Origin of the sequence: Paenibacillus sp. 2TAB23 (genome assembly GCF_052115165.1) — a bacterium.
Taxonomy (GTDB): Bacteria; Bacillota; Bacilli; order Paenibacillales; family Paenibacillaceae; genus Pristimantibacillus.
In genome coordinates, this window is sequence record NZ_JBFRGD010000036.1 from 1 (window position 1) to 44048 (window position 44048).

34 protein-coding genes and 3 pseudogenes are annotated in these 44048 nt (G+C 44.7%); 7 read left to right on the forward strand and 30 right to left on the reverse strand.

Features of this window, described 5'->3' with window-relative positions; genetic code table 11:
- A partial coding sequence (locus AB4Z29_RS30470; protein WP_441946658.1) for an InlB B-repeat-containing protein occupies positions 1-1345 on the reverse strand: 1345 nt, incomplete at its 3' end.
- Between the two features lie 112 nt (positions 1346-1457).
- A complete protein-coding gene (locus AB4Z29_RS30475; RefSeq protein ID WP_441946659.1) occupies positions 1458-4004 on the reverse strand; it encodes a LuxR C-terminal-related transcriptional regulator in 2547 nt (848 codons plus the stop codon).
- A 171-nt stretch (positions 4005-4175) separates the two neighbouring features.
- Here AB4Z29_RS30475 and AB4Z29_RS30480 point away from each other — a divergent pair.
- Positions 4176-4572: pseudogene (locus AB4Z29_RS30480) on the forward strand (IS4 family transposase); the annotation flags it as partial.
- A gap of 559 nt (positions 4573-5131) precedes the next feature.
- Here AB4Z29_RS30480 and AB4Z29_RS30485 read toward each other — a convergent pair.
- On the reverse strand, positions 5132-5449 hold the full coding sequence (locus AB4Z29_RS30485) for a hypothetical protein (RefSeq protein WP_441946660.1): 318 nt from the start codon (positions 5447-5449) through the stop codon (positions 5132-5134).
- Positions 5450-5785: 336 nt separating this feature from the next.
- On the opposite strand from AB4Z29_RS30485, the gene AB4Z29_RS30490 reads away from it, so the two are divergent.
- Positions 5786-6202 carry a VOC family protein gene (locus AB4Z29_RS30490; RefSeq protein ID WP_441946661.1) on the forward strand — a complete coding sequence of 139 codons (417 nt, stop codon included), beginning with the start codon at positions 5786-5788 and terminating at the stop codon, positions 6200-6202.
- Between the two features lie 79 nt (positions 6203-6281).
- Here the strand turns inward: AB4Z29_RS30490 and AB4Z29_RS30495 are convergent, their stop codons facing one another.
- The 4 genes from AB4Z29_RS30495 to AB4Z29_RS30510 form a co-directional block, all read right to left on the reverse strand.
- A complete protein-coding gene (locus tag AB4Z29_RS30495) occupies positions 6282-6707 on the reverse strand; it encodes an SRPBCC family protein (RefSeq protein WP_441946662.1) in 426 nt (141 codons plus the stop codon).
- A gap of 76 nt (positions 6708-6783) precedes the next feature.
- Positions 6784-7740: a sigma-70 family RNA polymerase sigma factor gene (locus tag AB4Z29_RS30500; RefSeq protein WP_441946663.1), complete on the reverse strand. Its 957-nt coding sequence runs from the start codon at positions 7738-7740 to the stop codon at positions 6784-6786.
- A 154-nt stretch (positions 7741-7894) separates the two neighbouring features.
- Positions 7895-9154, reverse strand: a complete 1260-nt coding sequence (locus tag AB4Z29_RS30505; protein WP_441946664.1) for an MFS transporter — start codon at positions 9152-9154, stop codon at positions 7895-7897.
- A gap of 171 nt (positions 9155-9325) precedes the next feature.
- Positions 9326-10027, reverse strand: coding sequence for a MerR family transcriptional regulator (locus AB4Z29_RS30510; protein WP_441946665.1), 702 nt, complete (start codon positions 10025-10027; stop codon positions 9326-9328).
- Positions 10028-10191: 164 nt separating this feature from the next.
- On the opposite strand from AB4Z29_RS30510, the gene AB4Z29_RS30515 reads away from it, so the two are divergent.
- A complete protein-coding gene (locus AB4Z29_RS30515; protein ID WP_441946666.1) occupies positions 10192-10911 on the forward strand; it encodes a hypothetical protein in 720 nt (239 codons plus the stop codon).
- Between the two features lie 189 nt (positions 10912-11100).
- Here AB4Z29_RS30515 and AB4Z29_RS30520 read toward each other — a convergent pair whose 3' ends face one another.
- A complete protein-coding gene (locus AB4Z29_RS30520) occupies positions 11101-11955 on the reverse strand; it encodes an alpha/beta fold hydrolase (protein WP_441946667.1) in 855 nt (284 codons plus the stop codon).
- Positions 11956-12164: 209 nt separating this feature from the next.
- Between AB4Z29_RS30520 and AB4Z29_RS30525 the strand changes: the two genes are divergently transcribed.
- Both AB4Z29_RS30525 and AB4Z29_RS30530 read left to right on the forward strand, forming a co-directional pair.
- Complete coding sequence (locus AB4Z29_RS30525) at positions 12165-12581, forward strand: MerR family transcriptional regulator (protein WP_441946668.1); 417 nt, start codon at positions 12165-12167, stop codon at positions 12579-12581.
- Positions 12581-13221 (forward strand): annotated as a pseudogene (locus tag AB4Z29_RS30530) (SDR family oxidoreductase). The gene AB4Z29_RS30525 and the pseudogene AB4Z29_RS30530 overlap by 1 nt, the downstream one beginning before the upstream one ends.
- Before the next feature lie 236 nt (positions 13222-13457).
- On the opposite strand, the gene araA reads toward AB4Z29_RS30530, so the two are convergent.
- The 3 genes from araA to AB4Z29_RS30545 are packed head-to-tail and all read right to left on the reverse strand — an operon-like array spanning position 13458 to position 17238.
- Positions 13458-14882: an L-arabinose isomerase gene (gene araA / locus AB4Z29_RS30535; protein WP_441946669.1), complete on the reverse strand. Its 1425-nt coding sequence runs from the start codon at positions 14880-14882 to the stop codon at positions 13458-13460.
- A 41-nt stretch (positions 14883-14923) separates the two neighbouring features.
- Entirely contained in the window at positions 14924-15619 is a 696-nt protein-coding gene (locus tag AB4Z29_RS30540; RefSeq protein ID WP_441946670.1) for an L-ribulose-5-phosphate 4-epimerase, read from the reverse strand.
- 2 nt (positions 15620-15621) lie between these two features.
- Positions 15622-17238: a xylulokinase gene (locus AB4Z29_RS30545; RefSeq protein WP_441946689.1), complete on the reverse strand. Its 1617-nt coding sequence runs from the start codon at positions 17236-17238 to the stop codon at positions 15622-15624.
- Between the two features lie 405 nt (positions 17239-17643).
- On the opposite strand from AB4Z29_RS30545, the gene AB4Z29_RS30550 reads away from it, so the two are divergent.
- Positions 17644-18735, forward strand: coding sequence for a GntR family transcriptional regulator (locus AB4Z29_RS30550; protein ID WP_441946671.1), 1092 nt, complete (start codon positions 17644-17646; stop codon positions 18733-18735).
- Positions 18736-18922: 187 nt separating this feature from the next.
- Here the strand turns inward: AB4Z29_RS30550 and AB4Z29_RS30555 are convergent, their stop codons facing one another.
- From AB4Z29_RS30555 to AB4Z29_RS30565, 3 genes are all read right to left on the reverse strand, one after another.
- Positions 18923-19516: a DJ-1/PfpI family protein gene (locus AB4Z29_RS30555; RefSeq protein WP_441946672.1), complete on the reverse strand. Its 594-nt coding sequence runs from the start codon at positions 19514-19516 to the stop codon at positions 18923-18925.
- A 446-nt stretch (positions 19517-19962) separates the two neighbouring features.
- A complete protein-coding gene (locus AB4Z29_RS30560; RefSeq protein WP_441946673.1) occupies positions 19963-21702 on the reverse strand; it encodes an ABC-F family ATP-binding cassette domain-containing protein in 1740 nt (579 codons plus the stop codon).
- 458 nt (positions 21703-22160) lie between these two features.
- On the reverse strand, positions 22161-24656 hold the full coding sequence (locus AB4Z29_RS30565; protein ID WP_441946674.1) for a TIR domain-containing protein: 2496 nt from the start codon (positions 24654-24656) through the stop codon (positions 22161-22163).
- A 346-nt stretch (positions 24657-25002) separates the two neighbouring features.
- Here AB4Z29_RS30565 and AB4Z29_RS30570 point away from each other — a divergent pair, with 346 nt between their 5' ends.
- Positions 25003-26778, forward strand: a complete 1776-nt coding sequence (locus AB4Z29_RS30570) for an ATP-dependent nuclease (RefSeq protein WP_441946675.1) — start codon at positions 25003-25005, stop codon at positions 26776-26778.
- Positions 26779-27059: 281 nt separating this feature from the next.
- On the opposite strand, the gene AB4Z29_RS30575 is transcribed toward AB4Z29_RS30570, so the two are convergent.
- From AB4Z29_RS30575 to AB4Z29_RS30650, 16 genes and pseudogenes are all read right to left on the reverse strand, one after another.
- Entirely contained in the window at positions 27060-27896 is an 837-nt protein-coding gene (locus AB4Z29_RS30575) for a sulfurtransferase (protein ID WP_441946676.1), read from the reverse strand.
- A gap of 224 nt (positions 27897-28120) precedes the next feature.
- On the reverse strand, positions 28121-28489 hold the full coding sequence (locus tag AB4Z29_RS30580) for a VOC family protein (RefSeq protein ID WP_441946677.1): 369 nt from the start codon (positions 28487-28489) through the stop codon (positions 28121-28123).
- A gap of 171 nt (positions 28490-28660) precedes the next feature.
- Positions 28661-29119 (reverse strand): MarR family winged helix-turn-helix transcriptional regulator, encoded by a 459-nt coding sequence (locus AB4Z29_RS30585; protein WP_441946678.1) that lies wholly within the window; start codon positions 29117-29119, stop codon positions 28661-28663.
- Positions 29120-29556: 437 nt separating this feature from the next.
- Positions 29557-29986 (reverse strand): annotated as a pseudogene (locus AB4Z29_RS30590) (SRPBCC family protein).
- A gap of 29 nt (positions 29987-30015) precedes the next feature.
- On the reverse strand, positions 30016-30456 hold the full coding sequence (locus AB4Z29_RS30595) for an SRPBCC family protein (protein ID WP_441946679.1): 441 nt from the start codon (positions 30454-30456) through the stop codon (positions 30016-30018).
- Positions 30453-30959, reverse strand: a complete 507-nt coding sequence (locus tag AB4Z29_RS30600) for a MerR family transcriptional regulator (RefSeq protein WP_441946680.1) — start codon at positions 30957-30959, stop codon at positions 30453-30455. The genes AB4Z29_RS30595 and AB4Z29_RS30600 overlap by 4 nt, the downstream gene beginning before the upstream one ends.
- A gap of 386 nt (positions 30960-31345) precedes the next feature.
- Positions 31346-32506: a tryptophan synthase subunit beta gene (gene trpB / locus AB4Z29_RS30605; RefSeq protein ID WP_441946681.1), complete on the reverse strand. Its 1161-nt coding sequence runs from the start codon at positions 32504-32506 to the stop codon at positions 31346-31348.
- Positions 32507-32944: 438 nt separating this feature from the next.
- Positions 32945-33247, reverse strand: a complete 303-nt coding sequence (locus AB4Z29_RS30610; protein ID WP_441946682.1) for a DapH/DapD/GlmU-related protein — start codon at positions 33245-33247, stop codon at positions 32945-32947.
- Positions 33248-33262: 15 nt separating this feature from the next.
- A complete protein-coding gene (locus AB4Z29_RS30615; protein ID WP_441946683.1) occupies positions 33263-33550 on the reverse strand; it encodes a maltose acetyltransferase domain-containing protein in 288 nt (95 codons plus the stop codon).
- 313 nt (positions 33551-33863) lie between these two features.
- Positions 33864-34352: a pyridoxamine 5'-phosphate oxidase family protein gene (locus tag AB4Z29_RS30620; protein WP_441946684.1), complete on the reverse strand. Its 489-nt coding sequence runs from the start codon at positions 34350-34352 to the stop codon at positions 33864-33866.
- A 291-nt stretch (positions 34353-34643) separates the two neighbouring features.
- Positions 34644-35216: an alpha/beta hydrolase family protein gene (locus tag AB4Z29_RS30625; RefSeq protein ID WP_441946685.1), complete on the reverse strand. Its 573-nt coding sequence runs from the start codon at positions 35214-35216 to the stop codon at positions 34644-34646.
- Between the two features lie 425 nt (positions 35217-35641).
- Positions 35642-36892: a molybdopterin-dependent oxidoreductase gene (locus AB4Z29_RS30630; protein WP_441946686.1), complete on the reverse strand. Its 1251-nt coding sequence runs from the start codon at positions 36890-36892 to the stop codon at positions 35642-35644.
- Positions 36893-38320: 1428 nt separating this feature from the next.
- Complete coding sequence (locus tag AB4Z29_RS30635) at positions 38321-39922, reverse strand: extracellular solute-binding protein (protein ID WP_441946690.1); 1602 nt, start codon at positions 39920-39922, stop codon at positions 38321-38323.
- Between the two features lie 66 nt (positions 39923-39988).
- Positions 39989-40882 carry a carbohydrate ABC transporter permease gene (locus AB4Z29_RS30640; protein WP_441946687.1) on the reverse strand — a complete coding sequence of 298 codons (894 nt, stop codon included), beginning with the start codon at positions 40880-40882 and terminating at the stop codon, positions 39989-39991.
- Positions 40883-40929: 47 nt separating this feature from the next.
- Positions 40930-41853 (reverse strand): ABC transporter permease, encoded by a 924-nt coding sequence (locus AB4Z29_RS30645; protein ID WP_441946688.1) that lies wholly within the window; start codon positions 41851-41853, stop codon positions 40930-40932.
- Between the two features lie 258 nt (positions 41854-42111).
- Entirely contained in the window at positions 42112-43926 is a 1815-nt protein-coding gene (locus tag AB4Z29_RS30650; RefSeq protein WP_441946691.1) for a beta-galactosidase, read from the reverse strand.
- Between the last annotated feature and the right edge of the window lie 122 nt (positions 43927-44048).

Genomic DNA, 44048 nt, shown 5'->3' on the forward strand with positions numbered 1-44048 from the left:
TGTTGCCCGTCTTCACCAAGCTTCCCGTGTTTCCTAATACGGTTACCGTTGCGCTTTGCTCGTACGGATTGCTATCCGTTGGCACGGTTCCTCCCGTGCTGCCATTGCCGTTATACGTTACGGTGTATGTCGGGTTGGCCGTCCACTGCGCGTACAGCGTCACGTTCGCCGCTCCCATGCCGAACGTTGCATTTGCCGCATAGGGTGTTCCTGTTCCGTTRGCCGCCGTGTTCCAGCCTGCGAAGGTGTTGCCCGTCTTCACCAAGCTTCCCGTGTTTCCTAATACGGTTACCGTTGCGCTTTGCTCGTACGGATTGCTATCCGTTGGCACGGTTCCTCCCGTGCTGCCATTGCCGTTATACGTTACGGTGTATGTCGGGAGATCAATGTTTTGAAATATGTCTCCTCTGTTACCTACCGCGATAAACGTGCCGTTGCCGTAGGTGACGCCATTAAGAGACCCGAACGCACCCTCATGGCTTTTCGTCCAACTCACTAAGTCACTGGAGGTATAGATAGAATTAAATGATCCCACACCCACATACGTACCATTTCCGTAGGAGACACTATGAAGGACGCCAGAATTTACCGACTCACATTCCACGCAGATAATGCCCGACGTGGTGATCATACTCCAGCTCACTCCGTCAACGGAGGTCAATATCGTTTTTCCGTTTACTGCCCAGGACACAAACTTACCATTTAGGTATTTGACGCCTTTAAGATCTGCCGCAGTGCCCGAATTTCGGCTCGTCCAGCTCACTCCGTCACTAGAGGTCAGTATCGTTCCATTTTGCCCCACCGCCACAAACTTTTGGTTGCCGTAGGTGACGCCCTTAAGTACTGACGTGGTGCTTACATTGCGATTCGTCCATAAGTCCGGCGTCTCGCTCGTCGTAGAGGTGTATATGGCTCCTGTATTTCCAGCAACTATGTTCCCCACCGCCACATAAAGGCCGTTGCCGTAACTAACGCCCCAAAGGGATAAATAATTATTGAGGGTATGGCCCGTTTTCCAGATCACTCCGTCACTAGAGGACGATGCAAGTCCAGCTCTAGTCACAGCCACAAACTGGCCATTGTCGCAACTGATACTAGAAAGCTTGAGTGTATTTTCCGGTTTGTAATACGTCCAGCTCGTTCCGTCACTCGAGGTTAAAATGGCTCCCTCATCAGTCACCGCCATAAACTTGCCGTTACCGTAGCAGACGTCCTGATTACTGGTAAGAAGGTTTTCGGGTTTCTGATTAACCCAATTATCAGTAGAAGCAGCACTAGCAAAAGTGGGGATCATCTCCAATAGAATAATTAATGCCATTACTAAAGAAATCCAACGTTTGTTCATAAATGATTTCACTCACCTTTGTCTAGATTCGACATTCTCCTCTACTATAAATTAAAATAAACAAAATAGAACCTACCCGCCTGGGGTAGGTTTTTACATTTTAACCAAGTCTCTATAATTGCTTTGCAAGTTGCAGTGCTTGTTTACGATTGTTTATTTCAAGCTTTTTGTAGATGTTTTTAATATGAAATTTCACAGTATCTACCGTAATATTCAGACGCTCGGCGATTTCCTTGTTCATCAATCTATCCATGATCAGCAGCAAAATTTTAAATTCCTGCTCTGTCAGTATTCCTTTCGGTGATTGATCGACTTCTGGTGTATCATTCATAGCACGCAACAGTTGCTTTACATAGGAACCCGAAGAAGAATTGCTATCTTGCTGAACCTTTGAATAAGCGTTAAGCATCACCGCCATTACAAAACCCTCGTCAATAAAACTACGAACATATCCATCTGGCTTGGCCAAATCCAAAGCAGTGCCCAATTGAATGAGCGCAGCCTCCGTTTGACCCGAATGCCATAGCGTCACGCTTTGCACAATTAATACTTTTGTGTGATCACGAAGACAGTCTCCCTTGCACACCAAGAGATATAATCTTTCCAACAGGTACAGCGCTTCTTCTATTCGTTCGCACGCCGCAAGCACTCTAGCCAAAATCAGATGCTCTGCCAAAAGATTCAATGAAACCTCATCCGTGTGCGCAAGACCGCACCTTTGCAACCAATCAAGCGCATCTTGGAGCGAGCCTTGCCGCAAAGATAGATAAGCTTGTTCCGTTTCGATTTTCTCAATAAATAAAGCATAATCGGGTGAATCAATTTTCGACTTCAATTGCGCCAATAGTTCGGACGCTCGCTTTGGATTTCCTTTGGCTTGCTCAGTCCGCGATGCAGCGATGCCCAATTGAATCATAATTCGTGCAAGAGGCTGTTGGTCTATGTGATCCAATGACCGAGCTAAGTAAGATTCTGCCTCCTCCAACCGATTCCACTCATACAGCAAATGGATATATGCCAAGTACATATATCCAATAAAAGGATAATTTTTTTTATACTCCCATACTTTAATCCATTTCAAAATGAAGTCTTCCGCCGCATACGGATCTTTGATTAACGTTAATTGATCATAATTCCTACTGTACCCTTCATACCGGTTTACCCCCATCACCTGAAAGTAGCTTCCTTCCGGCATATATCGTTCTGTAAGGGCCAAATAATCCGATGCTCGCACAAAGTCATTTTGGATATAAGAGGCCATGCCACAATAGAAATAGATATTACCCATAACCTTGTTCCAGTCTACATCGGGTAATTTCCCTTGCAGTGCTTCAAACCGGACTTTGGTTTGCTCCATTCTCTGAAAAGCGGCTTCCCACTTACCTCCTAGCATCATTACGGCTATATAAAACATTTCGATCATTGGCTTCTCCGCAAAGGAGCTTTCAGGTAAAACAGTTACCCACCTCATCAACGCGGCACTCTTCGATTGCATCAAGGCAGGGGGATTTTTCTCGATCAAACGAATAACATCCGCAAACTGTTGGCCTTCTAAATAATGATCCACCGCTTCTTCATTAAACCCATGTTTTTCCAACCAATTCGCCGCGCGGATGTGCACTTGAATCCATTTGTCCGAATCCGTTCTGGATCCTAGCTGTCGCAAGAAATCGGAAAGCAAATGGTGATATCGATACCAATTCCGCTCCTCGTCTAAAGGTATAATGAATAAATTTAGCTGCTCCAGTCTCTCCAATTGCTCTTGACTGTTCATTTGACCCGTTACTGCTTGGCATAAAGAATGGTTCATTCTACTTAAAATGGACGTTTCCAATAAAAAGGACCGCATTGTTTCCGACTGATGCAGGAACACTTCTTCCAACAAGTAATCGGATATATGATACTGTTGACCCGAAAATTGCTGGATGGACTGCTTTATATTAGTACTGCGTTTCAGAGAGATTGCCGCCAGCTGCAATCCACTGACCCAACCCTCAGTTTGATAGAACAGCTCGGTTACTTGCCCTTTCGTTAGCGATAAATCCGTCGTATCTCGAAAAAATACAAACCCCTCTTCCAGTTCAAAGCGTAAATCCTGCATTTGGATATACTGCATTTCGCCCTTCGCCAGAAGTCTGGTAGTAGGAATAGGCAAATCGGTACGGCTAGCGATATAAAGATGAATATGTGGGGGGAAATGTTCCAGTAGGTAGCTCAATGATTGGTGAATATCGGGGAGTTCAATGAAATGATAATCGTCGAGTATGATTACCAGTTCACCGGTTATATGATTCAATTCATTCAAAAGTTCCTTAATCATAGGCTCTGAAGATTCCGAAGGTCCCTTCTCAAGAAGACACCCAATCGTTTGGCCAAAACTAGAGATTCTCTCCTGAATGGAGGCCGTTACGCAGCTCCAAAATGAAATCCACTCATTATCATGCTTATCTAAAGAGACCCACGCAACAAGCGCGCTGCATTGTTTCACCCATTCACATAAAGCTGTTGTCTTTCCATAACCAGCCTGCGCGGAAACAAGCGTCAGCTTGGTTTCCATCCCCTCGTTAAGCTTGAGCATCAGCTTTGGACGGGGTACCAAAGTATTTCGTATATGAGGGATCTGAAATTTTGTATTTACAATCACTGTTGATACCTCCACAAAAAAAGCTCTAAATTAATAACTCAACATTCGCAACGCGAAATTAGCTGAATCCCTTGTGGCTGTAGGGATAAATCGTGTTTTTTCTTTCTCTAGACAAAAAAGTACCTTCGTCGTTTGGTATCATGAGAGCGACTAGCAACCATGCAAACAAAGATAGGTGTGTAATCTATGGTACACCATCGTTCCCTGTCTGACCAGTCTCGTTTTTCGTCTGTTTTTACTTCTTTGAAAGTCGGCAAACTGCTTCTGGCGGCTGGCATTCACAAGTCTTTTGGCCTCTCAGCGCTCGCTGTCTTTCAGCTGCTATTCTCGCTTGTCTTTGAGGGGAAGAATGGGTCTCGACTGCTGGAAAGTGGCCGAGGCGGCTCATTGCCAGGCAAATTGTGGTCTATCGTTTTCTAAATCATCCCCATTTTGCGTGGCGTGCCTTTCTTCATTCGTTTAGTTTGACGATAGTCCGACAGTTTTCCTCGCTTACGTCAGCCAAGCGTGTGAAAGTGTTTATCATGATGACTCCACACTGCAGCGCAATCGTAGCAAGAAAGCAGAACTGCTCGCCAGAGTACAATTTTATCAAATTTCTTCAAGACTTCATTTCTGTTGAGAAATAACTTTTCATACCGACCGGAATCGTCCTGATCTACAATTGTGAAGTTCTCTCCCGTTAATTTTAAAACTTCAGGAGAATTTTCAAATGAGAGCTTCCAAGAATTAAACACATTTCCCAAGATAATTGCAGATTCATTGTCAAAGATATCTGGTCGATTCTGTATCTCCATCCAAAATTGTTGTACGTCTGTTGTATTTGGAACAAGAAAAAATTCATGTATTAACGACATATTTAGTCACCTTCCTACTTAACTAAATTGCCTTAGTTTAATTCTCTAGCCAAGCCCAATTCCCCTTCAGAATTGGTTATGTTTTCCATGCTAAACTGCCTGTTAGTTCAACGAGGCTACCGTTCTATGCCGGCAGCCTCGTTCTGGTTATTATTAAGATATAGTTCCCATTCAGTTTAAAATATTACTAATTCTCAATCAGCGTCTCCACCTACATTACTTCTTCTAATTACCTCAGACATAACGAGAGAACGAATGACCGCAAGGATGAAAATAATGAGTTAATCATTTAGAAGCATTGGAAAATAACAGCTCTCGAAGTTGCGTTAAAACGCTAGGTAAGAATTCTTGTGGATGTAATACGACTGCCACCAACACGTTTATTAATACAACTGTAATCCAAATCATGCATTTGTATAATCTTGATTTTATTATTCGAGTGATAAATAGAGAAATTATCAAAATAGTAATATTAAAAAATAATGTTATTGGAATGCTCACAATTCTTCCAAGACCTGTATAAGGGAAATTTTCGATTAATAAAAATATGGCCGCTACATTCGGAATCATAGCTAATAAAAAAATTATTACCGACTTCTTCATGTTGATCTCCTAATTTGGGCCTACGTAATTTCACATAGCAGGACTACGATTTTTATAAGGAGATATTCGCGAAACAGATTAAACTATCCTGCCATTTAGCTCAACTAGGCTGCCAATTTATGCCAGTAGCCTCGTCCTGGTGATTATGAAGCTATCGTCTTCCGTTAGCTGAACAGCCTGCAGGATCTCGCCGGGAAGCTGTGTAATTAACCCGGTTGATTTTTCAAAATTTATGCTTCCGAATCCATGAGACCGATGAATTCCCGGATCGGCTGTCGTCTATATAAACGAGGGATAAATGAACACAAACTAATTTGACGAAGAGGTGTTTTGAAAATGGCTTTAACGTCCGCATTCACGAGCTTCAACCTGCCTGTAATAAACGTAGAACAATCGAAAGCGTTCTTCACCGGACTCGGATTCGAGCTCAACCCGCAATTTCCCGAGAACGAGAATTCGGTTGCCTTCGTGATCGGCGACAACCTGCAGGTCATGCTGATCAATCAAGCATTCTTTAATACGCTCACGGAGAAGGAATCCGTCGATACGAGCAAGTATGCGCAGATGACGATCGCATTGGCCTTCGAGAGCCGGGAAAAGGTCGATGAAATCGTGAATACCGCGGTCTCCTTGGGCGGGAAATTGCACGCTGAACCTGAAGATCATGGGTCCATGTATCATTGGGGCTTCGTAGACTTGGACGGCCATCTGTGGGCCATTAACTACATGAGCATGGATGCGGCACAAGGTTAAGGCTAACGGAGAGCACGCTCGTACTAGGATTCAAAAAGAAAGACGCCGGGCATCTTCCCCGGCGTCTTCTTCGCGATGATTAGTTTTGTTCGGTATAGGCTTTGAAATTATCCATGATCGCTTGCCAGCCTGCTTGCTGTAACTCGACGGGATTGGAGCTTTCCGCGTCGAACGTTTCAATGACCTTCGTCTCATTCCCTTGATCTACGAAAGCAATATCCACTCTTCTTCCGTCTTCCATGGTGTAGCCGATCGCCTCATGTCGATTCACGACATCGTAGACGCCGCCCAAATCAAAGCCAAAGCTGCCATCCTTCGCTTCCATCCGTGTCAGAAACTTGCCGCCGATCCGCAGATCGTTTTCGGCTCTCGGCGCATGCCAGTCCTCGGACGCTTGATTCCACTTCGTGATGTGATCCGGCTCTATCCAATAGCGCCATACCTTCTCGACAGGGGCTTGAATGACGGCTTGCACGGTTACTTTCTTCGGTTGACTCGTTTCCATTTTAAATAAACACCTCTCTCATGATATTTGTCGTTTGGTTATTCTCAATAATATAGACGTAAGCCAATGACAAAATTCATTGGTCAATTCGCTCAGGCAGCCCAAATCGCGAAAATAATGGCTTATGAATGAAGTTTTGAACGTGCAGGATTTGATTTTCTTTGGTTTCGATGACGTGGATGCCCCAGGGTACCAGGCCAGAGCCCTCTTTGCCCGGCATATACTGGGCCAACGCCGGATAACCGCCATTTACTGTAATGGGCACAAATCGCGAACCTTCGCAATGCCAGCGAGTAAGCGAATAGAAGGCGGACAAATCTTCCTTGCCGCGGATCCACATCTCGAAGGGCGGCATCGACATGCAGCCTTCCTCGTGGAACAACGCGACGAGCGCAGCAATATCGAATTGCTCGAAGGCCTCCACATACCGGGACAGCAGCAGCTGCTCCGGTTGAACGTCCATGCTGCTGAGCTCATCCGAGCGAAGCTGCGCCCGGTCCATCGTCTCTCGGGCTCTTTGCAAGGCGCTGTTCACCGCTGCCGGCGACATCGCCAACGTTTCCGCGATCTGCTTGGAGGACCATTCAAATACATCCTTCAAAATGAGTACCGCGCGCTGCCGCGGAGGCAAGTTCTGCAGGAGAGCGATGAAGCACAGTTGAAGGGTATCTCTGCGGACGAGCCGATCCTCGGGATTGCCCCCAAAGTCGGGAGACGGCCAGATCCAGGCAGAATCCGGCAGCGTGTCGCGCGGCTCGACGATGGCGACGGCCGGGTCGAACAGGTCAACGGGAAGCGCGCGGCGTTTGGATTGTCTCAGCTTGTCCAAGCACAGGTTGGAGGCAATCCGATAGACCCAAGTTTTGAACGAGGAATCCTGTCTGAACGTGCTCCAGCTCTGCCAGACCCGAATACTCGTCTCCTGAACGGCATCGTCCGCATCGTCCATGGAGCCTAGCATTCGATAACAGAACGAGGTTAAGCCCGGCTTCAAGCTTGCAAATAATGGTTCGTCAAATGCGGGTTCGTTCATTGTGGCCTCCCTTAAACGATCTCCCCGAAGGGTGGTACCTTCATTATATGCAATGAAGCGGACAGCCTCAATCCGAATAAATAGGCAGGATTTTAGTACTCATGGATAAATATTTAGCATGATCGTATTAATTTATTTTGTTTGGACATAACGCTTACTCCTGCTCCAGTGGCGCTTCCTTAATGACTGGCATACCCGCTTCAACTAATCTCTTATTTCGAATGAAGAAAATGGACAGAACGACCATCAACACTCCCGTGCCAACGAGAAGCCATTCAATCTCAATGATATCCGACAGCGGGCCAAATATTAACATCCCAATTGGCATCATCGAAGTCGAGATCATACCGAATACGCCAAAGATGCGTCCCAAATAATCCGGGTCTACCTTTTCTTGCAGCATGACGGTGGTCGGTGTATTAAAGACGGGAATGGCAACGCCGAACACGGCCATCACGGCCAGGTAGATCCAGAATACAGGAACGATGCCCAAAACTAGCGTACAAACGCCCATAATCAGGTTGGCAACGGTCATCGTATACACTTTATTGCGGAAGCCGCCCCATGAGGCGATAATCGCTCCGCCAGCCATCATGCCGATAGAGAAGGCAATTTCGATAGCTGTCAGCCGCCAATAATCTTCCCCGAAGCTGCGAGTTACTTGCAGCGGAGTTAAAAAGGCAGCCGGTGCCATTAATACAAAGAAAAAGGCAAAAAATAAGAAAAAGGTTTTGAGAAAGCTGTGGTTTTTAATGTAGCTCAAGCCTTGTTTAAAATCATCCAAATAGCTAGTCGTTTGCTCGTCGGCCGCTTTTTTATGCAAAGGTATCTTCAAGAAGAAAGCTAATGTAAATATCGCTATCGCCGCTGTAATCACATCGATAAAAAATATGACTTCGATTGTTGCCATTGTGAGCAGCGTCGCGCTTACGATAGGTGCAACAAACATCATGAGCGCTTGAAGACTTCCGTTTATGCCATTCACCTTCGTCAGCTTATCCTCTGGTACGATCTGGGGCAATATGGCCCCCACCGCAGGCGTTTGAATACCCGCGCCGAGTGCGCGAACGGCAGCAATGGCAAACAACAGCCAAATCTCGTTATAGCCCAGCAAAAATGTAATGGCGAGAATCAGTGTGACAATGGCAATCATCGCATCTGCTATTATAATCAACTTTTTCCGGTTGAAACGGTCCGCCCACACACCTGCAAATGGAGATAACAGAAAGGTAGGAATAAATCCGCAAATAATAAATAATGTCATCATCAAGCCCGATTTTGTTGTGAGCGTCACGTACCACATAATCGCGTATTGCACTAATGCGGAGCCAAATAATGAAAAGGTTTGACTGCTTAGAAAGATAATAATGTCACGCTTCCAATGCTTCTTTTTATGCTCTTCGGATGGCATCATTTTTTTATCTTACTCCCTTCTTCACTGTACATTTCTAGCATTGCTAGCTTCCTTCTATTAAGTCATTGCCAAACTCGATAAGTCTAATCGTAGTTGCAGTACTATTTTCTAATCGCATTTAAACATAGTCCTAAGCCTCTCTTCGTCACCCCCCGATGAATGGTATATGTGCTACTCTTCTTTATTTGACACGATATCCAATACATGTTGTAAACAGGCGATTCCCCGCACTTGCTCAACCAATGCATAATCTATGTAATGAAGAGATTTAAGAGCTATCTCCTTAGCCTGCGCAACATTATGTTTATCAAGCTCCGCCACCACTTCGCGAACCGTATCCAAGGAATATACGACTCTTTGAACCGTCCGGATAATAAGTACTTTGCGAATATCTGAAGGGCCATAGATCCGGAATCCGCTTTCATGCTGACGCTCGGGCTTAATTAAACCTTCCTTTTCCCAATGCCGAATCGTGGATGCAGATACATTGGCCTCTTCAGCTACCTCACCAATCGTAAACGAGTTTTTATTGCGGTACTTTGGGAGATCGTTCAGTTCTTTCAAATCGAGCATATCGACTGTTTTTTGCACGATTTCTTTTTCTGCGTTCAATCTTACTTGCGCCTTGTTAACTAGCCATAAAGCATCCAGTACTTCCCCACGAATGATGCGCGGCATCACCTCTCGAATCAATTCCATACCAAAGCCGGTATACATCGCTCGTATACATTGGAAATAAGCCTCATGCTCTTTTGTATATAAGCGGTAACCATTTGCTGCTCTCTCGACATATGGAACAAGCCCCCAGGCTTCATAATGCCTTAATGCGCTGGTGCTTATATTTAATTTTTTCGCGATTTCAATCCCTTTCATCTGAGCCCCTAGTCCAACCCTATCATTTATCTTTAAAGCACACGACGGGTTTATCCCTTTTGGTCATTCTAACATATGAATAAGCATCAATAAACCTTATCATTTGCATGAATGTGTTACGCTTGATGCATAATCAATATTCAAGAAAGATGAGGTGGCTACTTATGCTTAGAATCAAACCGATTTTACCATGTCCATCCATAAAGGAACAGGTTTCCTTTTATGAAAGCTTGGGTTTCAAAACGATTCAAATTTATACTCGGCCAAATCCGTACGTAGTTATTCGCTATGGCTCGCTAGAGCTGCATTTTTATGGAACTAAACGCATATTGCCTCACGAAAACTCCCAGATGTGCTATATCGAGGTTGACGATGTAAACCAGATCTATGAAGCCTTTACTACCGGACTGAAACGGCATACCGGGAAAATCCCTCGTACAGGCATACCCCGAATTTCAAAAATAAAACATCTGTCAGAAGATCGACGATTTATGATGACAGATCTTGGCGGAAATACATTTTATATCGGAACACCGAATACCGCTTTTTCCGATCCTACTTTTTATAGGTCCATTGAGAGCGTGGAGTATGCCAAATATTTCGAAACCCTATACGATTTAATGTATTCAAAAGAGGATATCCATGCAGCGTTTAATATGTGGGAGAAATTTTTTCCTGCAGACGATATAAATGCGATACATGCAGAGGATTTGGATCTAGCGAAGATATTGCTGGTTGCTTTGGATATTCATATACAACGAGATAAAGCAGTGAGCCACAGCATTAACGATAAACTTAAAGAGCTATTTAGCTCTCACGACACTGAAGCTCCCGATTGGAGTAGAGTCTTGCATCAGTATAACGATATTATGAGCGTTGAATAAAAAAATACTGATTATTGTCCGACCAGCTTGACGGACGCAATCTGCGAAATGAATATACATATTCGCAACAGACCGGATTGAATAGACAGCCTGCCTAGCCTTTGAGCAATCACAGCTTGCTTTCATTAGATGCGCTCCGCAAGCTGGTTTGAAGCCTCGGCAAAGTCTGTCCATTCAACATTGTCCAGCTTAATCAATCATCCGTATAATCTCGTCCACAATCAGGCGCGGCTCGGTGTACATGACCATATGCCCGGAATTCGGAGCTTCTACCAATCGACCGGCCGCTAATGCGGCCGCCGTCTGCCGATGGGCTTCGTGAAGCGCCGGGCGAAATTTCCGTTCCATTCGCGATACATGAGTGCCAGAGATGACGGAAACCTCTATGTCTGCAAGCTTCAACGGACGTTCGCGAAGCGTCCTTAAGTCTTCAAGGAAAGGCGTTCCTTCCGCTACCATCGTTCTAGCCGCCCGCAGCGTGAAGTCCTCTCGGTAATGCTCCTTATAGACGTCGGCAGGCAGCGCCTTGCCGGGCTTGCTTCCCATCAGCCGATATAAGCCGACTCTGGCAAGCATCGGAATGAGCTTATTCATTCTCGCGTAATGCTTCACGGACGATTCCTCGAAATACAGTCCGCAATGCTCGTCCGTTTGATCAACCAGGACAATCCCGCGTATACGCGCGGGATTCATGGATGCAGCCATGCGAATGATTGGTCCACCCCAGCTATGCCCGACGAGGACAAACGGGCCTGTGCCCAGCCGGTTTAACAAGAAGATCAGATCATCAGCCATTCTAGTCAGCGTCCTTGGCTCTCGGTCCGGCTCACTCCTTCCGATACCCGCTCGGTCGTAGACGACTGCGCGCGTATGCTCGCAAACAAGCGGCTGCACAAGTCCCCAAGCACAGCGGGACGAGCCCATGCCCGATTCGAATACGACGGTTAGCTTGCCTGCTCCTTTCTCCATATAATGCAGCTTGCGTCCATCTTTGGTCTGAATATAATGGCTATCTCCAAATCTATGAGATCTTGTGTCCGGCATCCTTGTTTTCCGCCCATCCATTAAGAATGATTATCAGTAGTATTGTAAGCGAATGGCGGGGAATGGACAAGCACAATGACTAGTGACAACCCAAATAGTGGGAAATTCGAAAATGCCGCTGCCTCGTTTAATTTGTGTTTGACTTAAACCATGGTTTAAGTCGTATGCTATTCCTGTCGATAAGAAATATAAAATTTGGAGGCCTCCAGATGAAGTATTGTTCAATTAGCGAAGTGTCAGCCAAATTCAATATTCCAGAATCAACGTTACGGTATTATGAAAAAAAAGGACTACTGCCACTAATAGAGCGTGATGAAGCTGGAAGGCGATTATTTTCAGAAAATCAAATGACGCTCCTTGAAATCATTATTTATTTAAAAAACACGCATATGCCAGTAAAAGGTATCCAACAATATGTTAGTTGGGTAGTAGAAGGAGATCACACTACTGAACGACGACTTGAAATGATGAAGAATCACAAGCAATCCGTTCTAGCTGAAATTTCTCTAATGACAGTTGCCTTAAACGCAATTGACGTGAAAATAACGCGATATACGAAGCGTATGAAACACATGAATAATGAGATAAAAGATCAATTGAAAAAAAATGGAGAAGAGGAAATCTAATGGAGCTTTCAGGAAATACAATCCTCCTTACTGGCGGCAGCTCAGGAATAGGACTAGCTTTTGCGGAACGCTTTATAAAAGCTGGAAGTACCGTCATCGTTACTGGGCGGCGTGAAGCTGTACTTCAAGAAGCGAAAGAAAAACTCCCGAGCCTTATTACTTATGTGAATGATTTGAACATTGCATCTGAGCGTATACGTCTATTTGATTGGGTAACATCGAAGCTCCTATTCATCTCTCGATGCTGTTTGCTCCTTTTTTTGCCACCAAAAAGGAGGCAGCTATTATAAACGTGACATCAGGATTGGCTTTTACGCCGTTTGCGATTGCTCCGATTTACTCCGCGTCCAAAGCAGCGCTTCATTCATTTACAATGAGCCTAAGACAACAACTTGCTGAAACGTCTGTAGAAGTAATTGAAGTTGCTCCTCCGGCAGTGAATACGAACTTAGGCGGAGCCGGGTTGCATACTCAAGGTGAACCGTTAGATGCCTTCACGGATGGTATTTTCAAAGGATTGGAAGAAGGAATACAGGAGATTGGATATGGCACTTCTGTGGATCGTTTACGTATGTCGCGAGATAAAGTCGACGAATACGTGGAAAAAATGTATACAGCCACTAAAGGCTTAATTGAATAACCTGCCCAGCTCAAAAAAGACTGCTCAAAAGCGATTTGCTTTTGAACAGTCTTTTGTTGGGTTCGCTATCTAGCTTAATTCAAGCTTTCAATATCCCACTAATACAGTTATTCAAAAAAAACGGTTTCTTGGTAGATGGAGTTGCTCATTTGCAAAAGAAACAGATTTTACATCCGGCTCAAGGAGGCGGACTCACGATTGACCCGAGTCCGCTTACCTTTCACCTTTATGATGGATTACTTAATGACGACGTATTCCAAGTTAACCAGTTTCGCATAAGTCACGATTTGGTCTGTCGTCAGGTTCAAGGAAACGACGGTATGGTGGCCGCCGCCATTCTCGATCCAAGCTCTTACTCCATCCTGGAAGTTCGGCTTCACCGTCCACAGGATGCGAGCAACAGGAAGATTAGGTGCCGGAACCGTCGGCTCGAATGCCGAAACCTCATTGATCAGCAATTTATAATGAGTGCCGAAGTCAGCCATGGATACAACGACGCCTTCGCCAGCTTTGCCATCGAATACCAGACGCGCCGGATCTTCACGATCGCCAATACCGAGCGGGGAAACAATAATTGTGGGCTTGTTGCTTGCCAAGGATGGATCTACCTCAAGCATATGGGACTGCAGGATGGCTTCTTGACCAGCCGCCATCTCGTAAGTGTAATCCTCCATAAAGCCTGTGTTTTGATTACGGCTCATCACCTTCAGCAAGCGATCAAGCGCGGCAGTCTTCCAGTCGCCTTCGCCAGCAAAGCCGTAGCCTTGCGCCATCAGACGTTGGACAGCTAGACCAGGAAGCTGTTTCATGCCATGCAAATCCTCGAAGTTCGTCGTGAAGGCATTATAACCTCTCTCGTCCAAGAACCGCTTGATGGCAATTTCATAGCTTACTTGGATTTTGACGCTCGCTTCCCAAGCTTCTTTGCTGTTCGTGCCGTAATCGAAATCGTAGAGCTCCGCATATTGCGCGAACAGATCATCGATTTCCTGCTCTGTAACAGCATTCACGTATTGTACAAGGTCGCCGATGCCGTAATAGTCCACGGTCCATCCGAATTGAATTTGTGCCTCGACCTTATCCCCTTCCGTTACGCCAACATTACGCATGTTGTCGCCGAAACGGGCTACTTTGATGCTGAAGCTTTCGTTATAAGCAACTGCAACGTCCATCCAATCCGCAATTTGCTGCTGCACTTCCGTACGTCCCCAGTAGCCTACGACGATTTTGTTTTGTTTCTTCAGACGAGCATTGATGAAGCCGTATTCGCGGTCGCCGTGAGCGGCTTGGTTCAAGTTCATGAAGTCCATGTCGAGCGTTGCCCAAGGAATGCTTTCATTGATCTGGGTTGCCAAATGAAGCAGAGGCTTCTGCAGCAATTTCGTGCCGCGAATCCACATTTTTGCAGGCGAGAACGTATGCATCCATGTGATGACACCTGCCACATCATCGCGATAGTTGACTTCTTTCATAATGCTCGTAATTTTATCCGCGCTGACAGCCAAGTCCTGCAGAACAAGCGGGTAAGGGAGCACACCGCTATTATTCAAGGCATCGGTCATTGTCTGCGCATGGGCCTTCACTTCAGCCAGTGCTTCTTCCCCGTACAAATGCTGCGAACCTACGACGAACCAAAATTGTTTAGCTGCTGTTACTGACATCTCGATCATCCTCTTTTCTATATTTTAAATAAGTAAGGCGATTATTTCTGCCCGTAGTAGGCATCTTTCCCGTGCTTGCGAAGATAGTGCTTATCCAGAATGCCTTGTGGCAGTTCTTTGGCAAAGTTGTTCAATTGACGCGCGTACAGATTCATTTTGCACACTTCCTCCAGCACGACGCTGTTCACGACCGCCGACTTCACGTCTTTCCCCCAAGTGAAAGGCGCATGTCCTTGGAGTAGGACAGCCGGGATCGCCATGACATCCAATCCACGCTTCTCGAACGTTTCGATAATAACGTGACCTGTCTCCGCTTCGTACCCCCGGTCAACCTCCTCTTGGTTCAAGAACCGCGCGCAAGGCACGGCACCGTAGAAGGTGTCCGCATGCGTCGTTCCCATTACGGGTACATCGAGTCCCGCTTGCGCCCAGATGGTTGCCCAAGTCGAGTGAGTATGCACGATGCCGCCAATTCGCGGATAGTGTTTGTACAACACGGCGTGCGTTGCGGTATCGGAGGATGGTCTCATCTCTCCCTCGACCACGTTGCCGTCAAGATCCACAACGACCATGTCGCTCGGTTTCATCTTCTCGTAGCTAACTCCGCTCGGTTTGATCACGAACAGGCCGCTTTCCCGATCGATGGCGCTCGCATTGCCCCAAGTGAATTTCACAAGTCCGTGCTTCGGCAAATCCAGATTCGCTTGATATACCTCTTCTTTCAGTTGTTCTAACAACGTTAGTTCCTCCCGTTCTCTAGCAGATGGTCTACAGCGGCTTGTTCGATGGCAAGCCCTGCATAGTATCGTTTGATGAATACTTGGAACCCATCGACATCCGTAGTATCCGGAACAATCTCCTGTCCTTCGGCATCTTTAAACACTTTCTGCTCCAGGAACTCGTCCAGGCTCTCTTCTTGATCCTTGTCGGTCATGTAAGAAGCCAGAAGCGCCATGCCCCATGCACCGCCTTCGCCGGCCGTCGACATGACCGAGATCGGCACGTTCAGCGCAGCGGCCAAAGCTTTTTGCCCAACGACAGGGGTTTTGAAGAGACCGCCATGAGCCAAGATGCTGTCAATCGCCACCTGTTCGTTTTCGGTCAAAATGTCCATTCCGAGCCTCAACGCTCCGAAAGCAGTGAATAAGTGCGTTCTCATGAAATTAGCCAGATTAAAGTTGCTTTCGGGCGAGCGAACGAACAAAGGTCTGCCCTTTTCGATTCCGGTAATATTCTCGCCTGAGAGATAACCGTAGCTAAGCAAACCGCCGCCATCCGGGTCGGCTTCCAATGCCTTATTCAACAGCACGCTGAACAATTTGCCGGAATCCGCGTTGTACCCCATAGCCTCGGAAAATTCGCGGAACAATCCCATCCAGGCGTTGAGATCGCTGGAGCAGTTGTTCGCATGCACCATGCCGACCGGACTGCCGTTCGGCGTCGTGACCATATCGATCTCCGGATATACTTTGGATAATTCTTTCTCCAATACAATCATCGCAAAAACGGAAGTGCCTACGGAGATGTTGCCCGTACGCTTCTTTACGCTGTTCGTCGCAACCATGCCTGTGCCGGCATCGCCTTCTGGAGGACATAGCGGAACGCCGGACTGCAGCTCGCCGGCAGGGTCTAGAATCGCGGCTCCCGCCACTGTCAGCTCGCCAGCTTGCTCGCCTGCGAGATATACTTTAGGCAGAAGCTCCTCCAGCTTCCACGAATAGCCTTTGGCCGCGGTTAATTCATCGAATTGCTTGACCATCGTTGGATGGTAATTATGGGTTGACTCATCGATAGGGAAGATGCCGGAAGCATCTCCGATGCCGATCACTTTATTGCCGGTCATCAGCCAGTGGATATATCCAGCCAGCGTCGTAACGAAATCAATGCGAGGCATATGCTCCTCTTGGTTTAATATGGCTTGGTACAGATGGGCAATACTCCAGCGCTCAGGGATGTTGAATTGGAACAAGTCCGTTAGTTCCCTTGCTGCCGCGCCTGTTGTTGCATTGCGCCAAGTCCGAAACGGCACTAGCAGGTCGCCCGCACTATCGAATGCCATGTAGCCGTGCATCATTGCGGAAAACCCGATCGAACCGACGATCCGGAGGGTGACTCCATAATTACGTTCTACTTCCTGCTTCATTTCACGATAAGCGGTTTGGAGACCTGTAATTATGTCCTCCTGGTTGTACGTCCAATATCCGTCTTTCAACCGATTTTCCCACTCGAAGCTTCCCGATGCGATAGTCTCGAAACGACGATCGATCAACACCGCTTTGATCCGCGTAGATCCAAATTCAATACCCAGCGAAGTTTCTCCCTTGGTTATCGCTTCTTTCAAATCGACTTGATTCATGGTCACGCTTAGCCCCTCTCTGCTCGTAGTTTGCTCGAAAATCAAATCGCTCATATCGCGTTCAATTTCGTAATTTAACCCCACCGATTTTTATACTAGCTGCTTCCTAACGGACCGGTAACTTCATGAGATAACCGGAAAATCCCAATAGAAAGAAGGCGCTTTCTCATTCTGACAGCCTTAGTATATTTTCTGTACGTACATTTGTCAATATAGTTCAATAGTTATACTAACATAAATGACTAAGCCACCTTAATTGGCCTCATTTATAGCTTCCTTATATGAATGAGCATGGAACTTGTACGGTTAAAATCGCAAATAAAACTACTGCATTTGCATTTCTAGCCATTCATGCTAAAATGTGTACGTACAACTTTTCGAACAACGATGAAAGAAGTGGATTGCGTGAAGCCAAAGTACCAGCTCATTATTGATGATATCAAAAGCTATATCCTCTCTGGAACATACAAAGCAGGCGAGAAAATCCCTTCGGAGCTCGCTTTGCAGGAGAGCTACAACGTAAGCCGTCAGACGGTTCGAAAAGCTATTCTGGAGTTATCGAACGAGGGGTTCCTGCGAAGCGAGAGGGGATCCGGCACGTACGTTAGCAGCCAATACCGGTCTAGAACGGGTACAAAAACGATGAATAAAACGATTGGCGTCATCACAACCTATATCTCGGATTATATCTTCCCCTCCATTATCCGCGGCATTGAAAGCCGATTAAATGAAGATAACTATTCATTGCTGTTAGCCAGCACCAATAATGATATCTCCCAGGAAAAAAAAGCTTTGGAAATGATGCTATCCTACGGCGTGGATGGCCTGATTATAGAACCAACTAGAAGCAATGTATACAATCCCAATATCGCATACTACCTGTCTTTTAAGGAGCAGGATGTTCCGTTCACGATGATCAATGCCTATTATGAAGAGCTGGAGGTTCCTTTCTTCTGTCTGGATGACGTTCAGTCCAGCTATCTCGCAACACGGGAGCTGATTGCCAAAGGACATTCCCAGATCGGCATCATTGCAAAAATGGATGATCTGCAAGGGAAGTTCAGAATGAAGGGATTTATCAAAGCACTAGGCGAAGCCAAATTGCGGTTTCAGCAAGAGCATGTGCTTTCATTCGATACATCGACAAAGTCGGACCTGTCCGCTAACTTGGAAGTGTATCTGAACGACAATCGAGATGAATTGACTGCGCTTGTATGCTACAACGACGAGGTAGGTTTAGAGGTTGTAAATGTATGCCGGGAACTCGGAATCTCCATTCCGGACGACCTATCCATCATTGGACAGGACAATTCTTATATCGCCAAAAACGCCAATATCAAGCTAACGACGCTGACGCATCCCCAAGAGCAAATGGGGCGAGACGCAGCTGACTGGGTCATAAAGAATTTACAAGGCAAAAAAGACCTGCCCGTGAGCACCTACTACCAGCCCGTATTAATTGAGGGTGAAACCGTAAAAGCAATCGAAGTGGAATAGTCACGGAGAAACATGCGAAGGAAAAGCCGGAATCAGAGAAGTGATCATACTCACTGGCCCCGGCTTATGCCAAGCAAAGAAGAGGATAACCGCCAAGAGGAATTTCTGAAAGCAGAATTATTAGATACTGCTATTCGTAAGCAAAGCCAGCGCTTGAACGGCACTGGCTTTTCCGCAATATTATGAATTAATTCGTGGTTGACGTTAGTTCCTTGTTCGACGTCCGGCCCAGCAGATTTAGAAATTCCCGCATAAATCCAGGGAGATCCGGCCATGCATGACCCGATACTAAATTTCCGTCTACATGAAGCGTCTCACTTGCATATTCTGCCCCGAGTGATTCGACTTCCAGCTTGCACGCATTGTATGCCGTTAACGTTCTGCCTTTGAAGTAGGAACGATCGGGCAGCGCCAGGAATACCTGAGCACCGTGACAAATCGCACCTACAGGCTTGTCCGCTTCCAGAAAGTGTTGGACAATTCGCGGAAGGTCTGGATCGTTGCGGATGAACTCAGGAGCGCGTCCGCCTGGGATGATCAAGGCATCGTAATCAGCAGGCTCCACGTCCGCAAAGGCTATATCAGACGGCAGCAGATGAGCTGGCTTCTCTGAATAAGTATCCCATCCCTCGATGAAGTCGTGGCATACCGTATTCAATATCTTCTTCCTCGGTGAAGCGATCACCGCCTCGTAGCCCTCTTCCTTGAGTCGATAGAATGGATAATAAACCTCCAGTACCTCTGCACCGTCGCCGGTTAGAATAAGCACGCGTTTGGACATTTTACCCTCTCCCAACTGTAAATTTATGTAACACCTTTTTCTATTATGGGGATAATCTGCAAGCGCCGTCAATGGTCCTTAAGAACGGGAGGAAGATGTCAAATTACGCAAAAACACGTCGTACCAGCAGGTACGCTGCAGATATGAGAAGCTCATTTGAATTCGCCTTTCGGAGAAATAGAAAAGCACCCAATCGGGTGCTTTCCTATGATGTTGTTTCTGAAGGGCCATCGCTTTAAAAATGACGATAGCTACCTCTGCACGAGTGGTATTAATTTTCGCCTTAAAAGGACCGTCCTTATAACATTCGGAAGACCGAAAGTTGAAACCCGACGTGCTCAGCGTCGAAGGATCTTCCAACGGGACAGCAACGCTCGCAGCGACAGATCCGGGACGACGGGACGAGACGTCGGCACATTGCCTTCGGCGATTGCCAGGGTCAACATTTAAAGCAGCTTAATCAGCTCTTCCAGCTCATCAACCCATACTTTTGCAAGTTCAAAATCAGTATCTTTTAAAGCCAATTCTATTTTCATTTCAACTATTCTTTTATTTTGTTCTGTTTCCAAATAGTTCTTATCAAAATGACTAGCATAAATCATCTGTCTAAATTTTTTAATACTCATTTTTTCAATTGTCTTATCGTCAATGATTAAAACATAATCCATACCATTTACAACAGAATAGAAATCATGAGAAATCATGAGAATCGCACCTTTATAATCTTCAATAGCTTTCTCCAATGCGATTTGTGAATAGATGTCTAAATGGCTTGTCGGTTCATCAAGAAGCAATACGTTTGCTTCACTGGCAGCAACTTTAGCCAATTGAAGCATATTTTTTTCTCCACCAGATAAAGATTCTATTTTTTGATTAACGATTTCTCCCTCAAAGCCATAGTTTGAAATATACGATCTAACTTCATCATAAGTTTTAAACCCAGCATCGATGAATTCTTCTAGTATGGTATTAGATTCCTTTAGCACTTCGCCTTGATTTTGAGATAAATAAGCCATTTTAACATCAGCATTTATTTTAATTGAATCATGATTATTTTTAAAAATATCTCGAAGTAATGTCGTTTTCCCGGTACCGTTTGAACCGATAATGGCTACTTTATCCGTAGATTTTATCTCAAAGTTAACATGGTTTAAAAGCAACTCATCAAAGGCAACACTATAATTATTGACATTCACAACAATAGCGTCTTCCATTTCCTTATCAATACCAAAACTAATACTCGGTTGCTTAATATCAACAAATGGCGCTTTAATTCTACGCGCTTCCAATCTTTCTTGAAACTTGACTCTAGCTTTTAATGCTTTGCCTCTAGAAGCTTCTGTATTATAGGTTGCGTTAGCTCTAAATTTAATAATTATATTTTCGTTTCTCTCCATTTCTTCATCCTCAGCGATTTTGAGTTCTTGTAACTCAACTTTAGTCTGAAGTAGTGAGAAGGTATAATCCATATATCGCCCATCAAACTCTTGGATCTCTGTGTTTTCAAGGTGTATAACTTTGTTGAAACAATGATTCAATAGATAACGGTTGTGCGTAACAACTAGCAGTATTCCTTTGTGACAATTAATAAGGTCCTTAAGCGCATTTAGGTTTTCAAAGTCTAAAAATACATCTGGTTCGTCCATAATCATTAAGTCTGGACTACTAAGCATTTCCTTCATCACTTGAATAAGCTTGAATTCCCCACCGCTCAGATCGGATACCTTAAGATCTTTAAGCTTCATAAGGTTTGCAAGATTAAGTTTCTTATTCATTTTGCTTTCAAAATCTTCCCCGCCAATTGAATCAAATGCGTCTAAAGCCAATTGATATTTTTCTAATAAGGAATCCATATCCGATGATGTTTCCATCTCCGTACAAATAGCGGTTATTTCATTTTGTATCTTAATAAATTCTTCCCCTATATATTCATAAACGGTTGTTTCTTTCGTTTTGTCGAATTGCGGAAATTGACTTACGAGACCAATCCTGCAAGTCGGGTCTATTTCCAACTTGCCGTCGAACAAGTATCTTTCTGGATCCATTAATATATCTATCAATGTACTTTTCCCATTGCCGCTTGTTCCTATAAAAGCGCAATGCTGTGCCTCTTCAAGCGTAAATGAAATGTTTTTATATAGTTCTTTTTGCGGGAATGAGAAGGATAAGTTTTCAACTTTTATCATAGTATTTCCTTTCTCTACAACTAATATAATGACTATTATTAAATGCATTGCAAACCATAGATTATGAGTTTACCGTTGTTAGAGTAACACTGTTCAGAACCAACTTCAATCGATTTGTATCCCATCCCTTAGTGGTTAAAGCGCCATGCTGCTTTGAAAATTATAATACGCATTTGTAAGAGAAGTCATTCAGCGAGATCAAAATTATAATACTCTCAAGTCGATAGTTGACTCCACGTTGACTGTCGGCCAAAAAAAACACCACCAAGGTATCAAAACCGCTTGGTGATGTGTTCTAACTTCAAATATTACTATCCATCTTTCCGTTCTTCTTCATCTCCAACCGCAATCGGATTCTCCTTATAGCTATTCCAATCGCTCGGACTGTCAGTTTGACTCTGAAGATGTTTTCAAGTAAAAGACTTTTGCATCTACAGAGCAATTTATTTATTGCCTTCCTAAGCCTGCTTCTTTTGTTGTGTGTCATAATACTGAATTCTTGTCATAATCTTATCAATTACTTTTTCAGGTATATATTTAGAGTTATGAACAATTAAGTCCAATGCTTTTTCAATGTTTCCTTGCATAGCAAATAATATAGCCTTTGATTTAATGAAAGTTATGTAGTTATAGTCTCCTTTTTTAACAGTTTTTTCAATTTCCATCAATAACATTTCCATGTCTCTTATTCTTGAAAATTTCTCTAATATTTCTATTTTCGTATAAAGCGCATAAGATAAGTTAGGGTAATCTGTAATTGCTTTGTTGATCAATGCGATTGCGTCATGTTCCCTATTATCATAGATTGCAAGAAACTGAGCTTTGCAGCGTAGCTTCATCTCATCTGCAATAGTAGATTTTATTTTGGATAAATTTTCAAGAATTTCTTCTAATACTTTTCTATTTGCAGTATTTTTTTCAGATCTAATTATACAACGGAAATAGGCTTGCATATGATATGAGTTGGTTTTGTCGTTTTCGTAATGCTCTTTGGCAAGAACAGTTGCAGTTTCAAACTCTTCCAACTGAATATACACCTGTACAAGTTCTCTTTTTGCTCTTGAAAAGTTTGGTCTTTCTTTTAAACTCCTTTGAAGCTCTTCTAATGCTCTATCGTTTTTTCCAATTAATCTGTAGAAATAACCTAATAAAAAATTGTGATCCGGGCCTGAAATATTTTGAACCTCTTTTAAAAATCTATTATTTCGAAGTCTCGCTAAAGATAGACATAAATAATATCGTATTTCAAATACTATTTTATAATCCATAAATTCAGCATTCTCTAGTGCAACATCTGCTATTCGAACAACTTCAGTGTATTTATTTTTTTTGTCATAAAGTTCAATCATAGTCTTCAAAAAATGGGATGGAATCAAGTATTTCGCTTCAATTTTTTTCCCGTTTAATAGTGCTTCTTTAATACTAAAAAGATATTCTGGGATTTCAATTTCTTCAAAGTTATAATTCTTTAAAAAGTATTCGATATGTTCATTTAATCTCTCACGAATTTCAGAGGATAATTCTAGACCAGCTCTTTGAATATAGTCCTTCACAGGTGAGATAACTCTGAGGTATTCCTTATTTGACCCCGAAAACTCACAAATCGACGAATTAATAAACTCCGCAAGTTTTACTTTGTAAAATATTTCATCTCCCACGATTTTGAATATAAAATCATATGTTATAACGTCAAAATGAGATAAAAAATAAAGAAAATCTAGGGCTTGTCTATCTTCCTCATAGTGAAGCAGCAACTTTGTTACTTTATCAAGACTATAGTTTACAACTTCATATGATTGTCGTTTAGCTCCTTCTAATCCATCTCTCTTCATTAACTCCACAGCATAATACACTTGTTCTGGATAGCCTTTTAATAGACTTGAGAAAAGAAGAAAATCATCTACGGTCAGATTAATATTTTCAAAATCTAAATATCTTTTTAAAAGCCCCTCCCTTTCTTTTTTTTCTAGCACTTCAACTTCCATTGTAAAGACTTTTTCATTTCTCCAAAGTTGTCTCATTGTTACTTTGAACTTTGCTATGACGCCAATTGTTATTCTGTCCTGATATGGTAAATTTTCAATAATATCAATAAACCAATGAATAATATTCCCATCAAAAGTAACAATACCACCATCATCTCTGATAATAAGTTTTTCTCTACTTTCTTGCAGATCTTTTAAAAGCAATAGTGCAAGTTCAATCTTATCTTTCATCGATTTATTTAAAAAATCTGTTAGATCTACTGTATCAGAAGTATAGCCTAATCCGTACAATTTGAAGATGAAATCCTCTATACTTTCATGAGAATTCATATAAATTGTTAAAGGCTGATAAGCGTCATCAATCACATTTGATTTTTTCAAGCAATATTTTAGTAAAGATGACCGTCCGATATTTTCAACACCTGAAACAAAAAAAGCTAGGGGTATATGTTTATCATATGAGTCAAGTCTTTCTTCAAAAATTTTAGTATGATCATTTCTTCCAACAAATATTTTTTCTTTTTCTTTAAGCCTAGGATGTATATCCCAACTAATCTCTATGAGCCTTTGTTTTATCATGCTGTAAGCCTTAGTAGGTCTACTTATATATTTTAAGTTATACTCATCTCTTAACCATTGAGGGATTCTTGCATCCTTGAATGTAATATTCGAGTCAATAATAATAGGATAAATCTTCTTAATATTACCATTAGAAAATAAATTCTGTGCTTTGTTTAATTCTCCAGTTACCCATTCTGATTTCATTGCATTATCAGATAAAAATAATACAAATAAATCAGTTTTCTCTAGGCCCTTTTCTATTTCCTCAATTGACCTCATGCCTTCTTCAAATGTCAGTTCATCATAAATGCAATTATGAATTCCAAAATCCTCTATTAATTTATTTGCTACGATTCTTACATAACTTTCTTTATCTGCACTACTATGAGACAAAAAAACCTTTGGCAATTAAATCCCCTCACTTATTTGAGTTATAAAGTTACCGAAGTTAGGCGCTTTGATTATCTAGAGCATGTTATTTACATACTTCGTTAAATATTAGGATAAAAATCCAAGTCGTCTAAACTGAATATAGCATGCCATTTAGCCAATGTATAGATTAATTGGAGTCTGTTGCAATACACCTTCGCTATTACGTTGCAACGCCATTATTTCATTAATATTTCGCACACAGTTAGGATCCTGGTTTCTGATACTCCCTTACAAATTAGAAACTTAAAATATATGAATTAGAGAAAATGTTTCCATTTATCGTATAATATATGCAAATACGATTATATCGAGGGGATAATAAATGAAAGCCGCAATCAATTTCACAAAAGTAGAATTCAAAAATTATAAGGCTTTGAGAGATTATACTATAAGCATTCAACATATGAATATTTTAGTTGGACCAAACAATAGCGGAAAATCTACTATTTTAAGTGCTTTTAGAGCATTAGGAGTTGGAGTAAGACATGCGTTGTCAAAGAAAGCTACAATAGTCAAAGGATTAGATAATAAAGAAATTTTCGGGTATCAACTCAATATTGAGTCTTTACCAATGTCACTTGAGAATGTACACACAGATTATGAAGAAGTCGATACAACTGTAAGGTTCACGTTATCTAATTCAAATCAAATTGTTTTGTTTTTCCCTTTCGAGGGAGGCTGCTATCTACTCCCTGAAACACAAGGAAAATATGTAGTTACACCTTCACAGTTTCGCACCGAGTTTCCAATCTCACTTGAAATTGTTCCAGTACTTGGACCAATAGAACAGAATGAACACATTGTTTCTGATGAAACAATTCGCAAAGGATTAACTACACATAGAGCATCAAGACATTTCAGGAACTATTGGAGGAACAATCCAAGCGACTTTAAAGATTTCGCAGAATTGGTAAGCAAAACATGGCCTGGCATGGAGATTGAATCCCCTAAACAGCCAGATATAATGTTACCAGAATTAATAATGTTTTGTAGAGAAAATAGAATCTCTAGAGAACTCTTCTGGTCTGGATTCGGGTTTCAAATATGGTGCCAACTTCTTACACATATTTCAAGATGTAAAAAAGCCACTTTACTTATAGTTGATGAACCGGAAGTATATTTGCACCCGGATGTGCAGCGTCAACTACTGGGGATTTTACGATATTGCGGTCCTGATATTATATTAGCCACACACTCTACTGAGATTATGGGTGAATCAGATCCTTCAGAGATACTTCTTATTAATAAAAAAGTTAAAAAAGCTGAAAGAATTAAAGACATTAAAGGCATTCAAAGAGCGTTAGACTCTGTTGGATCAGTACAGAACATTACTCTTACTCATCTAGCAAGAACCGGTCGACTTTTGTTTGTTGAAGGTGACTACGACTATAAAATTTTACGAAGATTTGCACGCCAATTGGGTTTGTTAGAGTTGGCTTCGGGGAACGAAATCACTGCATTTGAGTCGGGCGGTTTTTCATCGTGGGATAGAATAAAATCTTTTGCATGGGGTTTCAAGTCAACTCTTGATACATCGCTTCGTATCGGTTCAATATACGATCGTGATTTTTGGTCAAGTGAACAACTAGAAAGCATTAAAAAGGAGTTAGATGAACACTTAGAATTCTCTCACATACACAGCAGAAAAGAACTTGAAAATTATTTACTTGTCCCGGAAATATTAGAGAAAACATTAAAAAGAGCGATGAAAGAAAAGGCTAGAAGATCAGATTATACACCAGTAGAGTCAGATTCGATATATCATATACTTGACCGAATAACCAAGCCATTAAAAAATAAAATACAAGCTCAATATGTGAATAAGAGAGTAGAATATCTTAAAAAAAGTGGAATTGATGGAGCAACGATTGGTGAAGAGACATTAGAGCTATTTGATTCCAAATGGTCAGACGTAAATACCAGAATGGAAATCGTCCCTGGGAAAGAAGTATTAGCATTACTTCGCACAGAAGTTCAAATAATATACTCGGTGACTTTAACCGATTTCAAAATCATTGATGAATTCAATCCTTCAGATTTTTCGGATGATCTTAGAGATTTGCTATTTAAGTTAGATGCGTTTAGAAGTGTTTTTTAATAAGTTGATTTTCTGTTGATCACGATTCAACGTTTTGCTTTTGTTGACTTATTTATCGAAAGTGAATTTAGATGTTCTGGTCTCACCATTAGTGTTAGTGATCATTTCAGTGCTTTATATATGGTCATAGTTGTAAGCGTTCGGTGAGACCTGCCACGAAAGTATTTTCGGTTCTGCATGTTGACTTCTTGTTTGCTTTAAGAAAAAAACACATCGCTATGTGTCTTAGGCCAACTGGCGATGTGTTCAAAGTTTGAATACTGTTATTTGCTATCCTCCCCCTAGTCTTCCCCAACCGCAACCGGATTCTCTTCATAAGAAATCCAATCGCTCCAGCTCCCTGCATAAAGCCTTACCTTATTAAAGCCTGCTTCCTGAAGAGCAATCACATTCGGAGTCGCGGTTACGCCAGAACCGCAATAGACGATGATCTCATCATCACGGTTCAGGTCAGCAAAGCGCTCTGCGTGCGCTGCAGTGTCCTTCCATGCGCCAGATTCCGCGAGGCCATCTTTCCAGAAGCGGTTGATTGCGCCGGGGATGTGGCCGGCCACCTTGTCCAGCGGCTCGACCTCACCGCGGTAACGAGGCGCTTCGCGTGAATCGATTAGCGTTACTTTTTCGTCTGCTAGCAGTGTTTTCACTTCGTCCATCTCTACCAGCATCGTATGCTGGACCGTCGCCAAGAACTTGCCAGGGATAAGCACCTTCTGCTCCGATGATACGGGGAATCCCGCATTTATCCAAGCCGTAAAGCCTTCATCCATCACGAACACCTGCTCATGGCCCAGATACTTCAACAGCCACCACAGACGTGAAGCCATCGCTCCGCCTTGATCGTCATAAGCGACGACGCGAGTCTCGTTGCCGATGCCTACGCGGCTCAGCGCGACAGTACATTCAAAGATATCCGGCAGTGGATGGCGTCCGCCATGCTCGCTGACTGGTGCGGACAGATCCTTCTCCAGATCCATATACACGGCTCCAGGTATATGCGATACCTCATATCGTTCACGGCCCGCATCCGGCTTGCCCATTAAAAACCGACAATCGACAATGACGATGTCCGACTCGTACATGCGCGCTAGCAACCATTTTGGAGAAACTATATTGTTCATTTATTATTCCGCCTTCCTGCATCTATTCATGCTTCCTATTATACCTGAAACTAGCCATAACTTCTCGCCCTCCATAAGATACTAAGACATTCGCTTGCAAAAAAGCAGGCCAGCACCCTATTCATTCGGGGCCAGCCTGCTTGCATTGATAATTCCGGGAAGCGACAATGGATAGATCCGCCACCTCTCCATGATCAGGCGGTTCCCATCTCGCATCTCTACCATCATTCCCGGTAAAAGGACAACACCCAGCACACGCCATTCCTGTCGGTAACGATTGCCAGCAACCCGTTAAACGGAGCTTCGTACATCTCCGTATTTATTGTACCGCTAGCTGAAAATTCTCCGTAAATCTTCCGGAATATTTCCTCTGTCTCTAGTTTCAGAAAAACCCTCACATAATCGCCTTTCAGTGCAGGTTTCGCCGCTTGGGTATCAGCAAACTTTAGGACTGCATCCCCCACATTCAGGTCCGCATTCAGCACCTCTTCCCCTTGCTTGCGTAGAATCACGATCTCGCCGCCAAAAACGCTTTGATAATACTTCACTTCTTCCTTACAGTTATCGACTACGATAAACGGGTACGCTATCATCCTTTACATCCTCCTAAGGTTTATTGGGTCAGCCATTAATCGTCCAATTGTCTATCGCATTCGTGACATTATGCTCCGTATTCATTTGTACGGACAACTTGCCCCATCACGATGCGCATGCTGCGCATTGTCTCTTCTATTTCAATTCATCAATCGTGTTGGGATTTCATCCTATCTGCTTAGATTGTGAAGCACGATGCTCAACAGATTTATTAACCGATCATATTCCTCGTCAGCAATCCCCATCCTGGTTCTAGTCTTGACCCGATCGAGCGCCTCCTGCACTTTTGGTACAACATCCTGTCCCGATTCTGTCAAATAAAGCTGCTGATAGCGCTTATCGGTAGTATCCGCTTCCCTTCTCACATATCCTTCCGCTTCTAGCTTAGCGATTGCCTTGGCGGTAGTGGTCTTGTCAATGAGCAGCTTTTCGCTTAATGCTTTTTGCGTAATGGGCTGATGAGATGCGATCGCCATTAGGAATATATACTGTCCGCTCCCGATTCGATAGGGTGCCAGCTCAGCAGAGATTAAGACTTGCATGTGACGGTAGATGGCAGAGATGTACTGTCCGTGTGATTCGGTTTCATTCCTGTCGGCAGATTTCCATTGTTCACTCAGAGTACTCACCCCCTAAATAGAATGTTATTGCAACTAATACCATCATATGAAATATAGAATGCTATTGCAACTATTTTTCTGCAAAATTCTATACATTTTCTTTTCTCCAATTGGTAACCTGTTGGTACCCAGTTCGAATGATTAACCACAATCGTTCGCGGTATCTCAGCCTATAGCGCTGCTTTTACGAATACATGCTTGATTTGGAGCCTTATGTAGAAACTTTCAAGACCGGTGCGTTGATTCGGGGCATAAAAAATACATCGCCTAAGGCATGTAGCCCCTATGGCGATGTATTTAAATCTAATATACGGTTGAAGCCTTTCAACACTTACTCGTTTCCTGTCGCTGCATCATTCGCAAAAGCCTGAACTCCCATCCAGGCATCGTGATCGGAGCCATTTCAGAGTCAACATATAACAGCCCTTTTTCAGGCAAATGCACTATCACTTTTCAGAGCTAGCGGCCAACTCCGCCAGCACCTTGCCAAGTCGGTCAAGGTTCTGTTCATTACCCTCTATGCAGTAAGGCTTAGCTTGTTCAAACTCTTCTTTCTTCTTAAAAAGCTGACGGAAGGTGACCTTGGTACGGCCTTCGAATTCCTCAAAGGTAGCCGTTATCTTAAATTCGTGGCCGGATAGATGATCAAACACGACCCGCTCCGGCGGCATGAGCTCAACAAAGACGTTATGGTTAGGATAATCTACGCCATCCGGCCCGTGCATGGTGTATCTCCACATGCCTCCCGGCCTTATGTCGCATTCATGAAACGTATTCGTGAAGCCTTGCGGTCCCCACCACCTAGCTAACAAATCAGGGGTTGTCCAGGGCTTGAAACACTAGCTCCCGAGAGACATCGTACTCGCGCACAGCCATAAGCTCATTCTCACCCAATAGTTACGTTCTTACCCCCCTTCTACTACCTTACCCAGCGCGTCCAACATGACGTTTGTCCCGTGTTCCCGTACCTCCAGCGTATCGTGTCCGTCAAAGAACGCACCTTGCTCCGTGAAAATCAGCTTTGTACCGCCCTCCACCTTGATCAGCTCGACCGTTGTGATCGAGACGGAAATGCGTATGCCGTCTGAATCTAGAGAGTAGGTATAGACAATGCGCTGCTCTGGAACAAGCTCCTGGTAGATAGCGTCGAACGTAAAGACCGGACCATCCGGCGGCCCGCCACTACTGTACTCGCGCCCTCCAACCTGGAAATCAAATATGTCTGGCTTCGAAAACCACTTGGCTTTGGCAACTGGATCGGCCCATGCTTGATACACTCGTTCCGGCTGAGCCGCATACATCCGTTCTACGACGAAGGTTCCATGCTTAACAAATCGTTCGTTCATTGATTTTCCTCCTTATATTTCGGAATTCCGTCCTCTTCGGCAAGAAAGTCTCCCAGCAGGTCCAAATGCCGCCCCCAACTCGCTTTCCGCTCAATGACCGGTTTCTCGAATTCCATCTTCATCGCTTGCAAAAGGCTCGTGAAATCTTCAACCGTTAATTCCGCCTTGCCCTGCATAAGCTTGGATACATGTCTGAGCTGCTCCAACAGTTTCTGCTGCAGCTTAATCTGTTCTTTAATCTGGTCTATTTGCAGGCCCACGATCTCAAGCGGACTGATCTGCCCGCCATTTAAGGCCGACTTAATCTCATCAAGCGTTAATCCCAGCTCCTTAAGCGATAATATCTGGTGTAAACGCGACAAGTCCAATTCATTGTACAGCCTGTGACCGGATTCCGTTTGTCCCGACGGAGAGAACAATCCGATTTGATCATAAAACCGCAAGGTTCGTACGGTAAGTCCCGTTAGCTTGGCAATATCCCCGACCTTCCAATGTCTCTTCATGAACCATCCCCAATCTTTGACGCTAGCTAAATACCGGTAGCTCCATTGTAAAACATTACGTTACGTAAGGTGCAAGCGAAAAAGTGTCGCTCTACCGGTTTTTTTAGCCCGTTGATTTCGTCCACAAACTATTGTGTCTAAAGGGGAGAACGCGTTCCGCGGAGTGACTATTAATTAGAATATCTTTCTCGCATGATTCGCATCCCACTTCTTCTGCCTCGAGTCGTCCAAAGCTAGTTAACCTCTGGTGAAAAAGAAAGGCCGGTAGTCTCTCCACTAAGAAGACTCCCGGCCTGCTATCTCTAATTCTAGATCATTTCGTTTCAACCGCGATCGTTCTCTTCGTCCCGCACCCTATTCCGCATATATGCAGTCCGCGATTATTATTATTTAATCATCTGAAATACTTGCTCAACGTCTTTGTCACCGCGGCCGGACAGGTTAACGATCAGGATCTGATCCTGGTCCATCGACGGCGCCAGCTTCTTAGCGTAGGCAACCGCGTGCGCGCTCTCCAAAGCAGGAATAATCCCTTCCGTACGAGACAGCTCTTGGAACGCTTCCAGCACTTCCTCATTGGTTACGGTCGCGTATTCGGCGCGCCCCGTCACCTTCAAGTGGCTATGCTCAGGCCCGATGCCCGGATAATCAAGTCCTGCGGCGATCGAATACGTCTTCCGCGGCTGGCCTTCCTCGTCCAGCAGTACCAAGCATTTGAAGCCGTGAATCATGCCCGGAACGCCTTCCGTTAAGGTCGGAGCTTGATCAGGTTCAACGCCAATTAGGCGAACACTCGGCTCGTCGATGTAATGAGCGAATGCTCCAATCGCATTGCTGCCACCGCCCGCACAGGCTACCACTGCATCAGGCAAACGGCCTTCCTTCTCCAAAATCTGCTGCTTCGACTCTTCGCTGATGACCGCCTGGAAATGCTTGACCATCGTCGGAAACGGATGCGGACCAACCGCGGAACCGAGCAAATAAAATGTATTTTTATAATTGCGAACCAAATCGCCCAGTGCTTCGTCCACGGCGTCCTTCAGTCGACCTTGTCCCTTATCAACCGGCACGACAGTAGCACCGAGCAGCTCCATCCGGAACACATTGAGTGCCTGGCGGCGCATATCTTCGGCTCCCATGTAGATAACGCATTCCATATTAAACATGGCGCACGCCGTTGCGGTTGCGACACCGTGCTGGCCAGCACCCGTTTCAGCAATGATCCGCTTCGCGCCCATCCGCTTCGCGAGCAGAATCTGACCAATGGCGTTGTTGATCTTATGCGCCCCAGTATGATTCAGATCTTCACGCTTCAAATAAATTTTGGGCCCTCCCCATGCTTTTGACAGCCGCTCCGCATACGTCAGCGGGCTTTTACGGCCAACATATTCACGCAGGTAATAGCTAAGCTCCTCCTGGAATTCTGGATCCTCTTTGAACTTGTAAAATTGCTCGCTCAAATAGTTTAGCACTTCCTGCAATTCCGGCGGAACGAAGCTGCCTCCGAATTCCCCGAAGTACCCCTCTTGCTGCAACTGTTGGTCCATAAGTAAGCGCCTCCATAAATTAAAATGGTAATCTCTCAACTATATTACCATAAATTCCACGTGTATTTTATATACGAGTTTTGCAAGCCGATAATGATAACTAATCTAAATGACATGACTTTGCTAACTGGATCAAGACAAAAAATCCTTGAATCTACAAGATCCAAGGATTTACTTTTAATAGATTTCAGAACCGGTTTACCGGCATCAAGACTTAACCCTTTTGCCCGTTCCCAGCCTCTACCGGATTACCGCTAGCCGAGCTTTAATCGCGCCATTTCACTGTTATGTTCTGGTAGTCGTTCAATCGAAAGCTTTGAGCGTGTACTGATCACTATGATCGCTTGGCTTCATTATACCGTTGGAAATGCCGATCACTAGGCCATCACTTCCGCAACGAAATCCAAAGCTCGGCAACAACAGCATTCTGCCAACACCTTACTTAAACTCAATTTTTTTGTCTTTATAATAATATTCCTTGTCATGGTCGTTAATTTCACGCAGCACACGGCAGGGATTGCCGACTGCAACCACGTTGGAAGGAATATCTTTCGTTACAACGCTTCCTGCGCCAATAACGGTATTATCACCAATTTTGACTCCTGGGACTATGATAGCACCTGCACCAATCCAAGCATTCCGGCCAATATGTATCGGCATATTGAACTGTGTTACATTTTCGCGAAGATGGGGAACAATGGGATGCCCTGCGGTAGCTACCGTTACATTAGGACCAAACATTGTATGGTCTCCCACTTAAATATGGGCGTCATCCACCATAGTCAGATTAAAGTTGGCATAAATACCCTTTCCAAAATGCACATGCTTTCCACCCCAGTTTGCATGAAACGGCGGTTCAATATAACATTCATCACCTATTTCAGCAAACATTTGCTCCATAAGCTGTTTACGCTTCTCCACCTCGGACGGGCGCGTTGCATTAAAATCATATAGTCTCTCCAGACATTTGCTCTGTTCAATCAATAACTCTTCATCGGTACAGTTGTATAGCTCACCCGTATGCATTTTCTCATATGCTGTCATTTAATGTTCCTCCATTATCGACTGCGAAAGCTCATGAATGTGATGACAATTCATCCGTTCTTATTCCCATCTTAGCATAATTTTCTTGAAGTCATCGACGACCATACTTATGTCAATCTTCAAGAAATTCGCCGCCCCGTGATGCTTGTGTGACTAATCCAATCGCTCCAGCTGTCATTTATACCCTGAAAATGGTTTCCGATACCGTTGATGAAGCCGCTCCTCCGATGTCGCTTACGCCGCGAACGAGGTTCAGAAGCTCAGTGCCATAGACACCGCCTTAAAGCCCCCGGACTTAGAGAAACTGTATTTTCTACTTCAATTCCACAATTCGATTGATCTCAGTGCCTTCCGTATTTTTGCCGAGCAGCCTACGGAACAAAAACTTCACCATCTTGAATTTATTGCCTATATCCCAGTATTCAGCAGTTTCGGCCTCTACCTTGATAAGGATAAGGTTCGGATCATCCACATGGGTTTCCAAAAACTTCTCGTATGCCGGACTCCAAAATTGCTTCAATTTCTCAGTGCTCTCCACCAACTCAGCCTTGCCTCGAATGGAGACAAATGATTTGCCCGCGTAGGCGATATTGACTTGCGAATTCCGCAGCAGCTCGTGAAATTTACCAGTATCTTTTTTCGTCAAAAACCACAGATCTCCATCAAACTCGACGTCCTGCGTTTTCATGGGACGCGACACAAGTCCCTTCTCCGACACCGTCGTCAGCATTGCAATTTCAATTTCTTTAATCAATTCATGGACCGTTTCAATCGCTTCCCGATTATCTGAACTTGAATGCATCGGCACTTCACCTTCCTAAAGGGTATTTTCATTTAGTATGGCATTTAATGCGTTTTGCCAAACCCTAGGAATAGCATTCCGTTCAAACCAAGGCGAGTCTTCCACCTGTGGCTGGGTCAAGTCGTACAGATCACCCGCAAACTATCGTATCTGTTATCTAAATGAATGTTCCACTGAATTTCTCATCGCGCATTTTACCTGATATTCTGACCAATCGCCCTTACCATTTTACTAAAGGCATCTTCCCAATCTAAATATACATGATTTCTTTATCTATAAATTAAACTACTATTAATCCTTCTTTATACCATCCCGCTCCAGCAGCGGAGCAAAGAAAGCCCCGGTAATCGCAATCGCCCGCTCTAGATCATCTGTTGTTCCCGCAAAAGGGTGCACCGTCCCGAACGTATGAGTCGCTCCCTCCAGCTTCGCGAAGCGATGGTGTGGAGCTGCCGCCTGGAGCAAATGAAAACCTGCAAGCAAACGTTCCGAATCCTGACCGCCTTGAATGAACAATACAGGTGTCTGCAGTGCTGCCGCCTTGGCAACAATAGCGAAGCGCTCGCGATTTAAGTCTATATCTTCGAACACGACAGCCTCAATCGGCATTTCCTGCTTCGTTCTCGCATTAGTGACATAGCCAATGCCATCCTTCAGCACCTGCTCGCGAAACGCCGCTCCGAACAGATTCACATTCGCAATCCCGTTCCATGACACGACACCGCGAATTTCAGGATGCTCTGCTGCAAAAAGCACGCTGTTCCCGCCACCGCGGCTGTGCCCCACCAAAAAGATCTGACCGATATCCAGCCTCGCTGACAACGGCAGGCTTCCAACAAGCACAGCTTTAAGAACAGCCGCCAAGTCCTCCTGCTCCTGCGAATACGTGTTGCGTGCGAACTTTCCAACTCGTCGAAGTCCCGCTCATTCACACCGTTATGCGAAAAATTGAACGTAATGACCGCATAGTCCTGCTGCGCGAATCGCTCAGAAGCATACGGGAAGAAACCCCAATCCTTAAAACCCTTGAAACCATGAGCAATAAGGAGAACTGGCTGTCGCCCTCCCTCCTCCTTCACTCTAATATCGCCTCTTATTAACACGCCCGGCTCCAGCTCTAACGCAAACGTCTGATGCACAATGCTCGAATGACTCACCTGCAGCACCTTCCCCATCGCTATTTTTGGATAACCATAAAGCATATTTGTTTTCTCCAAGCTGTCTTTAATTATCATAGCATCAAATCTCAGTATATAGGTAGGAATACATTGTCACTATCAAAAAGATAACTAAACCCACGCATCGTTCGAATAACCGCGAGCCTCCCAATAGCCCACATGCTCACCCTTAATGAGCTCAATGCGGTTCAGCCATTTCACCGATTTGTAAGCATACATTTTCGGCACGATTAAGCGAACCGGGCCGCCAAGATCGCTTGGGATCGGCTTGCCATCATGCATGACCGCTACGATAACATCATCCATATCGGCTTGTTCAAGCGTAAGGGTGTCCGTGTACACACCATCACCGGAATAAAACTTCACCGTCTCAGCTCCCGGCTTCACGCCTGCTAATTTCAGCAGCTCCTTGAGCGGAATGCCCTCCCACGTGTTTTTGTAAACCGACCAACCGGTTACGCAGTGAAAATCACTGACTTGAACGGTACGCTTCAGTGCGACAAACTTCTCCCAGTCCCATTGAAACGACTGGTTGACGAGCCCATCGATCTTGAATGACCAATCCGCATTCGTAAAAGAAGGAATCGGCGTGACCGTGTACACCCGGAACTGCCCAATCGCACCGCCTCCAATCGGAGGAGCCGATGCCGGGAGCGGCTGAGGTGCCGGAATGAGCGCATTCGCGTCGTTCTCGATCAGCTTGTCGATCGTCTGGCTCCCGCCTACGCTGCCAAGCGAGGTGCCGAGCCATTTTAAGAAGGAGGGGCCGATCGTCACGGCAAGACCGAGCCCAATCGCTCCGCGTATGAACGCTTTTCGCGTATAGACGGCCTGCGGTGAGCCTGCTGCTGGATGCATTGCCCCTGACTCCGCTTCCTTCCGATCATCCTTGATCGTGCGCCGATTCGGCTCTTTCAGCCATTTGACCCGAGTAATGGAGTGGTAAATGATATAAGGCAGACCGATCCAAGTCAACAAATCATGTACCGTTAGGGCAACGTTAGACACAGACGGACCAACCGCCTTGAACTGCCACAGCAGCACGCCGGAACCGAACCAGCCAAGCAGCAGTCCCAGCACGACAAGCACATTGAACCGCTGCCACGGCTTTTGCTTCAGCTGCTTCCAATGCTTGCCCGCGAGCAGCAGATAATAGACGACAGGCAGAATCGACGCGATACCGACAACGATATGCGCCCACTTGATCCAAACCCGGCCTTCACCTAGAAAACCGCGCCAAAAGCCGCCAATGAGAATAAGTCCGGTCAGCGCTAAAATCACTACAATCCAGCCATTCCAAGCATGCAGCGAAACGAGCTTCTTCCCGTAGCCCTTGCGCAATCGCTCAATCAGTCCACTCATTCAGGCCATCCCCTCTTCTTTTTGTTCTTCTTTATGTTCTTCTTTATGTTCTTCTTTTTGTTCTGGTTATTGTTCTGGTTATTGATCTGATTTTGGTCCTCCTTTTGTTCTTCTTTTTGTTCTTCTTTTTGTTCTGCTTTTTGGTCTGCTTTTTGTTCTGCTTTTTGGTCTGCTTATTGTTCTGCTTTTTGGTCTGCTTATTGTTCTGCTTATTGTTCTGCTTATTGTTCTGCTTATTGTTCTGCTTTTTGTTCTGCTTCTTGTTCTGCTTCTTGTTCTGCTTTTTGGTCTTCTTTTTTCTTTTCTTTATTTTTTCTTCTTTTTCATCTTTTTCTTATTCATCTTTTTCTTTTCTCCTTTCTCTTTTCTTATTCATCTTTTTCATCAATTTCATCTATTTCTTATTTATCTTTTCATCTTTTCATCTTTTTCTTATTCATTTTTTCTTTTTTTCCTTCTCTTTTCTTTTTCATCTTTTTCGTCATTTTCATCTATTTCTTATTCATCTTTTCATCTTTTTCTTACTTCTACCGTATTATTTCTAACTGCGCTCACACGTTCAACATAAACTCTATTTCAACGGCGACGTATTCTATAAGCAACCTTTGCTCGGTTCCAGCTCCTATTGACGATCCCAGCGCCCACAGACTTTCATCCTTTTCTTCTATTATAGCGTCGATCGGGCATAGATACGACTCCTGTACCTCACCCGCGCCTCTTCTTCATAATGTCGCTAGAACTACTCTTCTGTGTGCTTCAACCTACTCCAGCTACATTGCACTTTATACAGCAGAATCCACTATCAGAGGGGTTCATAGGTTCTACGTTGTAGTTTCTGCAATAGAATGCAGCGACTAAGGGAAAATGACCACCGTTTCCGCGCATTCTGTTGTACTTTCTACAGCGTAGCCCCACTCAAACCTGTAATTACAGCTTTACATTGCACAAACTACAACGTAGCCCTTTACCATAAGTTATAGCGTCTTTCCTTGCACTAACTGCAACGTAACCATTTGCCCACTGGACATACTGCAACGTAACTAACATCGATCGGACTTAGATACGACTCCTATACCTCACCCGCGCCTTTTCTTCATACGGTCGCTAGTATCGCTCTTCCACGTGCTTCATCTTACTTCAGCTACAGTGCATTTTATACAGCAGAATCCACTATTAGAGGGGATCAGAGGCTACTGCAACACAGACGCCCACATCACACTCCATCTATTCCCCCACCCACCTCCTAACACGTCAAAAATAAAAAAACAGATCACCCTCGCCGAGGATGATCTGTTTTTCCTTAAATCAAGCTATTAAAGCTTCAGCAATTTGAAAATAACGAATGCAACCTGCGCATGAGTAGTGAGCTGCTTAGGCTGTTAGCTTCCATCCTTTATTCCATCCCTTAATCCATTCCTTATTTAATTCTTATTTAATCCCTTGAGCTTCTACATAAGCAAGCCATTGTTTTTTGTACTCAGCTTGAATTTTCTCAAGACCTGCTTGGTTTGCTTTTTCCATGAAAGTGGCCAAGCCATCTTCAACGTTTTTCACAAGTCCGGCGTTAAGCGGGAACAGGTATTGCTTCTCCACTTGCTCAAGAGCCGCTCTCTCTGCTTGGTATGCCGTGTAGTCTTCAGCGAAACCAGTGAATTTGTCCGGTACTTGGATTTTATCAAGCTCTTCGAAAATGGCTTTTACGCCGTCATAGTTTTTGTCGAACAACATAAACTCCGGGTTTCTCCATGCCCAACCGTTCATGCCCTCGCGAGGAAAGCCGTTGGAATTGGAATCGCCGATCATGGAGTAGTAACCGTCTTTCACTTCATAGTTTTTACCTTCAACGCCGTATTGCGTAAGCATGTTATAACGTTTGTCCGTTACCATTTTCTCGTAGAACGCAAGTGCGCGCTCCGCGTTTTTGCTGCTGGCAGGAATAGCGAAGCCGTTGTGGATCGGGTGAACCGGTGTTGCGATTCCGTTTGTTTTCGGGAATGGGTAGTAGCCAAGCTTCCATTCTGGATGAGTCGATTGAATCTTGATAACCATGTCGTTGAAACGAGTCGGGTTATCGCCTAGAATCGCTGCTGCTTTGCCGGAAGTAACTTGATCTTGCAATGTATCTTTAACGGCTAGTACGTTTTTCACCATGTAGCCGTTGTCTTGCCAGCGTTTCAATACAGTCAAATGCTCTTTTTGCTCGTCTGAACCCCAGTAGGAGGTTACTTCGCTTGGTGTTGCGTAGTTCACGCCTACGCCGTAAGGAAGCGCGCCGATTGGAGTGCCTGCGATGCCTTTGAAGCGGTCCATCAGGTTTGTTTTCACATCAGAGTTCATAGAAAGAGGAGTTACCGTTGGCTCGTTTTTCTTAATGCCGTCCAAGTACTGCTCGAAAGTCGCGATATCAACCGGAGTCGGCAGGTTGTATTTCTCGCGAAGATCCTCACGCCATACGAAGCCGTCTGTTACATACTCTTTGTACGTTGCTGGAACCGTGTAGATTTGGCCGTCGATTTTGACAGCTTCCCACATTTCGGCAGGCACGTAAGAATTAAGGGCTGGCGCAGCTACTGGAAGAAGCTTATCAAGCGGCTGGAAAGCGCCTTTTTTCGCATAGGATTGGTATTGTGTCCATTCCGCTGTGAAGATCAAGTCAACTTGTTGGCCAGAACCAAGAAGCAGCTTATATTTTTGATCCCAATCCGTCCAAGAAGTGTAGTTGAACTTAACCGTTGCATTCAAATCTTCCAATGCCATTTTGTTTATTTGCTCTTGAATAGAAGCGATGTCTTTTGGAGCATCACCTAGCATATAGAATTGCAATTCCACTTTTTTAGAAGTATCGATGCCCGGTTTTTCAGCGCCTTCGTTTGTCGTGCCTTCGTTCGTTGTGCCCTCTGCATCTTTTGGGGTATTCGTAGCAGCGTTATTGCCATTGTTGTTTGATCCGCAAGCTGCTAGTACGGTGATAAACACGATGAGCGATAGAAACATAGTGACCGCTTTTACTGCTTTCTTAGTCATGTGAATCCTCCCTTTTCATTAAAAACTTATCTATGTTAGCTAAACGCGGAATGACTGCTCCCTTGTTCAGTTCTAACCTTTTACCGCGCCAATCGTCAATCCTTTTACGAAATAACGTTGAACGAAAGGATACAGGAACAGAATAGGTCCCGTCACGATAATGGACATCGCCATCTTCGTCGATTCGGTCGGCATATCGGCGCCTAATGAAACTCCGGTACCCGATCCCATTTGCGCCACAAAGCTCATCGCGTTAATGACGTTGTACAAGTAGTATTGCAGCTGGTACTTCGTCGTATCGTTGATGAACAACGAGGAAGTGAACCAATCATTCCAGTAATGCAGCGCTAGGAACAAGCCTACCGTTGCAATGCCCGGCATGGAGAGCTGCAGGACAATTCGGCTGTAGATCGTGAAATCGTTGGCACCGTCGATTTTGGCGGATTCGATGACCTCATCCGGTACGGCGGAGCGAATAAAGTTTTTCATCAAAATAATAAGGAAAGGCGTCATCAGGCCTGGTAGAATCAATACCTCTAGCTTGTCAGTCAGCTTCAAGTACTTGGTCATTAGAATGTACCAAGGCACGAGTCCGCCGCCAAACAGCGTCGTGAAATAAATCATAAAGGAGAAGAAATTCCGGTATTTGAAATCTTTGCGCTGCAGGACATAACCCGCCATCGTCATGAGGAACAGACCGAGCGTCGTTCCAACTACCGTCGTCAGCGTCGTAACGCCATATGCGGTTAATACCTGCTTCGGAAAACGGAATACCGTCTCGTAGCCCTCGAATGAGAATACGGTCGGAATCAGGTGATAGCCATCCCTTATGATTGCCTCATTCTGCGTGAAGGAAGCGGAGATGATAAGCAGAAACGGGAACAAGCAGGCTACCGTCGATATGAGTATGACTACGAAAGCAATCAGTCTAAACCACTTCATATAATTGTCGTCTTTGATTTTCATGGGAACCTCCTACTGTAAGCTGGCTATTGGCGAACTGCTCCGTTCTTCTAGAACAGGGCGTACTCGTCGTTGATTTTTTTGATGATGTAATTGACGGTCATGATTAGCACGAAGCCGAATAGCGACTGGTAAAGCCCCGCTGCTGTCGACATGCCGATATCGAACGTTACTTTGAGTGACCGGTATACATACGTATCTAGAATATCTGTCGTATTGTAGAGCACGCCGTTATTGCCGATCAATTGATAGAAGAGGTCGAACTGCCCTTTCATAATGCTGCCGAGCGCGAACAGCAGGAGCATAACGAAGGTCGTCTTCAGCATCGGAACGGTAATGTACCAAATGCGTTGGAAAATGTTCGCCCCGTCGATTTTGGCAGCCTCATAATACTCTTCACTGATGCCTGTAATGGAAGCGAGGTAGATGACCATGCTGTAGCCGATATTTTTCCACAGGTAGAAGATGATAATAAGGAAGATCCACACCCAAGGCGTATTGTATACGTCAACGCTCTCATATCCGAATGATTTCAACGTTGAGTTCAGGAATCCGCTCTCATAGTTAAAGACGTTATATACGATAACACTCAGAATAACGAAGGATACAAAGTAAGGAAGAAACATGATCGATTGCGTCAGCTTCTTAAACCACTGCAAGCGCAGCTCGCTTAGAAGGATCGCCAGCGCAATGGCCAGTACGTTACCGAGTAGAATAAACACAACGTTATACCCGACCGTATTTAAGGTAAGTCTTGCAAGTACCCCTGATTTCCATAAAAACTTAAAATTGTCGAGCCCAACGAATTGGCTGTTGAACAAGCTCGTGTTGAAGTCGAATCGGGTGAAGGCGTAGTAGACGCCAACCATGGGTACATACGAGTTAATTAGGAAGAAGATAAGCGCCGGCAGCAGCATAAGGAAGAGCAAGCGGTTCGTCACAAGTTCCTTAAGCAGTCCATTTTTTTTCAACATACAGATGATGTCTCCTCTCACAGCATTCGTTTCTATTTAATGTTGTTTGGTCTGCTCTCACTGTACGATCCCAACGTTTTGAGCGAAAGAGTAAGAATGCAAAGTCAGTGAACGAAATAGCGAAATGCACAGTGAACGATTTAAACTTTTATGGATAAACAGGCCATTTCATGGGGATTTCAGCATAAAAAAACCACGAGCCCGCCTGCTCGAATAGGTATTCGAGACTAGCGGAAGCGTGGTTTTTAACTTCATATGCTATGCCAATTGTAGAATCATGACGCCATGCGCCTCGACCTTTACCTTTTCGCTCACCCTGCGGCTCGTTAATAGGTCGATATACTCCGTATTTCCGAGTGAAATGTCCGCCGAATGGCTATTATGGTTCAAAACAAACGTGTACACCTGGTCTTCTTTGACCCGCTGAGCGAGCTCAACGCCTGCATCCGCTTGAAAAGGAGCGGCAATCCGATGCTTTTCACACAAGGTTTGGACGAGATCGCCCAGCAGCTTCTGCTCAGGGGCCGTCGCCACGTAATACGCTTCGCCTTCTCCGAAGGAATGAACCGTGAGCGCTGGCATACCCGCATAGAAATCAGTGCCGTACGTGCCGATTGCCCTCGCTCCTTCCAGATGAAGCAGATCGCAGAGCAAGCCGCATTCGTAAATGCCCGCTACATGGCCGAAAGCCTCGGCAATATTGACGCTGTTGCGCATGTCAGGCAGCAGGCTGTCGATTTCCTCGACCCAGAGACCAAGCAAGCTGCGAAGCTTGCCTGGATAGCCGCCAAGCGTAACCAAATCATTCTCATTGACGATCCCGCTGAAGAAGGTCGTTATAAAGGTGCCGCCGCTTTGCACGAATGCCTCGATCCGCTCGGCTACACCCGGCTTGAGCATATAAAGCACCGGCGCAACGAGTATTTTATAGCTGGAGAAATCACTTAACGGACTGAGTACGTCTACGGCAACGTTTTGGTCGTAGAACGCTTTATAATACTTTTGCGCCTGATCCAAATAGTTCAAATCCACGCTCGGCCCGCTCGTAATCTCAACCGCGTTCCACGTATCGATATCGAATAGCAGCGCTACTTCGGCATGAACCTCAGAATCGAGCAAACGGTCTCCTAATTCGCCCAGCTCTCTGCCCAGAGCCGCGCATTCCCGGAATACCCGCGTATCCTCATGCCCAACATGCTCAATCACCGCGCCATGGTATTTCTCGCATGCCCCGAAAGAGCGGCGGAGCTGGAAGAACATGACCGTATCGGCTCCATGCGCAACCGCTTGGTAGCTCCAAAGCCGCATCACGCCTGGGCGCTTTAAGCTATTGTATGGCTGCCAGTTTTGCTGGCTCGGCGTCTGCTCCATCAGCATGAACGGCTTGCCGTCCTTCAAGCCGCGCATATAATCATGGCGCATCGCCACGTTGCCCATCGGCTCATTCATTTGGGGATAGCTGTCCCAGGAGACAACATCCATCGCTTCTCCCCACTTTTTCAAATCTAGACCGTTAAATAAGCCCCATATGTTCGTCGTAATTGGAATTTCCGGCGTTATCGCCTTTAATTCGGCGTATTCGCCCTGGTAGCAGCCGAGAATCGAATCGGACATAAACCTTTTGTAATCGATAGCCATCGGCTGAAAATTACGGTTATCACCGTTCAGGTTGGATGGCGGAACAATCTCCTCCCATTCATAGACCGTATGACCCCAGAAGCTCATGTTCCACTCGCTGTTCAGCTTGTCCAGCGTTGCGTATTTCACCTTCAGCCATTCACGGAACTCTGCCGCGCATTGACCGCAATAACAATGCGTGCCGTATTCATTGTTGATATGCCAGATAAGCAGAGCCGGATGGTCCTTATAGCGTTCGGCTAACACGCGGGCAAGCTGGCTTGATAAGCGGCGGTAGGTCTTGCTGTTCGGGCAAAAGTTCGTTCGCGCGCCATGCGTCCGTTTTCTTCCGTCTACGTCTACCGGCAGCACATCCTCATACTTGCGGGACATCCATGCCGGCTGAGCGGCGGTCGATGTCGCAAGGCATGCAGGTCTGTTGATTAACCAAAAAATGGAATGAAAAAAGGCCGCCTATTCGGTAAACTGTTTGTACCCCTACAAACATCCGAAACGAGGCGACCTCATGAAAAAGTCTACTAGGTTATCGAATATTCTGCAAACTATTTTACCGAAAG

Excerpts from the sequence above, each read along its gene's own strand:
- AB4Z29_RS30515 (WP_441946666.1), top strand. The coding sequence starts at position 10,192 with ATGCTTAGAATCAAACCGATTTTACCATGTCCATCCATAAAGGAACAG.
- AB4Z29_RS30525 (WP_441946668.1), top strand. The coding sequence starts at position 12,165 with ATGAAGTATTGTTCAATTAGCGAAGTGTCAGCCAAATTCAATATTCCA.
- AB4Z29_RS30555 (WP_441946672.1), bottom strand. The coding sequence starts at position 19,516 with ATGTCCAAACGCGTGCTTATTCTAACCGGCGACGGTGCAGAGGTACTG.
- araA (WP_441946669.1), bottom strand. The coding sequence starts at position 14,882 with ATGTCAGTAACAGCAGCTAAACAATTTTGGTTCGTCGTAGGTTCGCAG.
- AB4Z29_RS30545 (WP_441946689.1), bottom strand. The coding sequence starts at position 17,238 with ATGAATCAAGTCGATTTGAAAGAAGCGATAACCAAGGGAGAAACTTCG.
- AB4Z29_RS30560 (WP_441946673.1), bottom strand. The coding sequence starts at position 21,702 with ATGATAAAAGTTGAAAACTTATCCTTCTCATTCCCGCAAAAAGAACTA.
- AB4Z29_RS30600 (WP_441946680.1), bottom strand. The coding sequence starts at position 30,959 with ATGAAGAGACATTGGAAGGTCGGGGATATTGCCAAGCTAACGGGACTT.
- AB4Z29_RS30495 (WP_441946662.1), bottom strand. The coding sequence starts at position 6,707 with ATGGAAACGAGTCAACCGAAGAAAGTAACCGTGCAAGCCGTCATTCAA.
- AB4Z29_RS30580 (WP_441946677.1), bottom strand. The coding sequence starts at position 28,489 with ATGATAGCGTACCCGTTTATCGTAGTCGATAACTGTAAGGAAGAAGTG.
- AB4Z29_RS30500 (WP_441946663.1), bottom strand. The coding sequence starts at position 7,740 with ATGAACGAACCCGCATTTGACGAACCATTATTTGCAAGCTTGAAGCCG.
- AB4Z29_RS30505 (WP_441946664.1), bottom strand. The coding sequence starts at position 9,154 with ATGATGCCATCCGAAGAGCATAAAAAGAAGCATTGGAAGCGTGACATT.
- AB4Z29_RS30485 (WP_441946660.1), bottom strand. The coding sequence starts at position 5,449 with ATGAAGAAGTCGGTAATAATTTTTTTATTAGCTATGATTCCGAATGTA.
- AB4Z29_RS30570 (WP_441946675.1), top strand. The coding sequence starts at position 25,003 with ATGAAAGCCGCAATCAATTTCACAAAAGTAGAATTCAAAAATTATAAG.
- AB4Z29_RS30620 (WP_441946684.1), bottom strand. The coding sequence starts at position 34,352 with ATGCATTCAAGTTCAGATAATCGGGAAGCGATTGAAACGGTCCATGAA.
- AB4Z29_RS30595 (WP_441946679.1), bottom strand. The coding sequence starts at position 30,456 with ATGAACGAACGATTTGTTAAGCATGGAACCTTCGTCGTAGAACGGATG.
- AB4Z29_RS30615 (WP_441946683.1), bottom strand. The coding sequence starts at position 33,550 with ATGACAGCATATGAGAAAATGCATACGGGTGAGCTATACAACTGTACC.
- AB4Z29_RS30640 (WP_441946687.1), bottom strand. The coding sequence starts at position 40,882 with ATGAAAATCAAAGACGACAATTATATGAAGTGGTTTAGACTGATTGCT.
- AB4Z29_RS30630 (WP_441946686.1), bottom strand. The coding sequence starts at position 36,892 with ATGAGTGGACTGATTGAGCGATTGCGCAAGGGCTACGGGAAGAAGCTC.
- trpB (WP_441946681.1), bottom strand. The coding sequence starts at position 32,506 with ATGGACCAACAGTTGCAGCAAGAGGGGTACTTCGGGGAATTCGGAGGC.
- AB4Z29_RS30575 (WP_441946676.1), bottom strand. The coding sequence starts at position 27,896 with ATGAACAATATAGTTTCTCCAAAATGGTTGCTAGCGCGCATGTACGAG.
- AB4Z29_RS30510 (WP_441946665.1), bottom strand. The coding sequence starts at position 10,027 with ATGAAAGGGATTGAAATCGCGAAAAAATTAAATATAAGCACCAGCGCA.
- AB4Z29_RS30490 (WP_441946661.1), top strand. The coding sequence starts at position 5,786 with ATGGCTTTAACGTCCGCATTCACGAGCTTCAACCTGCCTGTAATAAAC.
- AB4Z29_RS30610 (WP_441946682.1), bottom strand. The coding sequence starts at position 33,247 with ATGTTTGGTCCTAATGTAACGGTAGCTACCGCAGGGCATCCCATTGTT.
- AB4Z29_RS30645 (WP_441946688.1), bottom strand. The coding sequence starts at position 41,853 with ATGTTGAAAAAAAATGGACTGCTTAAGGAACTTGTGACGAACCGCTTG.
- AB4Z29_RS30520 (WP_441946667.1), bottom strand. The coding sequence starts at position 11,955 with ATGCCGGACACAAGATCTCATAGATTTGGAGATAGCCATTATATTCAG.